Here is a 57,671-nt window from a genome sequence, read left to right as displayed (position 1 = left end):
CGTATATGGACCTTTGATCGCGATGTTTTCACGTACTGCTTTCGGACGGGAAAGTGCATTGCCGGGCGTACTCGGAAATGCTCCCCTGCGCTGGCGTGAATCGAATGCTTTCAGTACATCTTCGTCAAATTCATAATTATCAGTATCCACTTCACCCTCTTTCAGCGCGAGTTTCGAGGCTCCGGTGATCCGGGTTGCCGTGTCTGCTTTTGCAGCCGCAGCTTGTCCCCCGGCTTTCGGATCAGCCGCGACGGAGTTCAGAGCTGGTGTACTGACCGCTGCATTAATATCAAAACTGTTTTTGTATGCGGCAACATAGTAACCATCATTCAGATACGTATACCCCAAAGCGCCGCCCGATTTAAGCGTAACATCCGCATTGCGAATATTCTGAATGTAATTGGTCAGCTGCGTACTTGTTTTGGTAGTACGGTCATACTTGAAAAGATTAGCGACACCCTTCTCATTCGACAGGTACACGAGCGCACTTTCATCCATGTACACGGGCGACACCCGGGTGTTCCCGCTTGTTCCTACCAGCTTGACAAGGTTATCAGACTTAGGCGTGCCATCATGTTCATACAATGAGAACGAGGACGCAATGGTTTTGTAATTTCCCTTATCCGTAGCGACACTATCCTGCAAACGTTCCTGCGGGCGATTGGAAGCAAATACTACCCGCCGCGAAGAACCCTTTAAGAAACGCGGTGACAGGTCATCGTACAGGTCACTGGTGAGCGGCAACACGGAGCCTCTTGCAACACTGATCAGGAAAACGTCATTCTGTCCGGCTTTATCTGCACTGACGGCCAGCATAGTACAATCATTGGATATATCCATATCGCTGATCTGGTCCAGACCACGGAAATTCCGCCGAAGCTTGATCTTCATCTTTTTGGTACCCAGATTTTCGTACAGGTAGAAGTTCTTGCGGTCACTTTCATTAGCCAGTACTGCCAGTGTATTGTTCCTGGCCCAGCCCAGCAACGGTGGCTGCAACCTCATTTTTCCTCCAATAAAATCCAGCTTGCCCTGACGGACGACTTTTTTAGAGCCACTTTCATTGTCAAACAGGTACACCCGGTAGCGTCCGCCTTTCACTTCGCTCACGGCAGTGAATTTTTTATCCGGCGATACTTTGATTACCGCATTTGCATCAGAAATGCTGAATTCGTTCAGCTTGTACTTCCAGGTAGGTGTAGGATTGGTGTAAAACTGTTCTGCATTTTTATTTTGATTCAGATAATAAGCCCGCCAGTCGCGCAGGAAGCGGTTATAGGAAGGTACGCCCAGCGTGCTGGTAATACTGGTCTGCTCGGTGCGGATAATCCGGGTAAGATTCAGGATATCCGAAATCTTGTCTTTGCCGTAACGCTCTGCAATGTAGTTCCAGATGGAATGCCCGATGAGCGTGGCGTCATTACCCGTCATCAGGGTAGGCTTGCGCACATTGCGGTTTTTAAAGAAATCGCGCATGTAATCATTGAGCTCAGGAGACCAGCCTTCGGCTATATAGGCAGCGGTGCCGCTCATAAACCACTCCGGCAGGGTCAGCAGCAGGGAGCTTTGCAATGCTTCCTTCATGTTGCCGCCGTACAGCATATCATATACGAAAAGAAGACTGATATCGCGTACGAGCTTCTTACGAAAACCCAGCTGATCACCGGTATATGCTACCTCAACCCTCGATTGTGAGAGATCCAGCTTTTGTTCATGGAGATCATCGAGCTTGGAAAGACCCATATTGCTTTGTTCCAGCTCGGCAGGGGAATTATAGAGAAAGATTTTTACCCGGTTGTAAGGTGTCCACCCAAGTACGTCCGTGATTTTATCAAACTCACTCTCAGCATATTGCGCAGTAAGCTTGGCGAGTGCCGTACCTCCCTGGTGGTGATATATCTCAAAATTGGTGGTCCTGAATATTTTCCAGTTAAATGTTTTGTACTGGATCCGGTTTTTACCAAAAGTCTCCTGCGAAGGATAACGCTGCGCAGCAGATTCCGTACAAATCCCCATTATTCCCAACAAACCGGCCGCAAAGGATAACTTTATTATAGATCTTATGCTCATAGTACTAGGTCTGACATCAACGGAAATATAACGAAAAATACCTCTTAATATTAACTAGCGGGTTCAATTCTTTCCCGTGTTCGAGGTGCGCAACAAACTGGTCAGCAAAATAAGGTGCCAGCGTCACGCCTTTGGTACCTAAGCCGTTGAAAATGCATATATTATCCTGCTCCGGGTGTACCCCGATGAGCGGCCTTCGGTCCTTCACAGACGGTCTTACGCCGGCAAGCTGCGCTGTAACGCGGTACCGGCCTCTCAGAAGGAGGCGGAGCTTGCCTTCCAGCTCTTCCCGTGCCTCGGGCGTTGTAGCCCAGTCCAGCGGATCCCAGGAGTACGTTGCACCTGCCTTACTGCGGTGTTTGTCCAAAGGAAGCATGAAGATTCCCTGATTGATAATGTATGGTTCGGAGGGCATATCTGTCTCGATTTCGAGTATTTGCCCCTTTACCGGTGCAAATGGCAGCCAGTCGAAAAAACCGTTTCCTACCTCAAAAAAGCCCCGGCTGAAAATTACTTTTTGGAACACATTCCCCTTCCAGAGCACCTTCTGAGGTTGTACTTCCAGGTCGGTCAGCTCGAACGAACCTTCGGTATAGCAGCCCGACTGCTCAAAAAAAGCTTTCGAATGATCAAGAAATACAGGCAGGTCTACCCAGCCCGATCTGGTTACAGTAAGCCCCCCGAGTTCAGACTGCACATACTCCCGCATGGCCAGCGGCGGCTTGGCGGCGTCCACGTATGGCGCAATACCCGGCTCGGCAGTCTGGGCAATGTAGCTGTTTTGTTCTTCAACAGATCTGAAAGGCCGGAAAACCGGCATTTCATAGTAAAACTTTACACCAAGCTGTCGCTCAATGTCCTGGTAAAATCGGGATGCATACGGAAACAATTCATCGGCAAGCCAGGTCTTGACAAGCTTTTTACCGGTAAGCGGGTTGAAGATTCCCGCTGCCACGCGGGACGAAGAAGGCGCAGTACTATCATGCACGATCCGGAAGGACTTGCCGGCACGGTGCAGGTGCCAGGCCAGGCAGGTTCCGCCAATTCCCTGGCCAATGATTAAGTAGTCAAATTCAGCAGCATCGGAACTCATATCAGGCTTTGTTTGCATCCCTGCGCACTTTCAGCGCGATCTGCTCATCGGCCAGTCTCACCACCAGCTCCACCTGCTCGTCCAGCGTCATCATCGAATTATCGATGAATACGGCATCTTCGGCCTGGCGCAGCGGACTTTCGGACCGGTGCGTATCGATATGATCGCGCATCTGCAGGTTTTCCATGATCTGTTCCAGACCTACGAGCTCGCCTTTTTCCATCAGTTCCTGCTGCCGGCGCTGCGCACGGATGAGCGGATTGGCGGTCATAAAAATTTTGAGCTCAGCTTCGGGAAATACGACGGTACCAATATCACGTCCGTCCATCACAATGCCCCTCGACCGGCCCATACGCTGCTGCTGGGCAACCAGGGCATGTCTTACTTCGGGGATGGCGCTTACCTCACTGACTCTTTCGGAGACGTACATTTTTCGTATTTCATCCTCCACATTCATCCCATTGAGGTACGTATCATTCCGGCCCAGCTCTGCATGCCTACGAAAACTGATCTGCAGGCCCGCAAGTGTCTGTTCCACCTCTTTCGGGTTTGTAAGCGAAATATGGTTTTGTATAAAATACAGGGTGACAGCCCGGTACATGGCACCGGTGTCTATGTAAGGGTAGTTAAGCTGCTTCGCAACCAGTTTTGCGGTTGAACTTTTGCCACAACTCGAATAGCCGTCAATCGCAACAATAATCCTGGGCATCGGACAAGAAGTAATTTGATAGGACAATCTGATCCGTGCAAAAATAGAAGAAAGATGACGGCAGTATGCCTGCGGGAAGAAGTTTTTAGAAAACGCGGTATTTACAAGATGTCGTCGGATAAACCGAGAGGCGCTTACCATTTGGCTACCTGGCCGGCATTCAAGTGTCCGGCCAGGTAGCTTTAATTTATGAATCCAGTAAAAATATCACCATGCTTCTGGCCCCATGCGCCCCGATCACGAGTGATTGCTCGATGTCTGCGGTCTTGGAAGGTCCTGCAATAAAACACCCCCACCCTGTCGTATCCGTCAGCCGGAGATAGGCATCGTGCATGTTATTTACAATCGCATTGCGGCGGATCACAAATGCCAGATTCTGTGTAATAAACGGCAGTACTCTGTGCGTAAGGTATTGATCCGAAATCCAGACTGCTCCATTTTCTGCTACGCCAAAATCAGCTTCCAGAATCGCCATTTCAATTAATTCCAGCTCGTGCGGATCGGCTACCTGCAGGCTGAAATCGGCCCAGCCGGCAAGCGCAGGTACAGTACTCGCCCGGTTCACCACGTCGCCAAACATTTCGGTTGCTTTTTCAAGCAATTCTTCACCGTTTTTTACAACAACTACCTGCGTAAAAATGGCCTGCAGTGTTTCTGTAAACTTTGCCTCAGTGTCGGCATACTCGCTGTCAAAATACCAGCTTTCCGGCAGCTGTGTGGCAGCAGGCTTGTTTTGACGGATCTTTTCGAGCATCATTTCCCGTGTTCCCATTATTTCCTGCGGTTATTGACGTACCAATCCCTGAAACTTTCCTTTGGCGGCTCGGGCATTTCGCGGTTTTTGTACCAGGGGTTCAGCTGATTGTTTACCATAAATGGCATAATCCTCATCACCGACCGGCCCAGCTTACCCGACCACTGGTAAAAACGCGGCTGTGACAATACGGCTGACATAGCCTTGATACCGGCTTCCTTGGCTTTGGGTACATAGCCGCCTTTGGCAAGCACCTGTCTCCATTTATAAAGCTGATCATGGATATCAATTTTCACCGGGCACACATTGGAGCAACTGCCGCACAACGTACTGGCAAAAGGCAGGTCGGCATTCTTCGTCATGTCCAGGTTGGGTGCCAGAATGGACCCGATCGGTCCGGCTACGGCATTGTGGTAGCTGTGTCCTCCGCTGCGCCGGTACACCGGGCAGGTATTCATGCAGGCTCCGCAGCGAATGCATTTCAGTGAATTTCTGAAATCTTCGCGGCCAAGCTGGGCCGTACGCCCATTATCTACAATGATAATGTGCATTTCCTGTCCATCACGCGGCTTTTTGAAGTGGCTGTTATACGTCGTGACCGGCTGGCCCGTAGCGCTGCGCGCAAGCAGGCGCAGGAAAACACCCAGGTGCTCCTGGCGCGGGATGATTTTCTCAAAACCCATGCTCGCAATATGGATATCGGCCAGGTGTGCGCCCATATCTGCATTTCCTTCATTGGTCGCTACTACAAAACCGCCGGTATCGGCAATCGCGAAGTTCACCCCGGTGAGCGCAGCGCGGCGCGTCAGGAACTTGTCGCGAAGGTGCTGGCGGGCAGCTTCGGCCAGGTACTGCGGGTCGGTGGCACCGGCATCGGTACCAAGGTGCTCGTGGAACAGATCGCCTATATCCTTCTTTTTCAAGTGGATGGCTGGCAGCACGATGTGGCTCGGTGGCTCCTGGCGCAGCTGCACGATCCGCTCCCCAAGGTCGGTGTCAATTACCTCAATGCCATTTTGAGACAAAAATTCGTTCATGTGGCACTCTTCGGTCAGCATGGACTTGCTTTTGACCATTTTCGTAATCCTATTTCTGTTCAGCAGTCCGAGTACAATTTCGTTATGCTCGGCAGCATTATAGGCCCAATGCACATGCACGCCATTTTCCTTGGCTTTCTGCTCAAAAGACAACAGAAGCTCGTCCATATGCGACAGCACATAATCCTTGATCTGCGAAGCTGTATTACGGAGCTGCTCCCACTCGGGCAGCAGCTTGGACGACCGGTCGCGCTTCTGGCGCACAAACCAGAGGGTTTCGTCGTGCCAGTCTACATAACTTTCATCCTTGTTGAAGGCTACTGAAGCCTCCGCGTGGTCCATAGTTGTCTTAGACATGATTATCCTAACAATTTACCAGTTGGACTTTATAAAGAATCTAAATTGTACTTTTCACATTCGTGGTATTATTCGGAGTTTCGCATTTGTTTAACAAACAACTTTTTGCAAAGCCCTTTTCTGCTATTTCATTGTACTGCAAACCATTATACCTTTGAGTTACAAAGATTTTCGGTCACAGGACCGGAGTCTGAAACTAGTTTATGTTTTAACTTTTTTTAGACACAAAATTTTTACTCCTATGAAAAATATCAAATCAATTATGATCGCTGCTCTTGCGGGCATGCTGTATTCAGGTTCGGCATTTGCTGCAAATGTGCAGGACAACACCACTGCGACAGAGAAAAAAACAGTTGCAGAAAAACTGAGCATTCTGCAGATCAAGCCCATGCAATTCCGCGTATCATACAGCAATCCTGCATCCAAAACCGTGCTGGTACGTATCCTTGATACCGACAAGAATGTACTGTTTGCTGAAAACAAGCGTGTTGAGAACAATTATCTCAAATATTTCGATCTCTCCACACTGACAGACGGTACTTATACCTTCGAGATCACGGATGGAAAAGAAAGAGCTGCGCAATCATTTGACATCCTGACGACTACAAGCCGGGTTGTTTCATCGATCAACTAACATCTGTCTTCTCCGGAATTGCACCGTTAAGGCATACTGTTGACCTTCATAGCTACCGGGACTCACACGATGGGTTCCGGTATTTTCTTTACCGCACTATTGAGAATTTCGGCAATGTGCTTTACCTGGATGCCGGCGTTTTTACGTCTTAATATTCCCTGTAAATGCATCAGACAGCTCATGTCCGAGCCGGTGATCACCTCGGCATGATGGCGGATATGGTCTTCCACCCGGTCCTTCCCCATTTTCACGGAAACCGCCTCTTCACTCACGCAAAAAGTACCGCCAAATCCGCAGCACTCATCAGGCCGGTCGAGCTCGATCAGCTCCAATCCCTTTACCTTACTCAAAAGCAAAACCGGTTTTGAAAAAGGCTCGGCATTGAGCTCCGACATCTGTGACAAATGCAGCCCGCGCTGTCCGTGACAACCCTGGTGCAAGCCTACCCGGTACGGGAAGCTGGCTTCAATAAAGTCGATTTTGAGGATATCCGTGATAAACTCCACCAGCTCATATACCTTTTTACGGAATACCTTTGACTCCTCGGGCTTACCCTCCACTTTAAGATGCTCCTTCACATGCAGTACACAGCTTCCCGAAGGCGACACCACGTAATCACATGCGGAAAAGAGGTCATAAAAATGCCGGTCGCAGCCACCAGCCAGGTGCTCAAAGCCCGAATTTGCCATAGGCTGGCCGCAGCAGGTCTGGTCCAGTGGAAATAGTACCGTGCAGCCAAGCTTTTCAAGCAGTTCGAGCGTGGCAACGCCTACCTGCGGATAAAACTGGTCTACATAGCAGGGAATGAACAGGCCGATTTTTAAATTTGCATAACTCATTTTACCAAAATTCAACGGTAGCTATAATGGGATAATGATCGGATACAAACGGATGATTCCTGATCACCTTGTAATTCTTGACGCGCACTCTGCTGTTCATCAGCACAAAAATATAATCAAGCCTGTCGCCGGGAAGACCTTCGTTCCAGGTCTGAAACCAGGAGCCTTCCGCCGCATCCTGCCACTTCTTCCTGAATGAAAAGTAGGGCTGCTCATTGGGCCTTGCCCCCATATCCATCCCGATTACCACGGGCTGGATGCTGTTGACAAGCATCTGATTAATGTAAGCGGCCTGCAATGCCCGGTCTATAACCGATGCATATTCGAGCCGTGCATTGCAAAACCGGAACGTGAGCCCCCTGGCAGCAGTGATCAGCCCGCAGGAAAGTACTTTTGGATCAGCACCAGGTGTGCCCGGAAGCCGTATTACCTGTGTATTTTCAAAAGGCCACTCCGACAGTATCCCAATCCCCTGCGTCCCGTTTTCACTGGTATCCGCGACAGCGTACATGTAATGCATCCCGGTTTGAACCGCCAGCTGCCTCAGCTGAAACTGCACCTTTTTACTGTCTACCAGGCTGTCAACTGCCTGTAATGCAACCAGCTCCGGCTTGTTTTCCCTGATTACTTCCAGAATTTCCCTGAGATTGGGCTCCTCATTCCGGTTGGTTCCATGCCGGATGTTAAAGCTCATCACCTTAATCTCCACTGGTCGCCTCGGTCGGGAGGCGTATAGTGTGAGGGATAAAATAATCGTCAGGAATAAAAGGACAACTCTGCTCAAACTTCTTTCATACTGGTTTCACAATACTTTTCCGGGACTACCTGAGGGCAAAAATCTGGTCCATCAGCACCCATTTTTCTCCTGGCCTGGATACAGGCAGTGCCCGCTGGTATTTCCACATGAGCTGCTCCCACTCCTGCACTTTCGGGTTGGAAGCATCCATTTGAGCCTTGCTTTCAAAACTGAAATCGTCCACCGTTTCCATGATCATAAACAACCTGTTGCCTACCCTGAAAATCTCCATCTGGGTTACACCGGCATCCAGGATGCTCTTCTCGATTTCGGGCCGGATCTGCTTGTGGTAAGACTCGTACTCAGCGATCATCACAGGATCATCCACCAGATCTACGGCCATGCAATATCTTTTCATCAGTACATATCCAGATTGTAAAACTCCACCGCATTTCCACCCATTACCTGCTTCATCTCTGCATCGGAAAACATGCTCAGATAATCCGTTAAAATGCCTTTTGCTCCTTCATATTCAGCAGCCACAAGACATACCGGCCAGTCGGAGCCAAACATCAGCCTGTCCGTCCCGAAAGCCTCTACAGCCACATCCAGGTACGGTCTGAAATCGGCCTTTTCCCATTCATTCCAATGTGCTTCGGTCACCATGCCGGACAGTTTACAATATACATTGGGCAGTTCGGCCAGCTCCCTGATCCCGCCAGCCCATTGCGTAATATCCCCATTTTTGATATCGGGTTTGGCAAGATGGTCCAGGACAAACCGCACATTCGGCAGCCTGGCAGCAAACTGCGCAGCTTCGGCAAGCTGGTGCTGGTATATCAGGATATCATAAGTAAAATCAAATGCAACCAACTGTCCCACACCCCGCATGAACTCGGACTGTAAAAGAAATCCGGCCGGCTCAGCCTGTACCACATGCCGGAAACCTTTCAGCTTTTCAAACTGCGAGTATCTTTCAAGCCTCTCGTACAAACCCTCTGACCGAAGATCAATCCAGCCTACGACGCCCTTGATGAAATCATTGGCCTCGGCACATTGCAACAAAAATTCAGTTTCCGAATCGGACTGTCCTGCCTGCACTGCCACGCAGCCACTCACATGATTGGCATCGAGTACAGGCTTTAAATCCGCAGGCAAAAAGTTGCGCCGGATAACCTGCATATCAGGTGTAATCCATGCATCCCGCTCTTCGTCGTAAACCCAGAAATGTTGGTGGCTGTCAATGGTCATGGGGAAATTGGGGGTATGGGGTGGATTGGGGTTGTTAGGTGTGGTCAGGTGTGGTCAGGGGCTGTCAGGGGTTGTCAAGTATTGTCAGGGGTTGTCAGGTGTTGTCTTTGATCATTGGTTTTTTAGCTCATGATTTTGGTGTTAAAGCGCTTTAAATAGGCGGCTTTGCAGTGCTCAAAAGAACTTTGGCTTATCAAAGTTCCCGAACGCTACACCGAGATTGTAAAGCTGATACACTTTACTAAAATAAGTGACCATACCTGACCATACCTGACCATACTTGACCACATCTGACCATCCCTGACCAACCCTGACTACCCCAAGCTCCTCCACGCCACTGCCTCCTGCCGCTGCTCGCCCAGCTTTTCAATGCCCAGCTCTACGATGTCACCGGGTTTGAGGTAAACATTGGGCTTCATGCCGAGGCCTACGCCTGCGGGGGTACCCGTGGTAATTACATCGCCTGGCAGCAGGGACATAAACTGGCTCAGATAGCTGATCAGAAAGGGTACCTGAAAAATCATGTCGGATGTATTACTGTCCTGGATCTTTTTTCCATTCAGTGACAGCCAGAGGTCAAGACTATTGGCGTTTCCAACCTCGTCGGAGGTAACCAGGTAAGGTCCCAGCGGCGCAAACGTATCATTGCTTTTGCCTTTTACCCACTGTCCGCCACGCTCCATCTGGAATGCACGCTCGGAGTAATCATTATGCACGGCGTACCCGGCTACATAATCCAACGCATCCGCTTCGTCCACGTAGCTGGCCCGTTTGCCGATGATCACGGCAAGCTCCACTTCCCAGTCGGTTTTTTCGGAGTTGCGCGGGATAATTACCTGATCATTGGGGCCGCAAAGTGCGGAAGTAGATTTAAAAAATACGATGGGCTCTTTGGGAAGTTCGGTTGCACCTGACTCGTAGGCATGTTTGGCATAGTTCATTCCGATGCACACGATCTTGGAAGGACGTGCAATGCAGGATCCAAACCGAAATCCATCGGCTACTTCCGGCGCCTCTGCAGCATGGGTTTCCAGCCAGGCACCAAGTCTTGCAATACCGTCAGTAGCAAAGAACTTTTCGTTGAAATCTTCTCCAAAAGCAGATACATCTATTTTTCTGCCATCTTCGAGCACTACGCCCGGTTTTTCCTGCTCAAAAGCACCAAATCGAAAGAGTTTCATAAGCTGGTCTCGGCTTTCAGCACGTAGCTTCCGGCCTTTTTGGGATATAAGATTTTATAATAAAAGGGAAAGTACTGCTGTAAGCTGGGTTTATTTCGGCGGTCGGCAGTCAGCTTTCGGCTATTTGTAAATATCAAACTAAGGCTGATAGCCGATCGCCGATAGCCGACAGCCCATCAATTATTCAACTTCTCAAACCCGCCGTCAATCAGATAGTCGCAGCCGGTAATAAAGCCTGCTTCGTCCGAACAAAGGTAGAGGGCCATAGCACCGATCTCTTCGGGCTTTGCCATTCTGCCAATGGGCTGGGTTTTTGATAATTTTTCAAACATTTCGGCTTCCTTACCCGGGTAATTCTTTGCAATAAACCCATCTACAAACGGCGTATGTACCCGCGCCGGGGAAATGCTGTTGCAGCGGATATTGTCTGCCAGGTAATCCCTGGCTACTGATAAGGTCATGGAATAAACAGCCCCCTTGGCCGTAGAATAGGCGAACCGGTCCGGGATACCTACTGTAGCTGCAATAGAGGCCATGTTCAGGATCACCCCTCCCCCATTGCTTTTCAGATGCGGGATCGTTGCGAGCAGACAGTTATAAACCCCTTTTACATTCACACTCATAATGCGGTCAAAATCGATCTCGCTGGTAGTGTCTGCTTTACCCACATGCGCAATCCCTGCATTGTTGACCAGGATATGGATGGGCCCCGCAGTCGCAATCGCATTGACCACGTTGATCACGTCGGCCTGCTTGGAAATATCCACAGCGTGGGCTTCGGCCTGGCCGCCATCGGCCACAATACCATCGGCTACCTGCCGAGCCAGATCAATATTGAGTTCCAGAATATGTACGAATGCGCCCTGTTTGGCGAAAGTTTGGGAAATAGCCAGGCCAATCCCACTTGCTCCGCCCGTTACGAGCGCCGTTTTACCACTTAAATCAAACATGCTTTACCAGTTATATTGACGAGAAAAGTTGCTGGTCTTTGCTCTTTACTCTTACAAAGACACACCGCGTTTCCACGGGATAAAATCATCCTGCCCGAGCTGCTGCGCTTTGGTCAGCTCTCCACTGGCCACTTTAATAACGTATTCCAGCAGATTATCAGCGTTTTGTTCCAGGGTCTGCGTACCATCCACCACAGGTCCGCAATCAAAATCGATCACGTCGGGCATGCGGGCAGCAAGGGTTGAATTCGTTGCTACTTTGGCTACCGGGCAGATCGGGTTGCCGGTAGGCGTTCCCAGGCCGGTAGTAAAAAGGATGATATTGGCACCTGCGGCGGTTTGCCCGGTGGTAGCTTCTACATCATTACCCGGCGTACAAACCAGGTGCAGGCCCGACTCGGAAGCTCTTTCGGTATAGTTCAGCACATCGGAGATGTACGCGTTCCCGCCTTTTTTGGCAGCACCCGCAGATTTGATCGCATCCGTGATCAAACCATCCTTGATATTTCCCGGCGACGGGTTGAATGCAAATGCAGAACCCACGGCCTCGGCTTTGCCAGCATAATCACGCATCAGCTTTTCAAACTTTGCAGCTTTTTCTTCCGTCACACAGCGGTTGAGCAACTCCTGCTCTACCCCGTTCAGTTCAGGAAACTCAGCCAGAAGGGTCTGTCCACCCAGTCCTACGACGATATCGGACAAATGCCCGAGCACAGGGTTGGCCGAAATACCCGAAAAACCATCCGAGCCGCCGCATTTTAATCCTACGGACAATTTGGACAAAGGCGCATCCGACCTTTCGAACTCATTGATCTTGGTCAGGCCCAGGAAAGTTTCCTTGATGGCACCTGACATCAGCGAGTACTCGGTGCCTTTCTGGTGTTCAAATGCATAAAAAGGCTTATTAAAATGCGCATCACGTTTACGGATTTCATCTTCCAGTGTTTTCAGCTCGGAGTTCTGGCAGCCGAGACTCAATACGGTGATGCCTGCCACATTGGGATGTACCGCATAGGAAGCAAAAAGTGAGCACAGTGTATTGGCATCCAGCCGGGTACCTCCGCAGCCGCCTTCATGAGTCAGGAATTTAACACCATCCACATGCGCAAAAGGACGCTCAACTGTCTTGCGTACGGGTGGTCTTTCGGTAAATGCCTCCATACTTTTCAGGGTACGCAGGTCACCGGACTTATATAAATGCAGAAAGTCACGCACGTGCTCCCGGTAAATGTCTGTCTGGGCATAGCCGAGCTCCCGCTCAAAGGCATCTTTCATGATCAGTACATTCCGGTTTTCACAGAAAACAAGCGGAACGACCAGCCAGTAATTATAGGTCCCTACGCGGCCGTCTTCGCGGTGGTAACCTTTGAATGTACGGTGCTGCCATTTACTTACGTTAGGCTGCACATACGAATAGGGCTGGCGCCTCGAAGTACTGTAATCGTGCGCGTCGTGTTTGAGATTGAAAGTTGTTATTGGCTCACCCTTTTTGATCAGCTGCGTGGCGCGGCCTACGAGTACGCCGTACATGATCACTGCGCCGCCGGGCGCAATGTCCTCAGTAACAAACTTGTGCTTGGCCGAAACGCCGTATTGCAGCGTATACGGCTGCCCTTCCCATTGCACGGCGGAACCGGGAGCAAGGTCACGGAGCGCAACGATCACATTGTCGGAAGGATGGATTTTTAAGATTTGAGACGCCATAGTATGAATGTACCGCATAAATGCGGGATTGGAATTGATCAACAAATGAACATAAATATTTAAACGCAATACTTTTGAATAATGGCAAGTTTTTCAACTATTTTGGCATACATCCTCTATATCAGAGGTAAATTGAACCATAATTTATGAAACCGCAGCTGCTCAGGGTACCCAAAGGTTTGCAAAAATCTTTCAGCATCCGCCGGGATGTGGCGCTGTACTTCTATAACCGCTGGCACTATCACCCTGAGCTCGAACTAATCCATATTGAGCAGGGATCGGGCACGCAGTTCGTCGGGGACGATATCCGGGGTTTTCAGAGCGGCGACCTGCTGCTCATCGGACCCAACCTGCCGCATTACTGGCGCTGCGATGAAAAGTACTTCCAGAGTGGCAGCAACCTGTATGCACAGGCGACCGTGGTGCATTTTTCGGAGGATATTTTTGGTAAAACATTCCTGAACCTGCCTGAAAACAAGGCGATCAGTGACCTGCTGTACAAGGCCCGCTGGGGATTGAAAATAGCAGGAAAAGATACGGACAATGTGAAGGCCCTCCTGCAAAGCCTCCTCGACCAGCAAAGTGGTAATGCAATGATCTCATTGCTGACCACACTGGAAGCGCTTGCTCAGTGCATGGAAGTACAGCAACTTTCAAATACTGATTACCAGCAGGAGTACGACCAGTTTGACACCGACCGCATCAATCAGATTTACCAGTACTCCATTCATAATTTTCAAAAGAAAATTTCCATTGAAGAAATTTCGGAAGTGGCGAACATCAGCCCGCATTCCTTTTGCAGGTACTTCAAAAGCCGCAGCCGAAAGACCTACTCACAATTTTTACTGGAACTCCGGGTAGGTCATGCATGCAGGCTGCTGGCCGAATCGAGGATGCCGGTGGGGCAGATTTGCTACGAAAGCGGATTTAACAATTTCGCGAATTTCAACAAATATTTTAAGCAGCATACAGGACAGAGCCCCCTGCAATATCAAAAACAATTTCGTAATATGCCGCTTTAAGTAGTACAGAAAACCGTTTTCAAGCGTATGAGAGCCAATATCATCGACCTTTTTGCCAGACAAATCCACGAAGCCACCCTCACCTGGACAAACGGAAAGATCGACCATGTTGAAGTTCACGGCCCTGAAAACACCGAGCTTCAGTACATTCTTCCCGGATTTGTCGATGCGCATGTGCACATTGAAAGTGCCATGCTCACGCCTGCACAGTTTGCCCGGCTGGCGGTTGTACACGGCACGGTGGCTACCGTATCCGATCCGCACGAAATTGCCAATGTACTGGGTGTGGAAGGCGTGAAGTATATGGTGGAAGATGGTAAGAGGGTACCGTTCAAATTCTGCTTCGGGGCACCCTCCTGCGTACCTGCCACTACTTTCGAAACTGCCGGAGCGGTAATCGGACCGGAAGAAGTGGGCGAGCTGCTCGCAAGCGATGATATCGGCTACCTGGCCGAGGTCATGAACTTTCCGGGCGTACTGCAGGGTGAACCTGACCTGATGGCTAAAATTGAGTTTGCCAAACAAAATAATAAGGTCATTGACGGTCACGCGCCGGGATTGATGGGGGATGCTGCGCGGCAATATGCCTCTCACGGCATCAGTACCGATCACGAATGCTTTACCTATGAAGAGGGTTTTGAAAAAGTAGAACTGGGCGTTAAAATCCTGATCCGCGAGGGAAGTGCTGCCCGCAACTTCGATGCCCTAATTCCGCTGCTGTCCCAGTTTCCGGACGAAATTATGTTTTGCTCGGACGACAAGCATCCCGACAACCTGGTGGAAGGACATATCAACCTGCTCGTGAAGCGGGCACTGGCACATGGGTGCTCCCTGTGGGATGTGCTCAGGGCTGCGTGCGTGAACCCGGTGCTGCATTACAGCCTGCCGGTAGGACTGCTTTGTGTCAATGACCCGGCCGATTTTATTGTGATTGACAATCCTCAGGACTTCAATATCCTGCAAACCTACCTGAGCGGCGAACTGGTAGCCGACCAGGGCGCCACACTCCTGCCCGACTTGCGGAGTGATCATGTCAACCGGTTTGATTGTGAGCCGGTAACTGCGGAGCAGCTTGCCTGCAAGCTTCCGGAAGACGCTGAAAATGTGAAAATACGAGTTATCGAAGCGCTGGAAGGTCAGCTGGTGACTAACGAACTGACGTACATGTCTAAAACCAAAGACGGGCTGATTGTAGCAGATCCAGACGCGGACGTACTGAAAGTGGCAGTCGTAAACCGCTACTTTTCAGCAGAACCAGCGGTTGGATTTATCAAGAATTTCGGACTTAAAAAAGGAGCAATTGCTTCCTCCGTCGCCCATGATTCACACAATATCATCTGTGTGGGCTGTGATGATGAAAGTATGACCGCAGCCATTAACCTGATCATTGAAGCGAAGGGAGGCGTTTCGGCAGCAGGCAACGGAGAGACCCAGCTGCTGCCCCTGCCCATTGCAGGGCTGATGAGCGATGTGGACGGCTATGAGGTTGCACAATGTTATACTGCTATTGATTTGTTTGCAAAAGAGGTACTCGGGGCCACACTGCAATCGCCGTATATGACGCTATCGTTCATGGCATTACTGGTGATTCCGGCTTTGAAATTGAGTGATAAAGGGCTTTTTGATGTAAAAACTTTCCGGCATATACCCGTAAGTGTCGAATAGGTTACAAATTTTCAGGAGAATTGGACACTGAACTTTTCTAATATCATTTTATCCTGAAAATATTTTTTTAATACGTTTTTTTATAAATATATTTACAAGTGTAACAATGACCCTTATTCAAATTCCTAACCTTAATCAATTCCTAAACAAACAATGGCTCACCTACGCTACAAGCAAGAAGAAGAACTCTGCTTCTGGGACCAGTTCAGAAAAGGCGATGAAAATGCTTATGCATGCCTGTACCGCTCTTACGTTCACATTCTTTACCAGTATTGCTCTCAGTTTACCATTGACAAACCTTTAATTAAAGACTGCATTCACGACCTTTTCGTGGAACTCTGGAGAAACCGAATGACGCTGGGTGACACCACTTCCGTTCGGTTTTATCTTATGGCGTCGATCAAAAGAAAACTGGTCCGCCACCTGAACGCTCAGCAAAAGCATACGAGCAATGAAGATATCCCGGTAGAGTACTGGCATATCAACACGCCGTCGCATGAAAATCAGCTGATCGCCGATGAAGAATTTGAATCGACCAACCAGCACCTGAACGTAGCAATCAACGGTCTGCCACGCCGCCAGCGGGAAGCGATTTTCCTAAAGTTTTACATGAACCTGAACAATCATGAGATCGCCGACCTGATGAAGATCAACATCCAGTCTGTGTATAACCTTGTGTTCGGAGCATTGGGGAATCTGAAAAAACAAATGACCCTGGAAAGACTTACATTCTAGGTATTTTACAAGAATACATTCAAAAGCGTGGCGAACTATGCCACGCTTTTTTTGTTATGTAATGCACCCGAAATTAAATTTACCCGCATGAACATTGCAACTGCTCCACTGGCCGAACGCCTGAGACCCCGTACACTGGACGACTTTGTAGGGCAGGAGAAACTGCTGGGCCCCAATGGTCCGCTGCGCCGGGCTATTATGCAGAATACGATCCCTTCCATGATTTTCTGGGGACCGCCGGGAGTGGGTAAAACCACCCTCGCCCTGCTCATCGCCGAAACCACCAAAAGGCAGTTCTATAATCTGAGTGCCATCAGTTCGGGTGTGAAGGACTTACGGGAAGTGCTTTCGCGGCCTACCGGGCTCTTTCCGGCGATCCTGTTTATTGATGAAATTCACCGGTACAATAAAAGCCAGCAGGATGCCCTGCTGGGCGCAGTAGAAAAAGGCCAGGTAACCCTGATCGGCGCCACCACCGAGAATCCCTCCTTTGAAGTAAACTCCGCCTTGCTCTCACGATGCCAGGTGTATATCCTGGAAGCTTTCGGAGAAAAAGACCTGCGGGAGCTTGTGGACCGCGCCTTGAAAAAAGACAATTGGTTGAAGGAGAAAAAAATTGACTTCAAATCCTATGATGCATTGTTCCGGCTGTCGGGTGGGGATGGCCGCAAGCTCCTCAACCTGCTCGAACTGATCGTGCTCGGAAAGGGTGAAGCTTCCGAGATTGAAATTACAGACGAGTGGGTGACACAGGTTGCGCAGCAAAATATAGCGCGGTACGATAAGTCGGGTGAGCAGCATTACGATATCATCTCTGCATTTATCAAGTCGCTGCGGGGCAGTGACCCCAATGGAGCCGTATACTGGATGGCGCGTATGATTGTGGCCGGGGAAGATCCTGCGTTTATTGCCCGGCGTATGCTCATTATGGCGTCCGAAGACATCGGGAATGCAAACCCGACTGCCGTGATTATGGCCAATGCATGCATGCAGGCTGTCAATGTGATCGGCTATCCCGAGTGCCGGATCATTCTTTCACAGGTGGCTATTTACCTGGCAACGTCCCCCAAGAGCAATGCGAGTTACCTGGCTATCGGTGAGGCGATGGAAGCTGCCCAGCGTACGGCTCATCTGCCGGTACCGCTGCATTTACGCAATGCTCCCAGCAAGCTCATGAAGGAAATCGGGTACGGAAAGGATTACAAGTACGCGCACGACTTTGACGGAAATTTTGCGAAGCAAAACTTTTTGCCGGACGAAATCAAGGGAACAAAGTTTTTTGAACCGGGCCACAATGCCCGGGAGGAAGAGTTGAAAAAGAAGCTGCAACACTGGTGGGGCGACTGGTATAATTACTGACGCCGGGACTTTCTGGACTTTGGGTCCAACTTAGAAAAAGACAAGTCAGTTGGTGCATCTTCCGTAGACTGCTCCGTCCACTCAGCTGCCAGCGCCTTCCCGAGCTTTTCTAAATTTTCATCGGTTTCTTTTTCATTTACATAATCTTGTAACCGCTCTTCCAATGGTCGGGGATCCGCTTTACCTTCGGGAATACCGGGATTTTTGCGAGCGTCGTCTTTGTTATCCATAGGTTACAAATTGTTGAGTATAGTGTTGATAATAAAAAGAATTAAAGCCTTAAAACTTCTGTAAATATGCAGATCACAAATTATTAATCCGGCTTTTATTCCATTTATTTCCTGAAATAAAAAGCAATGATATTAACCGAAATGCATGTTAATTTAACATGCATTTTTTTGAATATACTTAACGATTACATTTTACGTTTTAAGGAACTGCATTTTTGAAAACCGCACCTTTGGAGTAATCAAAGTACCCGCTTTTTGACAATGGTTCAGTGTGCCGGACATGCTGAAACTTTTCTGAAAAAGAAGGAGAAAACAATCACCAGTGCACCAGGAAAGGGGTATGGTAAAATTCCTCGGGACTGGAAAAAGCAAAGAGCCACCAGCGAGAAGGTGATGTGCAGGTAGAAAATAGTAGCTGTGTTCGGGTAAGAGTACCACAGATGCCAGAGCATTACCTATCGCAATATTGTAGTACTCTTTGATTTGTTTAAAAGACTATTGGCATGTTTAAAAATGAATTAAAAAGCCCCTAAAAAATATTATTTCTTAGATAAAACGCAATGTTTTAAATCAAGAAATGATTAAATTTGTGTTGAGAATCAGTGAAATGGTTCTCAATAACGTTGAGTAAAATCGGACATCCCAGATGCTTTGTATCCGGGATGTTTTTTATTTATACCCCTGAAAAAGAAAAACCGGAGTTGCTCATCGCAATCCGGTTCCCCAGTCCTTGTCAGACTGGAATTATACTATTCAAACATCAGTGCAACTGCATGTTCCGCATGCGGGCTGCATTTCGTTTCAAAAAGAGGCGATCAGAAACCGACATCCGGCTCTTGTCCGGATCCCGCCGGAGCTGGGCAACCAGCCAGAGACCCCAGACAGCCGCACTTACCAGCACCAGCATAAAGATGTATGGCGCGATCACATAGAAGTTCTGAACTAGTTGTGTCATGATTTAAACAGTCAGGTTTATCAATATACCCTGACCGATAAATAATCATTCCACCCGACCCTACCGGATCATGCAACCGTGCGGAAAAGTCACTTTAAGCCCTTAAAAAGCATGAGCATACCCGGGAAATTGTGGAAGTATGTGTTCCTGAACTGTGGATTATGGGCAATACTTTACCTAAGTACCTTACAACGTGGCATTTACCACTTTCACATCGCAGCCTACCACTACATTGTTGACATACCCCACGCTGATACCTGAAATTTTGGTTGACTTTTTGGGAGGAAGCGGCGTCCTGATCGTGACGATTTTGGAAGTAACTACCGACTGTGTATTGGACAGGTATTTGAACTCGATTTCGGTTTCCTTGATCGTCAGGTTTGTTGAATTCTCCAGAGTAAGGCTGTGGATAGCGATTCCACCCACGGTATGCCACTCATTCTCCATGATCCTGATTTCACGAAGCAGGCGCTCCTTGCCGGATGTAACCAGCAGCAGAGAGTCCGAAGAGCCGATCTCCTCGGTACGCGTGACCACCACGGGTTTCTCTTTCAGCAAGAAATCAAATTGCTTGTAATAATATAGGACATAAATGAAGCCGGCAACCGGGACAAGTGCACTGATCCATTTAAGTAGTGGGATAAGGAATTTTTTGAAGTTGAATCTTTTACCTCGTTTTCCTGCCATAGAAGTAGAATTAACGTTTTTTCGCCGGGTTACCCGTGGTTGAGTTATTCATTTGTTGCGACCTTGTCAGGGTAAGCCGCAGAGCCGCTTCCTGCAAATATACAGAACAGCATCGCAAGTTTAATGGAACCGAATATAATATGGGAAGCAACAATTTGTCATACAACTGGCTACAAACTTTTGCCTTTGTAACATTACTGCGACAGAAAAAAGCCGCCGGCATCATTGCCGGCGGCTTCGTGTATTTAGCGCTTGTACAGGAATATGGGCAACTTACTGTTTTACAAACTTGTAAGTACTTATTGCTCCTTCTTTGCGGATCACCTGCACCAAGTATATGCCGGCCGTCAGGTCCTGCGTCCGAATTCCATCAGCAGGAACTTGCCGGGCTGAGAATACTTCCTTACCCGTGGTACTCACAATACGAACCATGCTTACATTACTCCAGTCGCTGATGTTCAGCCTCAGGTTTTCAGACCGGGTAATTGGGTTCGGGTATAATGGAGCCTGCTCGCTGGCATCGAAGTAAACATGCTCGATGTGGCTGTAAGCATAACTTCCGTCGGTATCCACCATTTTGAGGCGGTAGTAATTGTTGCCGCTAAGTGGTCTGAGGTCGGAAAGAGAATAGTTCCTGACCGTCTTGCTGGTACCGCCCGCACTTTTACTGCCGACTCTGGTCCATACCTTACCGTTTTCGCTTCTTTCAAGATCAAAATAGTCGCTGCGTATTTCCTCGGAAGTTGACCAGCTTGCCAGTGTTGCCGGGCCCTCCTGGGTGGCCGTAAAGCTTACAAGACGCACCGGCAGCGCACTCTCAATGCCAATATTATACAGGCGCTGACCAATTAACTGGTTATCGGCGTCGCGTACCTCCACCATAAAGGTGTAAGTACCGGCCGGCCCCGTAGGCACGCCTGTGATCACTCCGGTTGCCGGGTTCATGGTAAGTCCTGGTGGCAGGCGGTTGTAATCGGTACCTGCTACTGCGCTGTAAACAGCTCCTGTTCCCGAATAAGAGGCCACCGATATGGGTGACTGACCATTGTAAACGGATGCAATGTAGGCCCTGTTTGGTATTGGATTAAATGCGAGTACAGGTGTGCTGCAGCCGGGAGCAAATGGTTTTACAAATGCACTGTATACCTGAATTTGATTGAGCACGGAGGCCAGCGAGCCCAGGGTAAGGCGTACTTCATCAAAGGGAAGCGTAGGCGTAAAACTTACATAGTATACTCCTGCACCCGCATTGATGATCGGGATAACGACCTGCAGGTTCAGCAGCGAAGAGCCTGAAGCCTGCTGCTGTAAAGCTCCGTTCAGATAAGTGGACAATGTGATGGATCCAAAAAGATCGGCCTGAATCAGATTCTGTAGATCCCGGATGGCGAAGCCCACAGTTGAGCCGCCCAGGTAATCGACAATCCCGTTTTTAACCGATACAGACCCGGTATTAAGTACACCCGCCGCCACTGCAATGCGCGCAAAATCCGTAGGGTCAGCCGTAACCACATTACCTGCATTTTGTACTGCGCACAATGCACATACAGCTCCCTGCAAACCTGTTCTCGAACTTTCAACCACGACGGGCTGATTGGGAGATACAAGCGTGCGGATCGTGCCGCATGTGATCGGATTGAGGTTACAGAGCGGCTGAATAACTGTATTGTATATCTGGATCGTACCCAGGTTTGCAGCAATGGTATTAGCGAATTCAATGTGGACTTCGTCAAAAGGATTTTCGGAAACTACACCCACAATCTGCCTGTTGGAACCTGACAACAGGCTTGCTCCAACCAGCAGGCCCGTGCCCGTATAGCCCGGACTGACGGATGCAGGCGTTTCAACGCCATCCAGGTACAGCCTGATCCGCAGCCCACCCAGGGCATTTACATTTAGCAGGCTCGCGGTTTGAATGTCAAATCCGGCATAGTATCCCGCAGGATAGTTGGTAATGGCATTTTTCACGGCAAATTCTCCGTTGCTTCCTACCGACGCGCCCAGTACCAAAGTGGCAAAGTCGCTGGACAAAGTCCCGTCAACCACGGCCTGGGTATTGCTGATGGTACAGGCACCGCATACGAGCGCATCCACGCCGGTATGTTCCGCATTGACAAACACCGAATTGGCGGGTACCGTAAGATTGGCCGGTACGTTACATTCCAGCACGGCATCGTTACAGAAACTCTGGATGACAGGTCCGTAAACCAGTGTTGGTCCTAATGCTACCCCTACGAGCTGCTGCACACTGATCTGTACTTCATCAAAAGGCTGGGTTGCCAGGAAGCCAACCGTCTGCCGGTCACCCTGTACAAGGCCTACGTTCACAAGCCCCGATCCACCCAGCTTCGCCTCGCGCAGGATTCCATTTTCATAGGTGCGGATCGAGATGCTGGACAGCAGATCAAGCCCCAGCAAGCCGGTATTTGAAATATCAAAACCTGCAAATGTACCGGCCGGATAGCTTGCAAGCTCTTTCCTGACCGACAAGGAACCGATTGCTCCCACCGTACCCGTAACATTAAGGGTAGCTGCATTGGTCAGGTCGGCATCTATGGCGTTGCTCTGATTCTGGATACTGCAACCTACACAGGCAGCACCGGACAGCCCACTGTTGATCACGCTCAATGCCAGCGGATAGGCTGTAGAAGTGATGCGCGTGGGTGTGTTGCAAGCCAGAGTACTTCCTTCACAGAAGTTTTGAAAGACAGCATTATAGATCCGGGTCTCTCCCACGCCTACATTGGTGCCGGCAAATACGATACGGATTTCATTGAATTGCGCATCCGAGGTAAACCCAACGGTATTCCTGCTGGATGCAGCCAGCAGATCCCCGCCCAGCAGCAAGCCCGCTCCTGATTCCGAGTCGACCACGACACCATTCAGGCGTGCCTGGATGGTAATGCTGCCCAGCAGGTCGAGGCCCAGCAAACTTTCCCTGCTGATCTCAAAGCCTGCATAGGTTCCGGCGGGATAGGTTTTTACGTTATCCCTGACCTGAAACCACTTTTCACCCAGGGAAGTCAGGAGCTGCACCACCCGCGTGTAGTCCGTTGTACCGGGAGTAAGCGTGGACACTTCGTCCACAACCCCTCCGGTTACCAGCAATTGTACCAGGTTACCGCCGCTGCTGGTGGTAGTAAGGCTGCTGTTGAAGAGATCAAGTCTCGTGGCTGTGTTACAATTGTAGGTGCTTACCGGGCAGTACTTGACCTGAAATGCATTGTAGACCGCCACAGTCTGGCTCATGCTGCAATCAAGAAGCGGGGTATTCAGCGAAAGTACAAGCCTTATTTGTGTAAAAGTGCCTGTACCGGAAGTAACGAAGCCTACCTGATACCGGCCGCCTCCCACGTTGGAAATAATAGGAGAAGATGTCGCGGACACCTCTGTTCCATCCGCAGTCAATGCAACGATCCTGACAGATGTGAAGGCACTCAGGTCCGTGGAAGTGATAAACCCCACATAATTTCCAAGATTATATGCATTATTTCCCTGATTAACAGTAAGCGTGGCCTGCGCTGTATTGGCTATGGTACAAAGACCTGTTTTGTTGGCTGTCAGGGTAATTACAGCACTGTTGCTGAGATCGGCATCGGTGAGGTTTGTCGTGCCATTAATGGAACTGTTGGTAGTGGCGGCACCGCTGGGAGAAATGCTGCTTGTGGCAGTTAATCCCGGGAATGTCGCACTTGTCCACTCCATATCATCATTACAGGCGAGTGAAGTTTGCTGGGCCGAAAGGCGCAGACTGACTAAAATTCCGATTACGAGGAGTACGGACCGGAACCTGCGGTAAGACGGTCCGTACGCAGCAGGAACATAACTGATTGGGTACGTCTGCGGATTTTTCCTAAAATAGCGGATAGCACGCAGCGCATTCTGAAATAGAGCGGCTCTTTTCATAAATGAATAATTAAATAGGGAATACTGTTTACTTGACGGTTCCGGACGCGCATTTTCCATGAAAAAGGCAAAGCAATCCTGCTCAGGCACAATTTTCATGCATAACCTGCGTCATTAATCAAAATGGTTTAGATGCCGGTACGGCCTATCAAGGCCTTTTTTGCCGGCCATAGAAATTCCGAACAGTGCTACGAACCAATATATACGTCGTAGTCCTCGTTGCTCAGTTTCTTTGTATTGTGGGGTAGATAAAGATGGGTGTTATGAAGTGCGATTTGCAACAGCCCATTTGATAGTAATTGGCAAAGGGTGTAAATGTTTAAATGCGGTTCATGGTTTGGTTTGATGAATTTCAAAGTCAATTTATATGACGTCCAGGCACCACATTGAACAAGTGGTACTCATATTGTCAACTAATTGCAAATCTATTTATAAATAAATAAAATGAAACCCGCCAATTAGTACTAGAACGGTACCCACCAATTTTAGGGGTGGTGGTATCTTTTCTGGATATTTTTACTTTTTTGTCTACGACAAAACCGACCGTTTAATAAGTCAGCCGATGTTATCACGGCGTTAAGCGGTCTTTTTCTGTAATTAGTAAGTAGCGGGGAATAATTGTTTTGCTGTTTTTCCTGTAAATGGCAGAATGTTCAAGTTTCCGACTTTGAAGGCTAAATAGCCGCCAATTAGAGTTTGATTAAATCTATACTGAGGATAGCCCAAAGGTATTTATATGAATATAGTTCTTCTGGACGAACACCTGTTATTGACTGAGGCGCTGCAGATTTTACTATTACGCATGCCCGAGGTTGCCGAAGTCAGGATTTACAATGATGGCAAGGACCTGCTTGCCAATACCATCAGCAACCCGCCTGACGTGCTCATCATGGACCTAATGCTGAATGGAATGACCGGGCTCGAAATGCTTGATGTATGCAGAACCACCCTTCCGAAAGAGATGAAGATCATCATCCTTTCTACTATCAGTGATGCACAAACGGTACGTTATACGATCAGAAAAGGAGCAAACAGTTTTCTTTCGAAATCTACCCCGCTGGATGAGTTGCAGGATGCCATAAGGCAGGTTTTTGCCGGGAGGCAATACATTGGGAAAAGCATTCGCGATAACCTTGCGAACAGTGTTTTTACGGACGAGCAGATTATCCTGCATCTGTCGCCAAGAGAAAAGGAGGTCCTGCAGAAGGTATGCAGCGGCAGGACCATTAAAGAGATTGCGTATGAGCTGAAGCTGAGTGCACACACGGTGCAGTACTATCACCGGAGTGTGATGCACAAGCTGAAAGTCAAGCGTACCACCGACCTAATTGTGCAGGCCATGAAGCACGGACTTTACGTGCCTGACGGCAAATAGTCCGCCTGTTCCTAGTTATTAGGCTTCGATTTCTTCTTTTTTGACTTTTCAGTTGATTGTGTCTGCTGCGACTCGCCGGCAGTTTGCGAACTGCGTTCACCATTTACTTTCGCTGCGCTGGAATCTGTTTCCGGAACTGCGGTTCCTACGGTACCAGTAGCCTGAGGCCAGGCCGAAGTTCCCTGGGCGCTATTTCCCTGTGACTGTGAATCACTGGATTTGTTACTTTCAGATGTAGTCGTGCCACTTTCAGCCGGACTCATCCGGGTACTTCCGGCTGTTCCGGTAGCTTGTGGCCAGGCAGATGTACCTCCCGCACTGTTGCCCTGGGTTTGAGTGGAGTCGCGCACAGTTTTCTGTGAATTAGTGTTGGAACTGGAATTTGAATTGGAATTGGTTTGTGCACAGGCAATACCTGCTGAAAGCAAGGTGAGTGCGGCTGCCTGAAGAATCATCTTTTTCATGACGGGATTGATTTAAAGTGTTGATGATGAATAAACATTGCCACCACAACAATTATCATTCCAAAAGGGCCAAGCAGCTGAATACCTGCTCCAAATCAATTTACGTATAACAAGCTGCGTGCCTCGGTCACATCCGAGCGCGTTTTCTGATTAATAAATGCCGGTTTCAGTCTGGTAATGCGATAGTAGGGTTTTTCTGCTACCGTACTGGCTTTCAGGCCTGAATGCAGCAGGCTGTCTGCTATTGTTTTGCTGGTAAAGAGGTAGCAGGGTTTATTGGCAAGAAATTCGCCCAAAGCCTGCTGGTTGCGGACAACCTGTACATCCTGTGGTGCGTAAAACTCAAAAGAATAGGATAATACGCCATAAATCGCGGCAGGCACAGCCTGATGCGACTGCGGAATATCTACCGCAGCCTGCCGGCCAGCCTGGTACTGCAGCAGAAACGGATAAAAGAAGAAGAAGAGAAATACGTACATCACTGCCGCCACTGCATATCCTTTGATGAGGAAAGATTCGAGCATACTGCGGCCGCGCAGGAACAAACCCGCGACGATCAGCACCAGGGTAATAATGCCTGCCTGAATTTTGCTGTCAATACCGGTTCTAAAAAGAAGCCACCCAATAGCCACACCGGTCGCCAGCAGCGTAATAACCTGAATAATGGTCAGTGCTTTAAGCACCTTCGCACTTGCACCGGATTGCAGGAAAAATGCGCTGATGATCGCAAAGTAGGGAAACAGGATCACAATATAATGCGGAAGCTGAAAGCCCGAAAACGAAAACAGGGCAAAGGTAATCAGTGTACTTCCGTACACGATCCACCTGGCAGGCTCACGCTCACGATCAAAACGGACGAGGTAAATTACAGCCCCCGTAAGTGCGGCAGACCAGGGCAAAAATGCCCATAAGGTTGTATGCAAAAAGAAAGCAGGACTCCCGCTTCCCTTAATCGGCCCGGTATTAAAGAAGCGCCCAAACTGGCTATCCCAAAAAAAGAACCGGATACCTGAGACATGGGTCCGCCCGAAAACGATCTTTTCCGGATGCAGGTCAAACTGGGTATACAGCGAATAAAGCTCCGGCATGATAAACAGCAGGCACAAAGCCGCAAAGATCCACCATCTGTAATTGAGGAACTCCTGCCACTGACCGGCAATTATCCAGTAGATCACCCAACCCCCGCCGATCGTAGCCAGCACAAAAATACCTTTGGTCATCACACCGCATGCAGCAAAAAGTGCAGCCGGTAAAAGATGCAGCCACGCACCCCGGCTCGCCCGCAGCATGTGCCACACAGCCCCTACAATGCAGGTGGTAAGATAAGGCTCGGCCCGTACATCAAAGTTGAAAAGCGTACTATGGAGTGCTACTGCGTAGATAGTGATCGACAAAATTGCCGTGGGCCGGTTGAAGAGGTCCCGGGCAGTGAGGTAGGTGTAATAAATGCCCGCGAGCCAGAATAAAAAAGCAGGCAGCTTGTACCCAAAGCCTGTAATCCCGAAGAGCTTGTAACTCAGAGCGGCCATCCAGAAGGGAAAATGAGGCTTGTCGAGCCAGTCGTGGCCGTCGCCGAAAAGGTTAAGCCAGTCACGGTGCAGTACAATGTGCTTGGCTATAGTAGCGTACAATGCACCGTCGGGCTCCATGATGTCGAGCCACAAACCTGGTATGTTCAGCAGGATGCCGATGGCCAGAAACCACCATGCCCGGCCGTAAAGGTTATTTTGGATGGAATTCAATAAAGTAAATATTTGGTGAGCACAGACCTCCGTGATGCCTGATACGCCCGCAATTTACTCACTTGACCTTCAAGAATGGCAATATGTCCCGCTGTGAATGTGCAGGAGATCAGAAATATGCCCTCAACTCGGCAGACTCCCTGAGCTGGTTACAGCTCTCGATTGTTAATGGTTTCTGAAGATAATCGATGACGTGCGGGTAAGTAAATGCCCTGTCGCGCTCAGCGTCTTCGGTTGCCGAACTGACCATCACGACCCAGATCTGATGGGGATAGATCTTGTTCCGGATTGCGCTGAGGAATTCCCAGCCATTCATCACCGGCATGTTAATATCAAGCAGCACAAGAAAGACCTCCTCCGGATTGTTGTATTTGTCGAGCAGGTCCAGTGCTTCCTGACCGTTACCGCATAGTATTGTTTCGTTATTTACCCCGCTTTTTTTCAGAAACATTTCATGTAAAAACAACATGATCTTATCATCATCCACCAGTATAATCTTCAATTTGCTACCCATGACGGCTTGGCTTTGCTTACGATATCTTTAATGATTTTGTCCAGTTCCTCAGCCGAGGTCCTGATATGGTTCATAATTTCCGCCTCACTCATGCTGTCGCATCCACCTGTATTCAAAAGCTCGATCAGTCCCATCATCCTGGCAAGCGGCGCCCTGACAATGTGAGACTGGGCCCAGGCAATTTCCTTTAATTTCTCATTCTGAAGCTTAATTTTCAATAAGCTTTGCTTGTAAGCAGTAATATCTTTTACCGAACCTACTGCCCTGATTGCCCTTCCAAACTTGTCGCGGGTAAAAACAACACGATGCTCCACCTGCGCCGTCTCTCCGTTGGCCTTCACAAACCTGCATTCAAACACCAGTACTTCCATGCTGGCATCATTGCGCGCATGACCCATCTGACAAAGTACGCGATCCCTGTCATCAGGATAAATGTGGTCGGTCCAGAGCCTGTTATCGGCAGTTAAAAGATCGTAGCCGAAAATTTCCTGAAAACCGCTTCCCCATTCGATCACATTAAGTTTGATGTCCCATGCATAAACCGCTTCATTTGCTGCGCGGAGGATCATTTTGTACCGCTCATTGCTTAAAAGCAGGGCATGGTTCTTCAATACTGTTTCTGTAATGTCCCGGGTATTGGTTACAATACCTTTAATGGCCGGATCAAGCGTCAGATCCGTGGCAATCGTCCTCATCCAGCGATAATTTCCGGAAGCCGCTCGAAACCGGAACGGCTCACTGCGTACCTGCCGCTCATGGCACAGGCGGCCAAAAAGATTTTGCAGGGAAGGACGGTCGTCGGGATGAATGTAGTCAAAAAAGTTCGTTCCGGTCAGCTTTTCACACGGTATTCCCAGAATTGGTTTACTGCTTTCACTAACAAACTCATAGGACCCCTGGTAGTCCTGAATAGCAATCAGGTCAGCCCCCTCCTGAACGAGCACCTTAAAACGGTGTTCCTTTTCCTGCAGCTTTTCGTCAGCCTCGTGCTTTTCGGTAATATCCTGGATAATACCCTTGATCGCAACCACGTTGTTGCGATGGTCATGCTCAAACTGCAGGCGCTGAAATACCCATTTGATTTCTCCTGAATGGGTAATGATCCGGTGTTCAAAATCTGAAAACCCGTGGGTATGCAGCCGTGCAAATGTCTCATCGTTGAGCAGGTGCCGGTCGTCAGGGTGAAAGCAGGCGATCAGATTTTCATAGGTGGGTATAAATGTGACAGGGTCCTGGCCATAAAGCTCGTACATTTCCGCCGACCATTCCGAGATATCCTGGTCTATCTCACGGCGCCAATATCCGACCTTTGCAATTTTCTGGGCATCCCGTAAACGCTGAAATTCCAGCATCCGGCGATGTTCTGCTTCACTGAGGTCAGTAATATCCGCTGCTACCACCAGTTCAGCCTCACGCCCCTGCAGGGTAATGCTCCTACGCTTTACCTCCACGTCTATCACTTGCCCGTTCTTTTTCCTGTGCCTGCATGCAGGTTTGGAAAATGGCATGGCAAGCAGCTCCTGCAAGGTATCATAGGAAGGGGCTTGTTCAGTACACACAACCAGATCGTCTACTGAAAGTGTGAAGAACTCTTCTCTGGAATAACCATAATGCGCCAGGGCAGCATGGTTCACTTCCAGAATCCTGAGGGTTGTGGTATCGTAAACCCACATCGGATGCGGGTTTAGCGCAAATAAATCATGATAGATGATTTCCGATACCAATGTTTCTTTTTCCGCAGATCCTTTCTCTCTCGTCTTAATCATGAAACTAAATCCTGACGGCAGCTGATCCTGCACTTTAATGATGAATACCGCAAATCACTGCCAACTATCAAAAAACCGTGCATTTTACCACAAATATGGGCGAAATCCTTTACATGCACCTTTCGTAATTTAAATCAAATTTCATAAAACTTAGTAGAATTATTATTACTTACCGATAGATTTTTTAAACAACTGCTGATAAATCAAATTTAACTGATTCAAACTGTGTACGTTAGTGTAATAACCTAATCTACAACCAATTGTAACCGTAACCAGGGGTTTACTTACTTACCTTCCTATCAGCGTAAGGCATACATTAAAATTTGGGGGATCAAACCATGCATTTATGTTGGTATAGAATAAACTCGAAACGTACTGGCATGGTAATTATCGGGTCAGCCTCGTCACTTTACTTACACGCTATGTTCCGCGCCGGTTTGATTTGTTTGATGTTCATAACCCTCTTCACGGGCTGCAAGGATGGTGACCGGAGCGACGGACTGGTGAGTGAGGCCGACAGGCAATTTATTAGTCAGAGTGCTGATGCCGGGTTATTCCAGGTCAATGCGGGACAAATTGCTGCGAGCCAGGCGATGTTCCCGGCTGTGGCGGCATACGGCCAGCAAATGACGGAGGCTTACACGCCTATCCAAACCTCGCTGAAAGCGCTCGCAGTTGAACGTAAAATCTCACTTTCTGCTACACTTTCGCGGGAAGAACAAGGCCGGCTCGACTCGCTGGCAACAACCCCTGAAAACCTTTTTGACTCGACTTACATGGACATGATGGCAAGACATCACCTGTCTCAGCAGCGGTTGTACAATCAGGCGGCAACAAATGCTTCGGATAATGCATTGAAAGAATGGGCTGCAAGCCAGCTGCCGGCCATTGTAAACCGGCTTGATAAAGCGAAAGCAATGCACGATACGCTGGTCAGCAGCAGATGAGCACGGAAATCCACGATGCCAGATGCTGGCCGGGACATCAACAACACGTATTAAACCTGATATTTATGAAACAAACGATAATCGGTATTTTCAAACAGGAAAATGAAGCCCGCCAGGCAAGAGAAACACTGGTACAAAACGGGATCGACGACGAGCTTATAGAAATTACCAGCCGCGTGGAGCCGCCCGGTGACCGCCTTACCGATGGACAGATGACTTCAACCCAGGTTCAGCAGGCAGCACCCGCCCACAATCCAACCGGAGCAGAGATCATGCTCAGCGTGCTGGTGAATGACGATATTGACGAAAAAAAAGTAACAGGCATAATCAAAGAATGTGGCGCCGGCAGCATCAACAGTTTTCCGGTACCAGAGCAATAAAGCATTTTGCCTCAAAACCAATATCCTATCCTGAATGCAATCCGGGGCTTCTCTTCGGATTTTTCTTTGGGAATAAATACGCCCGCCGCCAGCGTAAGGATATCCACCGGTGCTAGCCAGAGTCCACCACCATAGCTGTCATGCCAGTTGCCGGAATGCTCGCCGGGCAACCACACGCGGCCATAGTCGAAGCTTGCAAACAGGCCATAGCTGAGCGGCAGTGCCGGATTGTAGCTGCTGCCCAGCCTGAACCGCACGTCGGTACTGTGCCAAAGGCTGCTTTTGCCATAAAAACGCTCGGTACGGTACCCTCTCAAACCCTGGTTCCCTCCCAGCGCAGGCATTTGAAAAAACTCATATCCGGTGCCAAAGTTCACCCCTGTTCCTACCTGCGTTGCCACGGTCACATTTTCTTTTTGATCCAGACTGAAATAAACAGCCAGCTGTGCCTGCAGTGCTGCAAACTGGCGTCCGTTCTGAAAATTATGCGTCCAGTCCAATCCGCTGTGGAAGCGGATGCCTGAGTGAGGGGCGAAAATATTGTCAACACTGCTGAGGTCAAGCTGCAACCTGCCTCCTCCGAAATAACGCGTGTTAAATACATTCGCCGGAAGACCATTTTCATGGCTGGTGATGTACCTGCCCGGCGTGTCCTGGATTTTGGATAAGGCAAAAACAGGCCCCAGCGACACAAAGCCCGTGTGACCGCCAAAGCGTTTTTTCAATGCGGGATAAAGCCGCAATGCGGTTTGCCGCACACGGTAATAATCTGCATCGTCAACCGGGCGCTGCGACGCATTTCCCAGCCCGGAAAAGTTGAATGCGTAGGTAGGGCCACGGTAGTAGGTATCCAGGTAAAAATCAAAAGGCCGGAGGGCATCAATAAAATCACCTGTGTAATTGATTTTAAATCCTTTGGTAGCGAACGCATAGCTCCCGCCAAAGTGCTGGACAGAGGCATAGGGCTCTTTTTTGAAACCGTACCGGGTCATGTTCAGGTTGGCTCCCAGCAGAAATCCATCGTCGGGGTTAGCGCCTAAGATTGGGATCGGAATGGTAATGTCGTAGTTGCTGTCGGCATTTCTGCGGTCGTAAACATTGTAGCGGTACAGGCTGCTGCGCTTGTCCCTGGTTTCGCTGCCAGAGTTCACCACATTATTTCCCAGATCGTCATAAACCCAGGTCTTCCTGCCCGCTCCGCTGACCCGCGAGCTGTCGGTGAACGTATCCCTGCCCGTCCCGCCCACGAGCCTGAGCCTAATGCCTTTGTTTACCTTACCTTTTACAACAAACTCATCCTTATCGCCATTGCCATAGAGTACCAGCTCGTGCGTTACCGCGTGGTCAAACGTCCGCAAGAAATGCTGGCGCTTTACCCGGCCTTCCCTGCCCAGCTCAAACACACTTACCCGCGTATGATCATCGTCGAGCCGCTCAATGATAAAACGCTCATTTTCGTCAGTACCAATGACAGCAACTGTTTTGCTTACAAATTCATAGTGGGTGCGGGCAATGTGCATCAGGTTGTCCCTGCGTGTGCGCATGCTGCGGATGAGTGCAGGTGAGGCGATCGCACGTGCCTCGGCAGGCCAGTTGTCAAATGCCCGGTCAATAACATCGTCGGTCAGGTTGGTCTGGATGAAGTGAACCTGTTTTTCCCATTCCTCCCAACTGAGACCATTCAGGAAAGTACGGTCGAAGAGGCGGGCACTCCAGGTAGTCCATTTCATGCTGGCCATCTCAGGACTGAAGCTTTGCAGCTGGCGCAAAAAAGGCAGGGTAAGTCTGGCAATGCCGGTCACGACACCGTCGTACATGGAAAAAGCCTGGTCGCGGTCCCGGGGAATGGGCCGGTACAAGGTCTGGTCATCCTTCTGGCGGATAGCCGCCCAGGCCCACTGATCATCATGACGGTCCCAGTCGCCCACGATAAAATCAAAAAGCCGTGTGCGCAAGGCCCAGTGCTCGTCGACCCTGTCTGCACTGCTTTCCAGCAGTTTTTCAACCAGCTCAGGGGTTCCGATGATCTTGTCCGGTCTCCCAAAATAGGAAGCATTCTTCCACTTTTTACCGTCGGGCCGCTCTTCCAGCAGGTTCATTGTACCTCCAAAAACCGGATTATACATATTGAGTGCGGGTTGGGCCGGCACATACACGAGCCTGGGATTGGTATGATACACCTGCGCCGCATCCGCAAGCACGGGCATGGATAATGGTGCAAATGGATTGGTAGAAAGAAAATTGTCTTCGACCAGGTACCGGGCCGCTACCATCTGATTGAATGGAAAAGGCAGAAAGCGGGTAACATCTTTGGTCAGCCCGCGAAGCACATACTCGCGTCCGTCCGCTGCCCGCAACCTCAGCGAGTTGGTCTGGTTGCCGCCGCCCTGCTTTACGGGTACCAGGCCGCCTTTTTCTTTATTCAGATCCAGCGTGGCAAACGGGTAGGATTGCAGGTACAGGGCTCTGTTGTGTTCACCAAACAAAAACCGGTGAAACCCTCCCACAGGTTTCACCGGCGTGCTACTCACCCTGCTTTGCACCGAATCTGCATGAGCATGGTAGCTGGCGTAATTTGTGGAGTCGGGAACTGCTGCTACCTGTCGCCCATTGATTTTTTTTCGATAAACAAGTTTGGCCTCCCTGCCGTCGGGCTGCACCTGCCAGTAGTTGACCCAGGTTTCGCCACCTTCGTAAAATAGCAGGGTGGAGTAGCCGAGGGACGATGTTGCGAACTGCGATCCTTTGCCCAGACTTACCGGACTGTTTTTTGACCCGCTGCCGCTCACGATGAAGGATTGCCCGTCATTTTCGATGTACTGGAGTGTATGTTCATGGCCGCTGGCAAAGATAAAATTCCCGTTTTTTCTGGCTCCTGCAAGCACGGCGGCGCGCAGTTCTCTGTACAGCTTGTTGGCTACATCCTGGCGCGAACCAATACCGGCCCTGAACAATGCGCTCAATGAGCCCAGGCCCGGCAATGGAATATAAAGTTTCGGGTTAAGCTCCGTGAGCGGAAAGATATGCTGCTTGATTGTAAAGCGTCCGCCGTGCGGGCCGTAAGTATACGGAGGATGGTGCATGGCGATTACCACCTGCTTGCTGCGGTATTTGCGTACGACATTTTCAAAAATAAATCGAAAGTGTTCACGGTTCCGGATCTCACAACCTTCATTGATTCTGCTGTCACGATCCCAGTCCGTGAGCCACCACTGCGAGTCCACCACAATCACGACCACATTGTCGTTCAGCTCCACTACTTCCGGGCCGGAGCAGCCGTCGAGCGGCAAAAAGTAATCCTCCCAATCGTCCTTGTCTTTTTTGCCGCGGCGTTCGTTAAGGTACTTCTGAATGTATTTTTCCTGGCGCTTCAGACCCTTCACACCCCATCCCCGCCAGTCGTGGTTCCCGGGTATGAAAATGGGGCGGCCTTTGAAGTTATCGAGCGTTTCAAGCTGCGAGTTGATGCGAAACTCGGCAACTTTGCGGGCGGCAGAGTCGTCGGCAGGCGGCAAACCATACTCGTAAATATTATCGCCCATAAAAAGAATGGAGCTGCTTGCCGGCTCATCACCCAGCCTGGCGCGGAGATATTCGAGTACAGGTGCGCGGCTTTCGGGGGAGTCATTGCCTGCATCACCAATGAGGTACATCGTATGTTTGAGTACCAAGCCAGGTGCGGGTGCATTGCTTTCCCAGCCTTTTCCTTCGTCGGACAGGTAGGTTTTGTACCCGGCACATGATACCAGGGCTGAAAGGAGGAATAAGATCCAGCCTGTCCGCAAAAATGATTGCATAGCAGGAATTTTCAATGTTTCAGATTAAACCGGAGAATGTTGCCGCTCGTCAGATCATCGCCTTCATTGGAAATGTACAGTGCGCCGCCGAGGTCAAATGCAATGCCTTCGGGCTGGTTGAACTTGTTGCTGTTTAAATGAAAAACCTCGCTTACCACCCAGTCTGTATTAGTGACAACAAGCAGTTTGTTGGCAGCAGAAATGATGTACCATTTTCTGAGTTGCGGCTGGTAAGCCAGCCCCGAGGGATGAAATTCTTTGGGCGACTTTCCCGAAAGCTTCCTTATTTTATCCACATTCACGGTAATCCGCCCTGATACCCGGAGCTCTCCTCCGCTCCGGCGCAGGCGGTAAGCAGCGGCCTCATGCGCAGGATCATGATCCCGGCAATCCTTGCAGAGCACGATCAGCTCGCCGGATGTACTGCCCGCAGCAAGACCTTCATACTCCCCTTTCGGCAGCACTTTTTTCCATTCGGTTACTGCGGCAGCTTTTCCGTTTGCATTTTCACTTTCTGGAAAAGCGTAGATCGTCCCATTACTATTGAGCACATATATGGTATCATCTACAATCGCAAGATCTTCATAGTCGCCCTTGCCTGCAAACTTTGTATGTTTCTGATTGCTTTCGCCCCATTTAAGCCTGAACACGCTGCCATCTTCATCCTGAATAGCATACACGGTATCACTCCGCCCCCCGCTGAATGCAATACCTGATACTTCTGACAGACTTTCGGGCATGATAAACTTCTCCGACTTGCCCAGGTCATAGTCGGTATACACAACCTGTTTTTTGTTCTCGGTAGTACAGTTGGCGGCAAGCAGGCCGAGCATCAGAATGGTAATGGAAAATAGCCTCATCAATGCTCAATGAAGGTGGAAGCGATGATAAATGCAATGACCGATGCTACGATGCCGAACATAAAAACATTGTAGGCAACACGCAGGAGCCGGTATTTTCTCCCTAAAACAACACCCTGCGAGTACACATCCTTGGTCAGGCTTCCGTATAAAAATTCGCGATCGTTCATCATACGCTGCATGCCTTCCGAGTATTCGTCATAGGTCATCTTGTAAAAGTTGCCGAAAAACAGCAGGTTCACGCGTTTGCCCTCAATGTCCTCCCTGGTAAACGTGCCCGCCGGGATTGACGGCCGGGTGGATAAAATCGAAAATACCATGGTAATCATGCAAATTGTGAGCAGCAGCACCGTGGGAATGATCAGGTAGGTATTGTCTTCAAGCTTGCGGATGAGCACACTCAGCAGTACAGAGATGATGATCGACGTGGTCGTGATCATAATATGGGCTTTGTTGTCGGCCATATCACTCAGTCGCTGGTGGTTGTTGGAGCTGATGCGGAACATGGTTTCAATGCCTTTTTCAGGCCGCTCGCCCTTCTCTTTCCTTCTGTCGGGCTCCTGGGGTGGCACCACGGAGGGCACCGGTGTGGCAGGGATATCTCCTGAATCTTCTACCTTTTCTTTCAGCTTCGCGATGTTCCTGGCCTTTTGTGCTCCCAGATTTTCGCGACAGTACGCCGTATGATACTGGTGCGATTCGAGCAGCCGGATGGTACCTTTGCGCCAGTCATTTTTGTCGATCTTATAGCCTTTGCGCTCCTCGGCCTCTTTCCGGACCAGCTTATTCCAGTCAGAAAAGTCTTTGGTACCAAAATGAAATACGTCGGCATCACAGATAATTTCCTGCAGGAGATTACGTGGACTCTGCGGCCAGACAGTAGCCAGAATGCAGCCTTTTACCTCCTCTACCAGGCTGTCGTCCATCGACTCGGAGCGCAGAAACGAGCCGGCGAGCTCGGCACCGCGCTGCTCATGGCCGGCAGGCTCACCGCTGACATAGCCGGTATCATGAAACCAGGCCGCAGCCTGAACAATGAAATTCTCACGCTCGCCCAGGTTGTAATACTCAGAAATGGTTGCCGCATTGATCGCCACGGCCCGGGTATGTTCCAGGTTATGATAGCTTAAACTGACCTGCTCCTGCTGGTCAAAATGTTTGCGAACAAATTGCTTTACTTTTTCCAGCCGGTGTTGGTAGTTCATTTACAGTCTTATTTGAAAAGGATTTTCAAGGTTCAGTCCCAATCCGCTTCGAGGTTCACGCCCACACGGAGGGCTTTCAGTCCGCTTACGCCCTGCAACTCTTCCAGATCGAGGTATTCGAGATCATTCAGCAAGGTATTCTTTTCCTGCAAAAAGCGGATGTAACCTGCATATTCGTCGGCCGATTTATTGTTGGAATATACCATGGCAATCTTGCCCGGCTGTACAAGCCGTTCTCCGGTATCTTTGATATGTACCTTGTCAATCCGTTTTTTGATAACCTGGTAACGGATGTTATACGATCCCTCCACATCAAACCGCCGCTCGTCGTCCCGGAAACTGATGTCAATGCTATTGGAATGTATAAAGATGAGCTGGGTTGTTTGCAGCGGCTTTTCCATCTGGGAAATCAATGCATGCGTGATGCGGGTGATCGCTGCCATGGATGTAAGCTGCCACAGCCGGATGTTTTTCAGATAAAGTTCGCTGAACTTACGGCCAGGCTCAATGGATTGCCCGATATAGATATCATATTCGATCCCGTCAGTCCTGAATTTTTCAAAATAGCAGGGATAGCTCTGCTGGATCTCAGTTTTGAAAAGGTCGAGGTAGGTACTCACCGATGCGTTGATCTTCTGCATGGACGATTCAAGGTCGCGCCGGTGGGTATTGGCGGCGCCGGTCTCTTCGTCAATCGCCGCGAAGTAGCGGTCGATGAGCTCAGCTGCACCCGGCTCCTCGATGGCATAACTGCTTTCAACCTCCACCATGGCATTTTCCCTGAAATGGTGGAGAAAAGGGTGTGCTTCGTTTTCGAGAAATTCGACAATCCTGAGTTCGTCCAGACCTGCATTCGGATCCATGATCCCGGCCAGCCACCTTCTGCATTTAAAAATCAGCTCGTCGGTCAGATTGAACCCCAGCTTCTGCTTCAATACGGTTAACGTATCGATCAGCATGATAAACTGGCATTCCAGGTCGCTGCGCAATGCCTGATTGCGCTCGATGGTGGAGTTGCGGATGTCAATCGCGCCGTACAACGGGTACACGTCCCTGAAAAACACCGGCTCGATCACGGCAGCCTGGCTTTTGCCTTTTTTACGGGCGGCGAGGTAGTGCCATGCAGTTTCCCTGAATTTCCATTGCACTGCGGGTTGCAGCGATGTAAACCGGTCACGTACCACATTCTCGATCTCGGTATTGAACTCCTCAATGTAGCTGTTCATCATCTGGGCCACAAGCGGCAGGGCTATATCCAGCCGTGCAGCTACTTTCTCGTCTACCACATCCGATGTTTCAGAAAATGCTTCCAGTACACCAACAATCTTTTTTTCGAAGAAAAGCGGCAGGAGGGCATAAGACTGCAGCCCATCGCGGCGCAGCATTTCCACCGCCTGGCTTACTTCCGCGCCCTGGCGATCGGCCGTACGCAGGAAGAATGTCTTCGGCGTATGAAAGTATGCCTCTGCCATGCCTTTGTACATTTGCTCGGCAATATCGTCGCGCTCGGCTGCCTTCATCATGCGGCTGAACGGGATGAAGCTCTTGTCGAATGCAACTTTGTTATTGACTTTCAGCAGGGGTATCAGGCCGAAGTTCACTTCCGGATTACCCACCAGCATCCGCAGCGACTCGGCTACATGCCCGAAGTAGCTCTGCCCGTTATCATACGAGCCGCGTTCAAGCATAGCGCTCTTGATATTTTCCACCGCATGCTCCGCGGTCACATCCGTGAGGGTCAGGATAGAAAAACCTTCAAACCGGAATAAAGTGTGCGGCAGGAGTTCGGCCAGGCGCGTCACGTCGCCGTGCTCCATCAGCTCATTCCTGATCTGGTCTATATCAATGCGGGGCAGTTCATCTTTGGGATAAACTTCACAGAACCGGGTATCAATATTAAGGCGATAGTATTTCTGCAGGCGCGTCCTGTCGTCCTTTAATGTAATGATGAGATTATTGTTATGAAAAGCAGGAAACTGGTATAACCTTTCCAGGATAAACGAGTAAAGCATTTCAGCTTTTTGTTTGAAACTGAAACCTTTATCATCAATCAGGTCACAACGCAGTTCATGACCGCCTTTTTCGGTGATCAGGTGGTAAAAACCCGAAGTTCCGTAAAAAACGATGGGGCTCACCGGCGCACCCAACGCCCAGAATATTTCCTCTTCATTGGTAACAGGCGGCATCAGCATGCCATATACCAAGCTGAGCTGTTCGCGGTAGTTGCCGATTTCGGACAACGGTATATTTTGCGTAAAGCGCGGATCTGCCCGCAGTTTGTCCAGCACAAGCTGGAAGAAGTTCCTTTTGAATGTCTGCTCAGTACCAACCCTGCTTTCAAGAAGCTTTATGAAGCTGCGGAATGATATGGAAGAGTCGGTTTTTTGTTGCCCGTAAGGAGTGTTTTGTGTAACATCAATCGTAATCGGTTCCATTATTATTAATTTTTAAACATGGAAATCCGGGCTTGCAGCCTGTTCAGCTGTGATGATTGTAGAAGTCTGTTATAAGCAAGTGTTTTTCAGATTCAGCAATATATTCCCGTTTATTACCTTGTCGTGTATAACGCCAGTGATAAACGTTGGTCAATGATCTACGGACTCCACGCTTTTAGACGCGACCGAAGGTTTAATGACCATCCGCAAAGACTGGTCTTTTGTAAAATAGGCAACCATCCAGTTGTACAGCGTTTTCACCCTGTTGCGATGGTTGATCAGTGAAATAAGGTGCACAAACAGCCACGCCAGCCAGGCAATCACACCCTTGAAGTGCAGCTTGGGCCGCGGCATGTCGACTACGGCCTTTGCACGGCCGATGATCGCCATAGAACCTTTATCATAGTAAGAGAATGCTTTCAATGGCTGCTGCTCGGCGATATGCTCGAAATTATGCGCCAGTGTTTTGCCCTGCTGGATTGCCACCTGTGCTACCTGCGGATGGCCGTTGGGCCAGTTAGGATCCGTTTGCTGCAAACATGCATCGCCGATCGCGTAAATATTGTACGAACCATTTACCTTGTTATGGGCATCCACCAGCAGCCTGCGGCCACGACCGTAAGCCTCCGGAGGCATTCCTTCAAATACCTTCCCGGTTACGCCGGCCGCCCAGATCAGCGTTTTGGCCTCAATGCTTTCACCATCCGTAAAGTACACACGGTCGTCCACGAAGTCGGTCACATGGCTGTTGAGCTTGATTTTCACACCAAGCTTCGACAGGGCTTCATAGGTATCCTGCTGCGATTTCACGCTCATGGGTGCCAGCAATGCATCACCGCCGTCTACCAGGTAAATTTCACTACCCTTGCCCGCCAGCTCGGGATATTCCTTACGCAGAATGCCATTACGCATTTCTGCAAACATCCCAGATATTTCAACGCCCGTAGGTCCGCCACCGGCGATTACTACGGTCAGAAGCTTTTTGATTTCGGCCGGATCATTGGAAATGGTGGCATGCTCCATTTGCAGCAGCAGCCGGTTCCGCATTTCAATGGCATCGTCCACCGTTTTCATTGGTGTGGAGTTCTTCTTGACATTCTCCATGCCGAAGAAGTTGGTTTCGGCTCCTGTCGCAAAAACCAGGAAGTCGTAACTCAGCTCTCCATTGTTCAGTACAATCTTATTTTCACCGGGAACAACCCGCTGCAGTTCGCCCAGCCGGAAATGCAGGTTCTTTTTACCGCGGAAAAGCTTCCGGAAGGGATAGCTGATGCTTGAAGGTTCCAGAAAAGCCGTGGCAACCTGGTATATCAGTGGCGGAAAAAAATTATAATTGTTTTTATCAACGAGGATCACCTCGTACTTGCTGCCAGATAGATGCATGGCCAGGTTAACACCTGCAAATCCTCCCCCAATGATAACGATTCTCATAACAGTCATGGTTTGTTGGTAATGCCGGAGGGAGTATCGATGCCTGCGCTCACGCAGGCCGGACATTGGATATTATAAAAAATCTCAGCCGCATACGGCCTGACAAAGCCGCCCTCAGCTTTTACGGAAATTCATTTGTAAAAAAACATACCAGAAAACCGGGGCCAAACTTGCATCAGGCAACTGCATCAGTCATTTTGCCCGTTTTTTTCAGGTATTTGATGATGCCATATACTACTCCCACAAACACCACCCATGCTACAAATATCTGCCGGCGCTCGTCGTCGCTTTCAAACAGCTGGGGATAACGGTACAGGATGATGGCAACAATGCCTACCAGCCATACAAACAAGGTATTATACTCTTTGAGAATCCACCTTTTGTAATTAAACCGCATCCCGGCAAAGGTCTCCGACAAGCCTGACAGCCTGATTCCCCACCTGCTCACGCGACGGCAGTACTGGTCGAACTGTGCTCCGAACTTACCCCGGAGAAAATTCTCCTCGGCCAGTACAATTGCCTGGTATATGAACAAAAAGAACGGGATGACAATTCCTACATAGACCAGAGAGTTTGACAAAATTCCCACCCCGAGCAGCATCAGTATGTTACCTACGTAAAGCGGGTTGCGGCAATGGTTGAAAATACCCTCGGTTACAAGCTTTTCGGCATAAATCTGCCTGTTTTGCCCTCCTCTTACAATGTATGCCAGCCCAATGGTAAGGCCCCGGATCAGCTCGCCTGTGATGGTGACCAGCAAACCCAGCACGATTGGAAACAGATAATAACGCTCGCCAAACTGGTAGGCCGTAAAAATGTCGGGGGAAGGGATAAAAAGAAGCAGGTACAGAAAAATGAACAGGAAATTCCTGAACCTGAAAAAGAAATTACCGATTGCGATCATGGTTTTTTGTGGGCTATCATTCCGGAAAAGTTGTACCATTTGAAAAAAGTCTCACACTCTGCGAAACCCGTTTCTTTTAACAAAAGCAGGTTTTCTGACAGTTTATATGGTATCAAAACATTTTCCAGTGCCTCCCGCTTCTGGGAAATTTCCAGTTCGCTGTAATGGTTGCGGCGCTTGTAGTTATAGTAATATTTGATAAAATCCCTGTTGAACACGGTACTCTCGGCAAGTACTTTTTCTACCAGCAGGAGCACGCCGCCCGGATTAAGCCCCTCGTAAATATTTCGCAAAAGGCGCTCACGGTACAAAGGCCGCACAAACTGCAGGGTCAGGCAAAGGATTACCACGGAGGCATTCTTGATCGGGAGCGGCTCGTGCAGGTCACCCGCGACAAGCTCAAACGGACGCACAAACCCGGCTTCTCTGAGTTTGAGGCCGCATTTGTCCAGCATTTCCTGCGACTCGTCAATGCCGATGAACTTTACATCCGAGGGAATGAGCTGATCAACCTCGATCATGGTAGTTCCGGTGGAGCACCCCAGATCGTACAGGAACGAGCCCTCAGTAACATGGTCGGCCGCGATTTCACCAAGCATCCGCTGCATTTCGTTGTAAAACGGCACGGACCTGCTGACCATATCGTCGAACACTTTTACAACAGTAGTCCCGAATTTGAAATCCGAAACCTTGGTAATTTCTTCTTTGAAGACGTCGTCTTTGCCCGGCTCCGGCTTAGTGCTCATGTGGTTCAGCTTTAATTTTCCCGAATTATACCATAAAAATGAGAAAGAAATGGTAAAAAGCAATCGGAGAAAAACAGCAGATCATATTGTCTTTGCAGGCATAGCTGCCAGGTCTGTGCTGCCGGAGCGTATGTCAGGAAGGTTTTATTCTTTGCACAACCGTTTTCCCGGTCAAGGCATCAGTTCCCGTCAGCTCTATGTAAAGTACATTGGGCGACCAGAACGTTCCTCCGTCAATGCGGATAAACACCCGGCTCAGTATGCATTCGCGCTTGTCAATGCTGGCGTAAACGTGGTATTCGTTGTTCCGGTCCTTTCTGAGGGAAAGTGGCAATTTGGAGTAGGCCACAGACCTGAGTTCATAGGTCGACTTCCCGGTAGACTTCACATTGATCCCGTAAGCAAATTTTCTCTGTAAGTAATTCAGCTCCTTGCGCACACCGCCCTCCTCATACTTGATCCAGAACGTATTCACCGGACTGCGCTCGCTCAAATGTCCTTCGGTATCGGTATTGAGCTGATAGCAAATGGTGTTTGTATTGGGGTCGCGCTGGATGTAAAACAAAAGGTGCGGAACATTGGCCGGCACAGGAAAATCAGCCGGACTGTTATTCCCGGAGTGGGTTGTTACAGAGAATACTTCTGTAAACGAAAGCAGCAGCAGGCAAAATGCCAGTGGCATGCTGACAACATTTTTTTTCATTTTAAACTATCAATCAATTGCCGCAGCAACTATTTGTCGGAGATATTCACCACCCGGAGCACCTCCTCGATTGTCGCAGCTGTGCCTGAAAAAGGCCCGGACGACTGGATTTTGAGGGTAGCCATGGCGGCACCGTATTCCCCGGCTTCCTGCACGCCTGCTCCTTGTACTTTTTTACTCAGGTAACCTGCCATGTAGGTATCCCCGCAACCGGTAGCATCCACCACCGCGGAGGGTGCAAATGCTGGTATCTGGTAAAATTGTCCCTCTTTGAAAACAAGGGAACCTTTGCTTCCCAGCGTAATGATAACCTCCTTCACTCCCTTTTCGGCAAGGTAACGTGCTCCCTGCTCCACATCGCTGGTACCCGTCACTACCTCCATTTCAAATTCATTGGCTTTCAGAATGGAAACGTATTTCAATGCTTCCTCTTTTTCTGCCCAGTCCGTGTACAGTACCTTCCGGTCGCTGACATAGCGCAGGTAACCCTGGATGTCGAGGGATACTTCCCCTTTTTCAGCCAGCATTTTGATCAGATCAACAGAGATATCATCAGACAGCAGCGGCCCCAGGTGGAAGATCCGCGCCTCGATGGCAGGCATCTGGGCGACCGTGAACGGGGCGGCTTTGTGCAGCACGTTCTGCTCGCGGTGATCCTGGTTGGCACTGTAAATATTTTCGAAATGAACCGTATGCTCGCTCTTCTGGGAAAACACCTCAATGCTTTCAGCCCGCAGACCCTCCACAATGTGGTGCTCGGAACCGGCTACCGCTGTGACCAGGATATATTTGAGTCCCGAAGCGCGCAATGCTTTCGAAAAGTAAAAGGAAGTACCTCCCGGCATGTATTTGACCGAACTGGTGGTAACAACCTTATCCAGCGTGATGTGCCCAATGATACAAATGTCGTACATATAGAAAATTTTAAGTTTGTCGCAGCACATATCGTGCCGCGGCAAAGGTTGCAACTAGCCCAGCCTGCTCACCACATCGGGTGTCTGAGCAAAATCGGTGATCTCAGCATCGGCGTCCGTTCCGGCAGCGTGCTGTTCTTCCCATCCTTTTACATTCAGCCAAATGGTCCGGCAGCCAACGGTACGCGCCGGCACAACGTCCTTTGAATATGAATCGCCTACTACCACGCACTCTGCCGGACTAAAACCAAGCCGGTCAACCCCCAGCTGGTAAATCTGCGGCTCGGGCTTACGAAAGCCTACCACCGCAGACTCGACAATACTTTGAAAATAGCCTGCAATGCCAAAGTCTTCCAGCACCGCCTGGATATTGCCGTAAAAGTTGGACACCATGACAAGCGGATACTGCTCCGCTAGTTTTGCCAGGGTTCCCGCGGCTTTTTCCACCGTAGTGCGTGCAAACTGTTCACATTCTGCGGCCACGAGGCCGATCAGGTCCGGATCCGGATCAAATCCCTGATCTCTGAGGGAAACAAACTGCTGCTCCACTTTCAGTTTCAGCACATCGCCGAATACATGGTGTGGACGGATAATCGGGTTAATGGCCAGCGCCCGCTCACCAAACTTGTACGCAGCCGCAAATGCCTCCTCAGGTACATGGACCTGATTGTTCCGGTAACTGTCCCACAATACGTTGGCCCAATGCAACCCGTTTGTGTCGATCGTTCCGCCGTAATCGAGTAATACTCCTTTAATCATTATGTATGCAATATGCCTTCTGCCGGCATGGATGTTAATTCTTTGAATAAGAACCGGGCAATGCCACAGGTACGGGCTTCATTTCACTTTCGCCTGCGTTGTCCTGGTCATTGAGCTCCTTGTTTTTTACTTTTTTATTAATCAATGCAAGACCGATCACGATCCAGACAATCTCCCGGATGCGCATGACCACACCGATGAATATGCCTGATGCTGCGGGCATGCCCACACTTGTAAGTGCCAGCGCGAGGCCACCTTCACGGGTACCCAGCTGCATTGGAAAAAAGAAGATCAGGTTGGCAAACAGGGACGATCCCGAGCTGACGATCAGGGATTGCACCAAAGTCATTTCAAGTCCGATGGCCTGTGCGGTAAAATATATTTCGAGGCAACCGATTGCCCGTGCCAGAAACTCATAAGCCAGCGAAGCATAGAAAACACGTTGTCTTTCCGCATATAAAATCCGGATCTGATCATCGACCTCGTACAGGTTTTCGGCATTTTTCAATGCAAATTCACGTGCCCTGGTTTTAATAAAAGGGATTTTTTCCAGCAGCCGGAAGGTGCTGACCGTAAAACCTTTTTTATACACATTGATAAACCAGTAGCCCAAACCCAGCCCGGCGACAAGCAATGCAAAACACCCGCCGAGCATCATATTGTTCAGCGGAACAGCCGCTACAATCAGGATAATGGATACCAGCCAGAAAAGTACATGCGAAAACATGTGCATCAGACTGTACAACAGTACCGATGAAGTGGCTTTCTGAATACCCAATGCCGGTTTGAGCTGCATAATGCGGTAAGGCTCGCCACCCAGTGCCACAAATGGCGTGATATAATTGATGGCATACCCCGTGATCGTCAGGCGTAGTACCGACCGGAATGAAAGATTGGTCTCAGGCAGCTGCGGCTCACGGATGATCAGGCGGAAAGCCAGGGCATTCAGTATATAAATAAGCAGCCAGCTTCCGATCACGGGAATAAACCAGTACCCGGTACGGCTGATATCTTCCCAGATCACCGCCACGCCCGTGCCATAGATCATATAGCCCAGCGAAACGATCCCGATGATCAGGAACAGTGCCTTATACAGTTTGGAATTCATTAATGTTTTCTGAACTGATTTTTTTGTAAAAGAACCCGCTCACCTTTTCCTGGCTTACAATCATGTAAATCAGAATCGGGTTCAGTATGAACATATCGAAGAAGAAATAAATCCAGGTCTGATCAATAAACAACCATAGAAACAGGAAGATCACCCGGGTATTGAACTGTACGATATTGGTGTACTTCATCAAAGGTTTGTTCTTTTCACGGAAGCTGTCCACCAGGCGCTGAGGCAGACGGTTTGCATAGCGGCTCTGTACCAATGCCAGCAGCTGCTGTAACCTGGGCGAGAATTTTTCCTGCAAACTGGTATAATTGAGATAAGTACGCGCAATAAACTTGGCTCCGAAATTGGATTCCCAGCTAAGCTTGTTGTACTCGGCCCGGAGGTCACGGGTATTATCCAGCTCGCTTCCCGAGGTTCCCTTGATGAAAAATAAATGCACATTGCGGTAATAATCAGCCATGGCCGACTGTATCACATGGGAGGCACCCGCCAGTACACCCCATACCCAGATCCACTCCGTCCAGCCCTCATTCATGCTGCGCAGGCAAATGGCAATGTGAATGCTGATAAACCAGAAATCCCCTGCCGCACCATCCAGTATCCGGCCGAGGCGGCTTTTATCATTGGTCATCCTGGCCAGCTGGCCGTCGGCACTATCCAGCGAATTGGCAAAGATGAGCGACAGCATACCGATCACATTGATCCACAGTTCCTGATAATAAAACAGGATCCCCGCACCGACCCCAAAGAAAATGCTGACGATGGTTACCGGGTTGGGACGAATGCCGACACTTGCACAAAAACGGGCGATCTGAAAACCGATGGGCCGGTAGAACCAGATATCGATCTGCTCTTCGGTGTCGCTCGATTTCAGCGTGCTTTCAAATGAAACAGGTTTGTTGCCGGCATTGTGAGGTGCCGGGTTTTGCGGCGGAATATTTTTCATCAATGTTGGTTTGTAAATTTCTGATAAAGCCTGTCAGCTATAAATCCTGCGGCCTCGTCGCGGCATGGTGCAAAACTAGGCCAATCGTTAAGGTCAATGATGCGGAAAGTACCGTCTTTGCTGACGATGGCATCACCTCCGTAAATATCTATTCCAACAACACCGGCAGCCCGTCCCGCTACTTCGTGCAGGTCTGCTTCGCTGAACTGATAGTACTTCGAGCCTCCGTTGATAGCCTGGTAGTCCGAGTACTTGTGGTGATTGCGGTCGTAGGGATAAAACCAGAAGAAAAAGTCTGTCCCGCGCACGCCATAGAACTTCACCAGGTCACCCACCAGGTGCTCCGAAATCACCGCATCCGGGATCTCGCGCAAGGCATATTCCCGTAAAATCTCCTTTGCTTCCCCAATAGTGGCTGCAAAAGATACATCCTCCTTATGGATCGCGTGAAAATCCCCGCGTTTAATCCAGTAACCTTTACCCGTTATTTTTTCAAAAACATCACTTTCCTGGTAGCTGGTAGGCACAATGTAGCTGTCGGCTACCGGGATCTGATGCTGGTTCAATGCATTTGTCAGATTGGTACGGAAACAGTTTTCAATGCCGAATGCAGAATTGACCACATTCATTCCGTTGCTTTCAAGCTGCTGCATTCTCGACACTACCTCTTTCTGGCGGGCCATGGTGAAGATCCTTTCAAAAGGCACTTCCTGCATGTCCAGGAACTCATTTTCACAGCATATGCTGACCTTGCAGCCCATTTTTTCCAGCTCGCGGGCTGTCAGCGAAAAAATGGCATCATCGTTTCCGATATGGTTGGGCGAGTACTTCCTGTTACGGTGTACACCCAGAATTTCAATTGCATTCATTCACGCGTGGCCAACTCATCCGGCCTTTATAATTGATGTCTGATCAAAATGCCGGAGCAATGCTGTCCGGCTGTAAAAAAAGTTCTGCGGTGCGAATGTCTTCCACATGGTCGACGTCCACAATCTTTGAAAAAGGATATGCTTTAAGAAGAAGGCCTTCCTGCAGCATTTCACGCTGAAAGTTGCGCATCCTGCTTACGCCTGCCTGTACACACCTGCCGGCAAGGGCTATCCCGCGTTGCCGGAGGCAGTAAATACCCCCCGACACATAGGGTGTAGCCGAGCTGTTTTTATCCTCAAAAGCGCGGATTATCTGGCTTTCGTCTGTTGCTACAAAAAGCGGGCTTTCATCATCAATGAAGCTGGTAACTGCCATATGCCCGTCGTGATCACGGTCATTTTCGAAATCACGGATGAATGCAGCAAATTCCTCTTCCCTGAAAACGGTATCGGTCGTGGTGACGCATACAGCTTCCATTTGTCTGCCCGATGCCAGCAGTTCGTGCATGCTGTGCAGCGAACTGGGTGTGGTTTTACGAACAATTTCAATTGGGTAAGCCAGGCTTTGCTGCATCATATGCTGCTCCAGTGCCGGTGACTGCTCATTGATGATGATCCTGATGGTCGTGGCATTGTTATTCATGAAAATCCGGATCAGCCGGTCGATGAGCATTTCACCATGCAGGCTCACCATGGGCTTGGGAAGCTGAAAACCCTCCCTGGCCAATCGTGAACCTTCACCGGCAGCAATGATTGCGTAATTCATATTGTAAGTTTAAAAATCCAGCTTAAAGCGCGCCCGAACACCCCACTCAGAAACATTGGGGTTGTTGAGGTAAGTGAAACGCTTTACCAAATCCACCCGCAGCAGCTTGAAAATATTGGCTACCCCGACGCTTCCTTCAATGTAAGGCTCCCGCGATAGCGTATAGCTGATCAGCCGGCCCTGCTCATCCACCGGGAAACGGTACAGCGACGGGTTCGATGCGGGATTATTCTCGTCGCGCAAGCCGCCCATCAATCCTTTAAAGCTGAATACCTCACGCAGTTTCAACCGTTTCAGCAATGGTATTTTATTGAACAAAAACCCGTTCATATAATACTGCACATCCAGGCTGGCGTAATGATCGCTGACAAATTCGAGGAAGTTCATCAGGTTGTACGAGTTCAGCTGATAGGCGTATGTCTGGTTGGCGCGGTGGATGGTCAGCAGCGGAAACAATACCTTACTGCCAAAGATGTACCCGCCTTCCGTTGTCACATCCGCATAGCCGAACTGCGACAGGTAAAAACGCTTGGTAATATTGGCCGACAGGTTATGGTACCTGTTTTCACCCTCAAAAACCCCTTTCAGCCCCGCATTGTAGCGTACCGTAAAAATAGGATACTTGTTGATGATCGGTGTACGGTACAATTTTCCCTGGTAGAACTGTTCATTGGGTGCATACCGGAGCTCCACATTTGCCTCTGTATTATTTAGGTGCATGATATTGTTGAGCTGACCTTCGCTGTCCAGGTTTTCGTATCGTAAAATACCCGCCGGTGTTTGGCTCCATTGTGTGAAGCCGATCTTATAGGAAAAATGGTTTTCCAGCTCCCGCAGGTATTCTACTTTATAAATATCATTGTAAAGCCAGCGGTTGTTTTCACCCCGTTTGAACGAGAGGAGGAAATTGTCTTCCTGTACGAACTGCAGTTCCTGACCGGGGATTTTGGTATCCCGCTGGAAGCTCGCGCGGATGTAGTTGCGCGGGAAACCATATACCGACTTGTTGTTGAAGGAATACGTGCCGCTCAGGAAATACTTCCAGCGCTGATCTTTAAAACCATAGGCCGCATAAGTCTCGAAATACACTTTTTTGCTGAACTCCGTAGTGGTACGCCCACCAAACCGGAGCCGGAAACCTTCCACCGGGTTAAAGCTGTAAAACGTATTCACCGGACCAATTTCAACCTTACCAAATGACTTGTAACCTGCCAGAAGCAGTGTGGCAATGTCCATCGTACGCCTGAATGACGGGATGGTCTGCAGGGTATCTATATTCCTGTAAATATCCAGCTCCATTCTCTCCAGCGGCATGTGCCGGGCCGTACTCCAGAACGACTCCCCTGTTTTCACATTCGGGTTGTAGGCGATCTGCTCGTCGGGTCCCCGGTAAACACTGTCGGGCCTGGCTTCATTGATCCTGTAGTTTTTAAAATTTACTACGCGCTGGCCGTAAAGACCGGCGTTCTTTTCACCCAGTGCAAACTCCATGGCCAGGCTTGTTCGCGTGGGATGGTACCGGCCGTCACTGCTTTTTTCAAATTCAAGCTTGGCTTCCAGATCACGCATGAAGTTCAGGTTAATGTCCTTGTTCACGGTGAGATAGGCATTCTGCACAGCGTAGTTGCCATCGAGGGTTACGAAGAGCGTACCTTCAAAAAGGAGATCTGTTTTGTTGCGGGGCACAAATCCAAGCTCAATCAGCCAGGGCGTACTCGTTTTGACGGTATCCCGGATAAAAAACTTGTAGAAAGTCGGTGCGGTACCCGCGATAGGGCTCAGCAGCAGGTTGGTTGCGACGGAAATATTGTTTTCGTAAATATTAACATCTTCATACAGCCTGTTGAAGTAGTTGCTCAGACCATTGTTATCCACAAACTTCGAGTCGAACTCAGCCCGGCGATTGGCCAGGATCAGCTGTTTTTTGGTCGAAGGACTTTTGCGGAAATAAATCTGCGAGAGCTTTTCTTCCATAAATGCGGGGAGCATGGTTTTGCCACCCATTGCTGAGGAATCCTGGCTTTTGAACAGAAACTGATAATTCTTGAAAATGCGTTTGTCTTTAAAGCCTTCGGAAAGGTTGCTCAATGCAAATGATATCTTCTCGTACTGCTCATATTCCACGTATTCATTCGCACCCATTTTGTTCTGATCCTTGTGCACAATGACTTCACGGATCAGCTGCACTGCGGGATTGTCGCGGTTGCGGTACCGTCCCCTGCCTTTTACGGTAACCTCTTTCAGCATGGCCGCATCGACGGACATTTTTATGTCAATCACCTGCGAAGTGCCAAAGTTGATGGCTTTTTCGACGGTAATGTAGCCTACGTAGCTGAACTTGATGGTAGCGTGTTTTTCGTTGAGCGTCATGGCATAGCGCCCATCGACATCGGTAGCAGTACCCATTGTTGTACCCGGTATAACAATGGATACATATGGCAGGGTCTCCCCTGTTTTTGCATCAGTAATAGTTCCCTTGATCGTTGTAGTCTGGGCCATGGCAGCTCCTGTAAATATCTGTGCAAAGCAGATCAGCAGAAGAAATTGCAGCCATAAGCGCCTGTTTATTGCTTTCATTTTAATACATCATCATAACGTTGTCTTGTTCAGTGGGGCCTGGCTGTCATGTACCCCGGAAACCCGGCTCGTGATCAATGCCCACTGAAAATGTTAAAGCCACCTGTTCTCCTTGTACCACGCCAGGGTTTCTGCCATGCCAGCCGCCAGGTCGTACCGGGGCTGGTAGTTCAGGTTGCTGCGGGCCGCATCGATACTACAGATCCAGTTAGGAGCTGTAAGTTCATTCAGTTTTTCCTTGTTCAGGACGGGTGTTGCCGATGAGGAGGAATAGGCAAGATCAAGCACTCCTGCTATCATCCGGATCAATGCAACGGGCAAATGCATACGGAAAGCTTTCTTTCCACTCCATGCTTTAAAGCAGTCGGCCAGTGCATACCGGTCGTAAGCTTTTCCATCTGAAATGTTGTAAACCTTTGTTTGGGAACCCGGCTCCTTCAGAGCTGCCAGGGTCGCATCCACCAGGTCTTGCACGTACACAAAGCTTAGTCGCTGGGGCTTGCTTCCGATATAGGCATCCAGTCCGCTGTTCAGGGTTTTAAAAAGAACAAAGAGGTCCTTCTCCCCCGGACCGTACACGGCTGTGGGACGGATAATCGTCAGTGGTAACCCAGTTAATTTTTCAAGATATTGCTCGGCAAGCAGCTTGCTCCTTCCATAATCCGTAACCGGAGCAGGTGAAGAACTTTCGGTGATCGGTTGTTTTTCGTCGTAAGCCCTGGGCCCGATCGCGGCCAGGCTGCTCAGAAAAACAAATCGCTTCAGCGGAATGCCGGAGGCCATGGCGGCCTCTGCCAGAGATAGTGTGTAATCTGCATTCACAAGGTTGTAGGCGGAGGGTGTTTTGGCCCTGGTCAACCCTGCTCCATGAATGATATAGTTATAGTTACCGCTTTTCAGCAGTGCCAGCAGGTTATTTTTTGAACTAAAATCGGTGTTCACAAAAGCCAGGTCGCTGTAAGCTGATTTCAGCCTGGTGAGGAGTGCCAGGTTACTGCTGGGCCTCACGGCGGCGTGTACTTCAAGACCGGCTTCCAGGGCAGCTTGTACCAGATGGTACCCGATAAAGCCGCTGGCGCCTGTTATGAACACTCTTTCTTTCATATATGCTTTTCGTACAACCTGTACCGCTTGTACAGCTTGCCGTTGATCTGTTCTATGGCGTGGTTCATGAGATAGTTGTCTTCCAGCATCCATGAGCACTCGGCCGCTTTTACATTTTTAGCCGTGCCATTTTTAATGATATGCCCGTACAAGCTGGCTTCTATCCCCATTTTCCGGTATCCTTCCACCACACCCAGGGTCAGCACACGCACAGTACGGATGTTTTTCTTGCCAAAAAGGAGCTTGAAAATCCCGAATGGCAGCAAACGTCCTCTTTTGATCTTAATCAGGATTTCGTTGATATTCGGGATACCCAGGATAAATCCGACAAGCTGATTGTCCTTTTCGGCCACCAGACAGTAGTCGGGATCCATGATCATTTTCAGGTCTTTGGCCAGATAATCAAATTCTTTTTCTGTCATGGGCACAAAGCCGAGGTTCTTGTCCCAGGCGCTGTTGTACACATTCCTGATCTTGATTACCTCGTTTTTAAAATCCTTGAGGTTGATCTTTCTGACCACAATGCCCGTCCTGGCCAATCTTTTATCAATCACGTCCAGCAGCTTCACGGATCTGTCGCTCACATTCCCCTCTGCAAGAAGATACGCCAGCAGGTCTGTTTTCTTGGTAAGGCCATTGTTTTCGAGCAGGTGCTGGTAGTACTCGGCATTGTAGGGCATCATCGCCATCGGCGGACTGTCAAACCCATCGACCAGCAACCCGCAGGTATCGTTGGTAGAGAGATTAACAGGACCGATCATGTTTTCGGCACCTTTTTCTTTCAGCCATTTTGTGGCCTCTGCCAGCAGCAGGTTTACCGTTTCCTGATCATTAATGGTATCGAAAAAACCGAAAAAGCCGTCATTCGCTTCGACAAATTGATTATGGTTCCGGTTGTAAATGGCTGCAATCCTTCCTACAATCCGGTTGGCATCATAAGCCAGAAAACACTTCACTTCGGAATGCTCGTGGAACGGGTGCTTGCCCGGCGTGAGCATGTCCTGCTGAGCGATAAACAGCTCAGGTACATAGTTGGGGTCGCTGGCATACAGATCATGCGGAAAATCGATGAACTGTTTGAGATCCCCTGAGTTGTTTACTGGCTTAATTTGCTTCATAACTTCTCTGTTATTGCTTCCGGACAAATTTGACGGTATATGCGGGCCATTTTGTCCACAGCTTCCTCAATCTGGCTGAAAGTATGCGTAGCCATCAGGGAAAAACGGATCAGCGAATGCTCAGGCTTTACGGCCGGCGAAACCACAGGATTGACAAACACGCCATCTTCCTGCAATAACTTGGTCATCATGAATGTCTTGCTGTTGTCCCGGATATAAACCGGCAGGATCGGGCTCTCTGTTTTACCGAGATCAAATCCATTGACCAGCAGCAACTCTTTGGCATAGCGGGTATTAGCCCACAATCTTTCAATATGATGCGGCTCGGACTCGATGATATCCAGGGCTGCCAGCGTGCTGCCTACAGCAGCGGGCGTCATACTGGCACTGAACATGAGCGAGCGTGCGCGATGTTTAAGATAGTCTACTACTTCGGCGCTCCCTGCAATAAAACCACCAAGAGAAGCCAGCGATTTGCTGAATGTTCCCATGATCAGGTCTGTAGATTCGGTAAGACCGAAGTAGGAAGCTGTTCCGGCACCATTGCGGCCGATCACACCCAGGCTGTGCGCATCATCCACCAGTACGGAGGCGTCAAACTCAGCTGCGATCTCATTCAGTTCAGGCAATTTCACGATATCACCTTCCATGCTGAATATACCGTCCGTCGCGATCAGCTTTACAGATTCTTCCGGCAAAAGGCTGAGCTTTTTGCGCAGGTCATTCATATCGTTGTGTGCATACTTGATCACCTTGGAGAAGGAAAGCCTGCTTCCGTCGATGATGGAAGCATGGTCGCTTTCGTCCAGGATCAGGTAATCATTGCGGCCGGTAAGACTCGACAATGCGCCCAGATTGGCCTGGTAACCCGTGCTGAAAAGTACCGAGGCTTCCTTGCCGGTGTAAATGGCCAGGCGTCTTTCCAGCTCTTCATGAATGTCCAGCGTTCCATTCAGAAAGCGTGAACCTGCGCAGCCGCTGCCATACTTCTGAACTGCTTTCTGAGAGCATTCAATAATATAAGGATGTGAGGTAAGGCCCAGGTAGGAATTAGACCCGAACATCAGTACGGGTTTTCCTTTAATGATCACTTCTGTATCCTGACCCGATTCAATAGGCCGGAAATACGGATATAGGCCTTGTTCTCTGATTATTGCCGCATCTTTGAATTCGGCTATGCGCTTCGTTAATTTTTTACCCATGGATTAATTAATGTCAGAATCAACAGCTTGTTTTTTGGAGTGTGCAGGTAGTGAAACCTTGCCTATTGAGACCGAAATGATCAATTGGTGTTGTAAAGTTTATCCTTCATACTGTTCTTCATTTCGAACCTGAATTGCGACCCGGTACCGGTACCGGCAATTTTACTTAAATGTTTAAACCCGATACCCTGTTCACTAGTTCAAAAATAGGGCAACACATTTTGTATTTTACCGTTAATTGAAATTTTCTCTCTCTACATTCCCTAAGGCCGTCACCAGTCCCCTGTTTTGCCTTTCACAAAAGAAAATTCAGGTAGGATGCCTCATTTTCGGCCAAACATGCCAGATACGTACCAGTTTGCTTTTGTTTTATTTTAAATGCCCATTCCAAAATCAGTGCCTTCCGCATTGCAGCCCGTTTTGGAAGGAGCTATTTTAACGACATTTTAATTCCTGAATCCCTCAAACAAATGTTTAATTTAAATGTCTGTTTAAAAGTCCGGGAAAAAATTTTAGTTCTCCAGAATGAGGTAATTGCAGATCATCTCCTTCACGTGATCCTTGTGCCGCTCGGCATACTGCTGAAATTCTTCATCTGAAAACTTGTAAATCTTTTTGTACATGCCCTTGCCCATGAATATAAACTCAATGCAGCTTGTCATCAGCGGCAGCAGGCTTTCCACACCGATCGCCCGGAGCTTGCCGGCCTCAATCCCTTCATCAAGCTGCTTGCTGAACATGGTCGATTTTACCTGCTTGTAGAGCGTCAGGTTGGTAAGCAGGCGCTCGGGCTCCTTGTGAATTTCGTTCATGATGAACATCACAAGATCCGGTTCCTTACTCATCATCTGGAAGTTGCGCTCGATGATTTCGGATATTTTCGATTTTATATCAATAGGCTTGTTCAGGATTTCCAGCACATTTTCAGAATACAATTCCATCAAATCGCGGAAAATCTCCATAAACAGCTTCTCCTTGCTCCTGAAGTAATAATTGGTCAGGGCAATGTTCATGTCAGCTTCACGTGCAATATCTCTCGATGTAGTGCCGTCGAAGCCCTTTTTCAGAAAGACCCGCTTGGCAGCCTCCCTGATTTTGTCTTCACTTTTTTCATTCACACACTTCACGTTTCTACTCCGTTAGGTTCTGGTCAAAAACAGTTAATCCTGAATTGTAGCACAAATGTGCAGTCCATTTCCGACTTGTACAAGCGTTTTAAATGATAAATTTAAACAGCTGTTTAAAATATTCGTTTCAAATATATTTTTATCGGTTAAGTACAAAAAAGATGTATGCAGGCGCATGTGTGCCACTACCTGAATAAAACTGCAAGGCTAAGAAGGTTATGGCTAAAAGGAGGACAGGCAATCACGCGGATACGTGCTGCCGGCAGGAAACCTTATGGATAGGACGATAACACCCGAAATAGTACGTTTCCGGGAAAGGGGCATTAAGAAGGCAATTCTGTTCAGGCGTCGGCTTCCTGTGCCTGTATGGCAGTAATGATAACCGTATTGAAGATGTCCTCCACCGAGCAGCCGCGGCTGAGGTCATTGATCGGCTTGCTGAGCCCCTGCAGCATGGGCCCGATTGCCAGCGCACCGGTTTCACGCTGTACGGCTTTGTAAGTATTGTTGCCTGTATTCAGATCAGGAAAAATAAGGACACTTGCCTTTCCGGCTACTTCCGAGTTTGAAATCTTCTGACTTCCTACGATCGGGTCCACTGCGGCGTCGTACTGGATCGGGCCTTCTATTTTCAGATCAGGCCGGCGCGCGCGGACGATCGCAGTAGCTTCGCGCACGCGCTCTACGTCCTCTCCCTCTCCCGACGTTCCGGACGAGTACGAAAGCATTGCAATGCGCGGCTCAATCCCGAAAGCCGCGCTGCTCTCTGCCGAGCAGATCGCAATTTCGGCCAGCTGCTCAGCAGTAGGGTTCGGATTGACGGCACAGTCCCCGAAAACAGCAACACGCTCCGGCAGGCACATAAAGAACACGGACGATACCAGCGAAACACCAGGCTTTGTCTTGATAAACTGCAATGCAGGCCGGATGGTCTGCTGGGTAGTATGTACTGCACCCGATACCATACCGTCCGCATGTCCTTTATACACCATCATAGTTCCGAAATAGGATACGTCCGTCATAAGGTCGCGGGCAATTTCCTCGTTGGCATTCTTATTTTTCCGAAGCGCATACAGGGTTTGTACGTACTCCTCATAGTAATCCGAGGCAGCAGGATTTACAATGCTGATGAACTGCATATCCGGATTTAACCCTAGCCTCCTGAAAGAAGCCCCTACCTCTGCCGGCTTGCCAAGGATTGTAAGGTCAACAATACCCTGGGCAACAAGCTGGGTTGCGGCTTTCAGGACGCGGTCGTCATTGCCTTCGGGCAGTACGATATGCTTTTTCCGGCTTTTAGCCCTTTTTACAAGCTGGTACTGAAACATATGCGGGGTAATGCCTTCCGACTCAAACTTAATAATCTTGTCATCCAGCACCTGCATGTCCGTGTACTTTTCAAAAGTCCGCACCGCCAGCTCAATCTTTTTAATATTATCCGCACTGATCCTCGAATGAATGGCGCCGATGGTTGTTGTGGTTTCAAAAGTACCTTTCTGCACGGCCAGGATCGGTATTACCGTTTGCAAACCCTCGATCAGTCGGAGTACCGGCTCCTCCGGCTCGGTGCCGGCCGTGAGTACAATGCCCGCAACCTTCGGATAATTGGCCGACAGGTTGGCCTGCAAGGTACCAATGAGAATATCGCCCCGGTCGCCCGGTGTTACGACGAGTACGTTTTCCTTGATATGGTTGAGAAAGTTAGGCAGCATCATGGCGCCCGTAATAAAATGGTCGGCCTGATTGGAAAGCAGCTGCTCGCCAAACAAAACCCTGGCGCCGAGTGCATCGGTGATCTCGCGCAGAGTCGGGCTGTGCAGGCTTCGCTCCCAGGGAAAAACGCTCACCATAATGTCGTCACTCACCTGCATTTGCAGCAATTGCCGCACATCCTCTACCTGCTCCGGTTTTACACGGTTTGCAATAATCCCTAATACCTGCACCTCACGCATTTCGAAGTTCCTGTATACGCTCAATGCAGCGTTGATGATCTGGGCCGTGGTTTTACCTTCCCCATTTACAATCATCA

Annotated in this window: 48 protein-coding genes (2 of these 48 only partly in view); 8 read left to right on the top strand and 40 right to left on the bottom strand. The window is 49.3% G+C overall.

The features are described from left to right. The 5 genes from HWI92_RS24970 to HWI92_RS24950 form a co-directional block, all read right to left on the bottom strand. Positions 1-2,070, bottom strand: partial view of a hypothetical protein gene (locus tag HWI92_RS24970; RefSeq protein ID WP_204660121.1) — the 5' portion only. It extends 1,143 nt beyond the left edge of the window; 2,070 of the gene's 3,213 nt are visible here — the first part of the coding sequence; it begins with the start codon at positions 2,068-2,070; its stop codon lies beyond the left edge, outside the window. Positions 2,071-2,086: 16 nt separating this feature from the next. After that, positions 2,087-3,163: an NAD(P)/FAD-dependent oxidoreductase gene (locus tag HWI92_RS24965; protein ID WP_204660120.1), complete on the bottom strand. Its 1,077-nt coding sequence runs from the start codon at positions 3,161-3,163 to the stop codon at positions 2,087-2,089. Position 3,164: 1 nt separating this feature from the next. After that, complete coding sequence (gene cmk, locus HWI92_RS24960; RefSeq protein WP_204660119.1) at positions 3,165-3,872, bottom strand: (d)CMP kinase; 708 nt, start codon at positions 3,870-3,872, stop codon at positions 3,165-3,167. A 187-nt stretch (positions 3,873-4,059) separates the two neighbouring features. After that, positions 4,060-4,644, bottom strand: coding sequence for a LutC/YkgG family protein (locus tag HWI92_RS24955; RefSeq protein WP_204660118.1), 585 nt, complete (start codon positions 4,642-4,644; stop codon positions 4,060-4,062). Beyond that, positions 4,644-6,020, bottom strand: a complete 1,377-nt coding sequence (locus tag HWI92_RS24950; protein WP_204660117.1) for a lactate utilization protein B — start codon at positions 6,018-6,020, stop codon at positions 4,644-4,646. The genes HWI92_RS24955 and HWI92_RS24950 overlap by 1 nt, the downstream gene beginning before the upstream one ends. Positions 6,021-6,261: 241 nt before the next feature. On the opposite strand from HWI92_RS24950, the gene HWI92_RS24945 reads away from it, so the two are divergent. Further along, entirely contained in the window at positions 6,262-6,654 is a 393-nt protein-coding gene (locus HWI92_RS24945; RefSeq protein WP_204660116.1) for a hypothetical protein, read from the top strand. A 62-nt stretch (positions 6,655-6,716) separates the two neighbouring features. On the opposite strand, the gene HWI92_RS24940 is transcribed toward HWI92_RS24945, so the two are convergent. The 7 genes from HWI92_RS24940 to HWI92_RS24910 form a co-directional block, all read right to left on the bottom strand. Then, entirely contained in the window at positions 6,717-7,493 is a 777-nt protein-coding gene (locus HWI92_RS24940; protein ID WP_204660115.1) for a (Fe-S)-binding protein, read from the bottom strand. 1 nt (position 7,494) lies between these two features. Next, positions 7,495-8,277: an endonuclease/exonuclease/phosphatase family protein gene (locus HWI92_RS24935; protein ID WP_229248620.1), complete on the bottom strand. Its 783-nt coding sequence runs from the start codon at positions 8,275-8,277 to the stop codon at positions 7,495-7,497. 37 nt (positions 8,278-8,314) lie between these two features. Next, positions 8,315-8,647: an L-rhamnose mutarotase gene (locus HWI92_RS24930; protein WP_204660114.1), complete on the bottom strand. Its 333-nt coding sequence runs from the start codon at positions 8,645-8,647 to the stop codon at positions 8,315-8,317. Beyond that, positions 8,647-9,480 (bottom strand): amidohydrolase family protein, encoded by an 834-nt coding sequence (locus HWI92_RS24925; protein ID WP_204660113.1) that lies wholly within the window; start codon positions 9,478-9,480, stop codon positions 8,647-8,649. The genes HWI92_RS24930 and HWI92_RS24925 overlap by 1 nt, the downstream gene beginning before the upstream one ends. Positions 9,481-9,794: 314 nt before the next feature. Then, positions 9,795-10,661, bottom strand: coding sequence for a fumarylacetoacetate hydrolase family protein (locus tag HWI92_RS24920; protein WP_204660112.1), 867 nt, complete (start codon positions 10,659-10,661; stop codon positions 9,795-9,797). A 176-nt stretch (positions 10,662-10,837) separates the two neighbouring features. After that, positions 10,838-11,611 (bottom strand): SDR family NAD(P)-dependent oxidoreductase, encoded by a 774-nt coding sequence (locus HWI92_RS24915; protein WP_204660111.1) that lies wholly within the window; start codon positions 11,609-11,611, stop codon positions 10,838-10,840. A 51-nt stretch (positions 11,612-11,662) separates the two neighbouring features. After that, entirely contained in the window at positions 11,663-13,315 is a 1,653-nt protein-coding gene (locus HWI92_RS24910) for a UxaA family hydrolase (RefSeq protein WP_204660110.1), read from the bottom strand. Between the two features lie 146 nt (positions 13,316-13,461). On the opposite strand from HWI92_RS24910, the gene HWI92_RS24905 reads away from it, so the two are divergent. The 4 genes from HWI92_RS24905 to HWI92_RS24890 all read left to right on the top strand — a co-directional run bounded on the left by HWI92_RS24905 (position 13,462) and on the right by HWI92_RS24890 (position 18,096). Then, a complete protein-coding gene (locus HWI92_RS24905; RefSeq protein WP_204660109.1) occupies positions 13,462-14,337 on the top strand; it encodes an AraC family transcriptional regulator in 876 nt (291 codons plus the stop codon). 27 nt (positions 14,338-14,364) lie between these two features. Further along, the gene (gene ade / locus HWI92_RS24900) at positions 14,365-16,002 is read left to right on the top strand and encodes an adenine deaminase (RefSeq protein WP_204660108.1); all 1,638 of its coding nucleotides are present in this window, start codon (positions 14,365-14,367) and stop codon (positions 16,000-16,002) included. Between the two features lie 153 nt (positions 16,003-16,155). Next, a complete protein-coding gene (locus tag HWI92_RS24895) occupies positions 16,156-16,737 on the top strand; it encodes an RNA polymerase sigma factor (protein WP_204660107.1) in 582 nt (193 codons plus the stop codon). An 87-nt stretch (positions 16,738-16,824) separates the two neighbouring features. Continuing rightward, positions 16,825-18,096 carry a replication-associated recombination protein A gene (locus HWI92_RS24890; protein WP_204660106.1) on the top strand — a complete coding sequence of 424 codons (1,272 nt, stop codon included), beginning with the start codon at positions 16,825-16,827 and terminating at the stop codon, positions 18,094-18,096. Here HWI92_RS24890 and HWI92_RS24885 read toward each other — a convergent pair. The 4 genes from HWI92_RS24885 to HWI92_RS24870 all read right to left on the bottom strand — a co-directional run bounded on the left by HWI92_RS24885 (position 18,090) and on the right by HWI92_RS24870 (position 23,874). Further along, entirely contained in the window at positions 18,090-18,326 is a 237-nt protein-coding gene (locus HWI92_RS24885) for a hypothetical protein (RefSeq protein ID WP_204660105.1), read from the bottom strand. The genes HWI92_RS24890 and HWI92_RS24885 overlap by 7 nt on opposite strands. A gap of 760 nt (positions 18,327-19,086) precedes the next feature. Continuing rightward, on the bottom strand, positions 19,087-19,281 hold the full coding sequence (locus HWI92_RS24880) for a hypothetical protein (RefSeq protein WP_204660104.1): 195 nt from the start codon (positions 19,279-19,281) through the stop codon (positions 19,087-19,089). Positions 19,282-19,467: 186 nt separating this feature from the next. Continuing rightward, a complete protein-coding gene (locus HWI92_RS24875; protein ID WP_204660103.1) occupies positions 19,468-19,968 on the bottom strand; it encodes a hypothetical protein in 501 nt (166 codons plus the stop codon). Positions 19,969-20,241: 273 nt separating this feature from the next. Then, positions 20,242-23,874 (bottom strand): T9SS type A sorting domain-containing protein, encoded by a 3,633-nt coding sequence (locus HWI92_RS24870; protein WP_204660102.1) that lies wholly within the window; start codon positions 23,872-23,874, stop codon positions 20,242-20,244. A gap of 736 nt (positions 23,875-24,610) precedes the next feature. Here HWI92_RS24870 and HWI92_RS24865 point away from each other — a divergent pair. Beyond that, positions 24,611-25,249, top strand: coding sequence for a response regulator (locus HWI92_RS24865; protein ID WP_204660101.1), 639 nt, complete (start codon positions 24,611-24,613; stop codon positions 25,247-25,249). Positions 25,250-25,260: 11 nt separating this feature from the next. On the opposite strand, the gene HWI92_RS24860 is transcribed toward HWI92_RS24865, so the two are convergent. The 4 genes from HWI92_RS24860 to HWI92_RS24845 form a co-directional block, all read right to left on the bottom strand. Further along, a complete protein-coding gene (locus HWI92_RS24860) occupies positions 25,261-25,713 on the bottom strand; it encodes a hypothetical protein (protein ID WP_204660100.1) in 453 nt (150 codons plus the stop codon). A 95-nt stretch (positions 25,714-25,808) separates the two neighbouring features. Then, positions 25,809-27,455 carry an ArnT family glycosyltransferase gene (locus tag HWI92_RS24855; protein WP_229248618.1) on the bottom strand — a complete coding sequence of 549 codons (1,647 nt, stop codon included), beginning with the start codon at positions 27,453-27,455 and terminating at the stop codon, positions 25,809-25,811. A gap of 109 nt (positions 27,456-27,564) precedes the next feature. Then, a complete protein-coding gene (locus HWI92_RS24850) occupies positions 27,565-27,969 on the bottom strand; it encodes a response regulator (protein WP_204660099.1) in 405 nt (134 codons plus the stop codon). Then, a complete protein-coding gene (locus tag HWI92_RS24845; RefSeq protein ID WP_204660098.1) occupies positions 27,954-29,735 on the bottom strand; it encodes a PAS domain S-box protein in 1,782 nt (593 codons plus the stop codon). Before HWI92_RS24845 ends, HWI92_RS24850 begins: the two co-directional genes overlap by 16 nt. Positions 29,736-30,184: 449 nt before the next feature. Here HWI92_RS24845 and HWI92_RS24840 point away from each other — a divergent pair, with 449 nt between their 5' ends. After that, complete coding sequence (locus HWI92_RS24840) at positions 30,185-30,682, top strand: DUF4142 domain-containing protein (RefSeq protein ID WP_204660097.1); 498 nt, start codon at positions 30,185-30,187, stop codon at positions 30,680-30,682. A 65-nt stretch (positions 30,683-30,747) separates the two neighbouring features. After that, positions 30,748-31,062 (top strand): hypothetical protein, encoded by a 315-nt coding sequence (locus tag HWI92_RS24835; RefSeq protein ID WP_204660096.1) that lies wholly within the window; start codon positions 30,748-30,750, stop codon positions 31,060-31,062. A gap of 11 nt (positions 31,063-31,073) precedes the next feature. Here HWI92_RS24835 and HWI92_RS24830 read toward each other — a convergent pair whose 3' ends face one another. The 20 genes from HWI92_RS24830 to pta form a co-directional block, all read right to left on the bottom strand. Then, positions 31,074-34,859 (bottom strand): metallophosphoesterase, encoded by a 3,786-nt coding sequence (locus HWI92_RS24830; protein WP_204660095.1) that lies wholly within the window; start codon positions 34,857-34,859, stop codon positions 31,074-31,076. A gap of 11 nt (positions 34,860-34,870) precedes the next feature. Continuing rightward, on the bottom strand, positions 34,871-35,719 hold the full coding sequence (locus HWI92_RS24825; protein ID WP_204660094.1) for an SdiA-regulated domain-containing protein: 849 nt from the start codon (positions 35,717-35,719) through the stop codon (positions 34,871-34,873). Next, positions 35,719-36,924 (bottom strand): Pycsar system effector family protein, encoded by a 1,206-nt coding sequence (locus HWI92_RS24820; protein WP_204660093.1) that lies wholly within the window; start codon positions 36,922-36,924, stop codon positions 35,719-35,721. The genes HWI92_RS24825 and HWI92_RS24820 overlap by 1 nt, the downstream gene beginning before the upstream one ends. Positions 36,925-36,956: 32 nt before the next feature. Further along, positions 36,957-39,359 carry a GAF domain-containing protein gene (locus HWI92_RS24815; protein ID WP_204660092.1) on the bottom strand — a complete coding sequence of 801 codons (2,403 nt, stop codon included), beginning with the start codon at positions 39,357-39,359 and terminating at the stop codon, positions 36,957-36,959. Between the two features lie 150 nt (positions 39,360-39,509). Then, positions 39,510-40,790, bottom strand: a complete 1,281-nt coding sequence (locus HWI92_RS24810) for an NAD(P)/FAD-dependent oxidoreductase (RefSeq protein ID WP_204660091.1) — start codon at positions 40,788-40,790, stop codon at positions 39,510-39,512. Positions 40,791-40,965: 175 nt separating this feature from the next. Continuing rightward, positions 40,966-41,694 (bottom strand): methyltransferase family protein, encoded by a 729-nt coding sequence (locus HWI92_RS24805; RefSeq protein WP_204660090.1) that lies wholly within the window; start codon positions 41,692-41,694, stop codon positions 40,966-40,968. Next, positions 41,691-42,440: a carboxy-S-adenosyl-L-methionine synthase CmoA gene (cmoA, locus tag HWI92_RS24800; protein ID WP_204660089.1), complete on the bottom strand. Its 750-nt coding sequence runs from the start codon at positions 42,438-42,440 to the stop codon at positions 41,691-41,693. Before cmoA ends, HWI92_RS24805 begins: the two co-directional genes overlap by 4 nt. Before the next feature lie 133 nt (positions 42,441-42,573). Beyond that, positions 42,574-43,143, bottom strand: a complete 570-nt coding sequence (locus tag HWI92_RS24795) for a DUF4833 domain-containing protein (protein ID WP_204660088.1) — start codon at positions 43,141-43,143, stop codon at positions 42,574-42,576. Between the two features lie 29 nt (positions 43,144-43,172). Next, positions 43,173-44,057, bottom strand: coding sequence for a PfkB family carbohydrate kinase (locus HWI92_RS24790; protein ID WP_204660087.1), 885 nt, complete (start codon positions 44,055-44,057; stop codon positions 43,173-43,175). 54 nt (positions 44,058-44,111) lie between these two features. Next, the gene (locus HWI92_RS24785) at positions 44,112-44,816 is read right to left on the bottom strand and encodes an HAD family hydrolase (protein ID WP_204660086.1); all 705 of its coding nucleotides are present in this window, start codon (positions 44,814-44,816) and stop codon (positions 44,112-44,114) included. Between the two features lie 34 nt (positions 44,817-44,850). Then, positions 44,851-45,924 carry a lysylphosphatidylglycerol synthase transmembrane domain-containing protein gene (locus HWI92_RS24780; protein ID WP_204660085.1) on the bottom strand — a complete coding sequence of 358 codons (1,074 nt, stop codon included), beginning with the start codon at positions 45,922-45,924 and terminating at the stop codon, positions 44,851-44,853. Then, positions 45,905-46,879: a CDP-alcohol phosphatidyltransferase family protein gene (locus HWI92_RS24775; protein WP_204660084.1), complete on the bottom strand. Its 975-nt coding sequence runs from the start codon at positions 46,877-46,879 to the stop codon at positions 45,905-45,907. The genes HWI92_RS24780 and HWI92_RS24775 overlap by 20 nt, the downstream gene beginning before the upstream one ends. Then, the gene (locus HWI92_RS24770; RefSeq protein WP_204660083.1) at positions 46,879-47,748 is read right to left on the bottom strand and encodes an ATP-grasp domain-containing protein; all 870 of its coding nucleotides are present in this window, start codon (positions 47,746-47,748) and stop codon (positions 46,879-46,881) included. Before HWI92_RS24770 ends, HWI92_RS24775 begins: the two co-directional genes overlap by 1 nt. A gap of 43 nt (positions 47,749-47,791) precedes the next feature. Next, on the bottom strand, positions 47,792-48,514 hold the full coding sequence (locus HWI92_RS24765) for a nucleotidyltransferase family protein (protein WP_204660082.1): 723 nt from the start codon (positions 48,512-48,514) through the stop codon (positions 47,792-47,794). Positions 48,515-48,523: 9 nt separating this feature from the next. Further along, a complete protein-coding gene (locus tag HWI92_RS24760; protein WP_204660081.1) occupies positions 48,524-51,091 on the bottom strand; it encodes a DUF5686 and carboxypeptidase-like regulatory domain-containing protein in 2,568 nt (855 codons plus the stop codon). A gap of 93 nt (positions 51,092-51,184) precedes the next feature. Next, on the bottom strand, positions 51,185-52,195 hold the full coding sequence (locus HWI92_RS24755) for an NAD-dependent epimerase/dehydratase family protein (RefSeq protein ID WP_204660080.1): 1,011 nt from the start codon (positions 52,193-52,195) through the stop codon (positions 51,185-51,187). Next, positions 52,192-53,313, bottom strand: a complete 1,122-nt coding sequence (locus HWI92_RS24750; protein WP_204660079.1) for a hypothetical protein — start codon at positions 53,311-53,313, stop codon at positions 52,192-52,194. Before HWI92_RS24750 ends, HWI92_RS24755 begins: the two co-directional genes overlap by 4 nt. Further along, positions 53,310-54,515: a serine palmitoyltransferase gene (spt, locus tag HWI92_RS24745; RefSeq protein ID WP_204660078.1), complete on the bottom strand. Its 1,206-nt coding sequence runs from the start codon at positions 54,513-54,515 to the stop codon at positions 53,310-53,312. The genes HWI92_RS24750 and spt overlap by 4 nt, the downstream gene beginning before the upstream one ends. A gap of 512 nt (positions 54,516-55,027) precedes the next feature. Next, entirely contained in the window at positions 55,028-55,633 is a 606-nt protein-coding gene (locus tag HWI92_RS24740; RefSeq protein ID WP_229248616.1) for a TetR/AcrR family transcriptional regulator, read from the bottom strand. Positions 55,634-55,983: 350 nt separating this feature from the next. Next, a protein-coding gene (gene pta / locus HWI92_RS24735) for a phosphate acetyltransferase (RefSeq protein ID WP_204660076.1) crosses the window boundary here: on the bottom strand, positions 55,984-57,671 show its 3' portion. It continues 412 nt past the right edge of the window; 1,688 of the gene's 2,100 nt are visible here — the last part of the coding sequence; the start codon falls outside the window, past its right edge; it ends in the stop codon at positions 55,984-55,986.

The organism is Dyadobacter sandarakinus (assembly GCF_016894445.1).
GTDB classification, from domain to species: domain Bacteria; phylum Bacteroidota; class Bacteroidia; order Cytophagales; family Spirosomataceae; genus Dyadobacter; species Dyadobacter sandarakinus.
The sequence above is the reverse complement of the archived record's forward strand: the minus strand, read 5'-3'. Positions and strand labels throughout refer to the sequence as shown.

What these genes read in the sequence shown, in the direction of transcription:
- cmk (WP_204660119.1), bottom strand. Translation starts at nt 3,872, where the DNA reads ATGCCCAGGATTATTGTTGCGATTGACGGCTATTCGAGTTGTGGCAAA.
- HWI92_RS24865 (WP_204660101.1), top strand. Translation starts at nt 24,611, where the DNA reads ATGAATATAGTTCTTCTGGACGAACACCTGTTATTGACTGAGGCGCTG.
- HWI92_RS24760 (WP_204660081.1), bottom strand. Translation starts at nt 51,091, where the DNA reads ATGAAAGCAATAAACAGGCGCTTATGGCTGCAATTTCTTCTGCTGATC.
- HWI92_RS24940 (WP_204660115.1), bottom strand. Translation starts at nt 7,493, where the DNA reads ATGAGTTATGCAAATTTAAAAATCGGCCTGTTCATTCCCTGCTATGTA.
- HWI92_RS24920 (WP_204660112.1), bottom strand. Translation starts at nt 10,661, where the DNA reads ATGAAACTCTTTCGATTTGGTGCTTTTGAGCAGGAAAAACCGGGCGTA.
- HWI92_RS24835 (WP_204660096.1), top strand. Translation starts at nt 30,748, where the DNA reads ATGAAACAAACGATAATCGGTATTTTCAAACAGGAAAATGAAGCCCGC.
- HWI92_RS24820 (WP_204660093.1), bottom strand. Translation starts at nt 36,924, where the DNA reads ATGAACTACCAACACCGGCTGGAAAAAGTAAAGCAATTTGTTCGCAAA.
- HWI92_RS24890 (WP_204660106.1), top strand. Translation starts at nt 16,825, where the DNA reads ATGAACATTGCAACTGCTCCACTGGCCGAACGCCTGAGACCCCGTACA.
- cmoA (WP_204660089.1), bottom strand. Translation starts at nt 42,440, where the DNA reads ATGAGCACTAAGCCGGAGCCGGGCAAAGACGACGTCTTCAAAGAAGAA.
- ade (WP_204660108.1), top strand. Translation starts at nt 14,365, where the DNA reads ATGAGAGCCAATATCATCGACCTTTTTGCCAGACAAATCCACGAAGCC.
- HWI92_RS24795 (WP_204660088.1), bottom strand. Translation starts at nt 43,143, where the DNA reads ATGAAAAAAAATGTTGTCAGCATGCCACTGGCATTTTGCCTGCTGCTG.
- HWI92_RS24905 (WP_204660109.1), top strand. Translation starts at nt 13,462, where the DNA reads ATGAAACCGCAGCTGCTCAGGGTACCCAAAGGTTTGCAAAAATCTTTC.
- spt (WP_204660078.1), bottom strand. Translation starts at nt 54,515, where the DNA reads ATGGGTAAAAAATTAACGAAGCGCATAGCCGAATTCAAAGATGCGGCA.
- HWI92_RS24775 (WP_204660084.1), bottom strand. Translation starts at nt 46,879, where the DNA reads ATGAAAAATATTCCGCCGCAAAACCCGGCACCTCACAATGCCGGCAAC.
- HWI92_RS24910 (WP_204660110.1), bottom strand. Translation starts at nt 13,315, where the DNA reads ATGGCGTCTCAAATCTTAAAAATCCATCCTTCCGACAATGTGATCGTT.
- HWI92_RS24750 (WP_204660079.1), bottom strand. Translation starts at nt 53,313, where the DNA reads ATGAAGCAAATTAAGCCAGTAAACAACTCAGGGGATCTCAAACAGTTC.
- HWI92_RS24815 (WP_204660092.1), bottom strand. Translation starts at nt 39,359, where the DNA reads ATGGAACCGATTACGATTGATGTTACACAAAACACTCCTTACGGGCAA.
- HWI92_RS24885 (WP_204660105.1), bottom strand. Translation starts at nt 18,326, where the DNA reads ATGGATAACAAAGACGACGCTCGCAAAAATCCCGGTATTCCCGAAGGT.
- HWI92_RS24765 (WP_204660082.1), bottom strand. Translation starts at nt 48,514, where the DNA reads ATGAATTACGCAATCATTGCTGCCGGTGAAGGTTCACGATTGGCCAGG.
- HWI92_RS24925 (WP_204660113.1), bottom strand. Translation starts at nt 9,480, where the DNA reads ATGACCATTGACAGCCACCAACATTTCTGGGTTTACGACGAAGAGCGG.
- HWI92_RS24950 (WP_204660117.1), bottom strand. Translation starts at nt 6,020, where the DNA reads ATGTCTAAGACAACTATGGACCACGCGGAGGCTTCAGTAGCCTTCAAC.
- HWI92_RS24880 (WP_204660104.1), bottom strand. Translation starts at nt 19,281, where the DNA reads ATGACACAACTAGTTCAGAACTTCTATGTGATCGCGCCATACATCTTT.
- HWI92_RS24755 (WP_204660080.1), bottom strand. Translation starts at nt 52,195, where the DNA reads ATGAAAGAAAGAGTGTTCATAACAGGCGCCAGCGGCTTTATCGGGTAC.
- HWI92_RS24780 (WP_204660085.1), bottom strand. Translation starts at nt 45,924, where the DNA reads ATGAATTCCAAACTGTATAAGGCACTGTTCCTGATCATCGGGATCGTT.
- HWI92_RS24830 (WP_204660095.1), bottom strand. Translation starts at nt 34,859, where the DNA reads ATGCAATCATTTTTGCGGACAGGCTGGATCTTATTCCTCCTTTCAGCC.
- HWI92_RS24930 (WP_204660114.1), bottom strand. Translation starts at nt 8,647, where the DNA reads ATGAAAAGATATTGCATGGCCGTAGATCTGGTGGATGATCCTGTGATG.
- HWI92_RS24805 (WP_204660090.1), bottom strand. Translation starts at nt 41,694, where the DNA reads ATGATCGCAATCGGTAATTTCTTTTTCAGGTTCAGGAATTTCCTGTTC.
- HWI92_RS24915 (WP_204660111.1), bottom strand. Translation starts at nt 11,611, where the DNA reads ATGTTTGATTTAAGTGGTAAAACGGCGCTCGTAACGGGCGGAGCAAGT.
- HWI92_RS24965 (WP_204660120.1), bottom strand. Translation starts at nt 3,163, where the DNA reads ATGAGTTCCGATGCTGCTGAATTTGACTACTTAATCATTGGCCAGGGA.
- HWI92_RS24895 (WP_204660107.1), top strand. Translation starts at nt 16,156, where the DNA reads ATGGCTCACCTACGCTACAAGCAAGAAGAAGAACTCTGCTTCTGGGAC.
- HWI92_RS24825 (WP_204660094.1), bottom strand. Translation starts at nt 35,719, where the DNA reads ATGAGGCTATTTTCCATTACCATTCTGATGCTCGGCCTGCTTGCCGCC.
- HWI92_RS24840 (WP_204660097.1), top strand. Translation starts at nt 30,185, where the DNA reads ATGTTCATAACCCTCTTCACGGGCTGCAAGGATGGTGACCGGAGCGAC.
- HWI92_RS24875 (WP_204660103.1), bottom strand. Translation starts at nt 19,968, where the DNA reads ATGGCAGGAAAACGAGGTAAAAGATTCAACTTCAAAAAATTCCTTATC.
- HWI92_RS24850 (WP_204660099.1), bottom strand. Translation starts at nt 27,969, where the DNA reads ATGGGTAGCAAATTGAAGATTATACTGGTGGATGATGATAAGATCATG.
- HWI92_RS24790 (WP_204660087.1), bottom strand. Translation starts at nt 44,057, where the DNA reads ATGTACGACATTTGTATCATTGGGCACATCACGCTGGATAAGGTTGTT.
- HWI92_RS24845 (WP_204660098.1), bottom strand. Translation starts at nt 29,735, where the DNA reads ATGATTAAGACGAGAGAGAAAGGATCTGCGGAAAAAGAAACATTGGTA.
- HWI92_RS24770 (WP_204660083.1), bottom strand. Translation starts at nt 47,748, where the DNA reads ATGAATGCAATTGAAATTCTGGGTGTACACCGTAACAGGAAGTACTCG.
- HWI92_RS24945 (WP_204660116.1), top strand. Translation starts at nt 6,262, where the DNA reads ATGAAAAATATCAAATCAATTATGATCGCTGCTCTTGCGGGCATGCTG.
- HWI92_RS24860 (WP_204660100.1), bottom strand. Translation starts at nt 25,713, where the DNA reads ATGAAAAAGATGATTCTTCAGGCAGCCGCACTCACCTTGCTTTCAGCA.
- HWI92_RS24810 (WP_204660091.1), bottom strand. Translation starts at nt 40,790, where the DNA reads ATGAGAATCGTTATCATTGGGGGAGGATTTGCAGGTGTTAACCTGGCC.
- HWI92_RS24955 (WP_204660118.1), bottom strand. Translation starts at nt 4,644, where the DNA reads ATGGGAACACGGGAAATGATGCTCGAAAAGATCCGTCAAAACAAGCCT.
- HWI92_RS24870 (WP_204660102.1), bottom strand. Translation starts at nt 23,874, where the DNA reads ATGAAAAGAGCCGCTCTATTTCAGAATGCGCTGCGTGCTATCCGCTAT.
- HWI92_RS24785 (WP_204660086.1), bottom strand. Translation starts at nt 44,816, where the DNA reads ATGATTAAAGGAGTATTACTCGATTACGGCGGAACGATCGACACAAAC.